Here is a 53,578-nt window from a genome sequence, read left to right as displayed (position 1 = left end):
TTGGCGGAGATTTGGCGGGTGATCTCGGGGTAATTCTTGTCCATGACTTACTCTCTGCGTTTACTCTAGGTGTCGAACGGGTCGGCCGGCGTGATGAAGCGCGTCAACGACGGCAGGTGAGCGATGAAACGGGCGAGCACCATGCCGGCACTCATTGCAGCGACGAAGATGACGGCGGACACGGAGCCAAATCCAAGCGCGGTCAGCGCCGGCCCCGGACAGAAGCCCGCCAGTCCCCAACCCACCCCGAAGATCGCGGGGCCTGCGATGATCCTGGGGTCGATGTCGCTTCGCGTTGGAAGATAAAATCGTTCGGCGAAGTAGGGACGCGCGAGCTTCAGGACCCGTTTGAAGCCGGTGAAAGTCACGGCCACCGCGCCGGCCATCACGAAGGCAAGGCTCGCATCCCACGTCCCCGCAGGAATGCCGCCGACGTCGAGGAAGTTCAGGACCTTCGCCGGATTCGCCATGCCCGAGACGATCAGGCCGAGGCCGAAGATCACGCCGATCAAGAATTGAACCGGTATAGCCATCGCCATCAGGTCCCGTGCCGCATCACGAGGACCGTCGCCATGCCGGTCGCCATGAAGGTCATGGTCGCGACCAGCGAGCGCGCCGAGAGCCGCGACAGGCCGCAGACGCCGTGGCCGGAGGTGCAGCCACTGCCCCAGACCGAACCGAAACCCGTGAGCAAGCCGCCGACAATCAAAACGACCGGCTGCGCCTCGATCGTCTGCGCCGGCAGGCTTCCGGTGACGAGCAGCACCAGCACGGGCGCGGCGACGAGGCCCGCGACGAAGGCAAGCCGGCCAGGAAATTGGCGGTCCTCGTAAGGGGGAAACAGTCGCGCCGCGATGCCGCTGACGCCGGCGATCCGCCCCGTCGCCCACATCAGCAGAACGGCAGACAAGCCGATCAGCGCACCGCCAACAAGAGAGGCGATTGGCGTAAATGATGTCGAGACCATGCGACCTCCGGATCGAGAGCACGCCCGGCGCGGACACCGGATACCATTACTTTAGCGCTTTCGTATTTTCGAATATACTAATATACATGTCGGCCATGAAACGCAAGGTCCGCAATCAAGAGTTGGTCGCGCTTGAGGAGAAGGCCGAGGAGGCTTCCCGCCTCCTCACGGCCATGGGCAATCCGAAGCGGCTGCTGGTCCTCTGCAACATGCTGGACGGCGAGAAGTCGGTCGGCGAGCTCGCCGACATCGCAGGCCTGTCGTCGGCCGCACTATCTCAGCATCTCGGCAAGATGCGCGCATTGAGCCTGGTCAAACCCAGAAGGGATGGTCAGACGGTATACTACAGCATCGCGAGCCAGGAAGTCCGCTCGTTGCTGGAGACGCTGTACCGCCTCTTCTGCACTCCCGGATAGGCGCTCGCCCGCGCTAGACGCGAGGAACGCAGGATGACCGACGATACCATCATCGAGGGCCCGCTTTACGAGAAGCGGAAGAAGGTCTATCCGCAATCGGTCCGAGGGCCGTTCCGCCGCATCAAATGGGCGATCCTCTGCGTCACGCTCGGGACCTACTATCTGCTGCCCTTCATTCGCTGGGACCGCGGACCCGGCCTGCCGAACCAGGCTGTCCTGGTCGACTTGCCGCATCGTCGCTTCTATTTCTTCTTCATCGAACTGTGGCCGCAGGAAGTCTATTACTTCACGGGCCTGCTCATCATTGCCGCCATGGCGCTGTTCCTGATGAACGCGGTGGCCGGTCGTATCTGGTGCGGCCACATGTGCCCACAGACGTTATGGACCGATTTGTTCTATGCGGTGGAACGCTGGGTCGAGGGCGACCGGCGCGAGCGCATGCTGGGCGACAAGCGCTACTGGACCTTTGGTCACATCCGAAAGGTCGCAACCAAGCACTTCCTCTGGATCATGATCGCCTGGTGGACCGGCGGCGCCTGGGTGCTCTATTTCGCTGACGCGCCGACGCTGGTGAAGGAGCTCGCCACTTTCCAGGCCCCCTTCATCGCCTATCTCTGGATCGGCATCCTGACCGCAACGACCTACGTCTTTGCAGGCCACGCCCGCGAGCAGATCTGCATCTACATGTGTCCCTGGCCGCGCATCCAGGCGGCGCTGACCGACGAATGGGCGCTCAACGTCACGTATCGCCGCGACCGTGGCGAGCCACGCATGTCGGTGAAGAAGGCGCACGTCGCCCGCACCCAGGGCGACATCGCGGGCGACTGCATCGACTGCCAGCAGTGCATCAATGTCTGCCCGACCGGCGTCGACATCCGGCACGGCATCCAGCTCGGCTGCATCCAATGCGGCCTGTGCATCGACGCCTGCGACACCGTCATGCGGGAGATCGGCCGGCCCGCCGGCCTGATCGGCTATGATACCGACATCAACATGCAACGCCGGAGCGAGGGCAAGGCGCCGATTTACCGCATCATCCGCGCGCGCACCCTGATCTATACCGCGGCCATTGCCATCGTCGGCGGCATCATGCTCTACGCGCTCGCCACGCGCGCGACGATGGACGTCAACGTGCTGCACGAGCGCAATCCACTCTTCGTTCAGCTCGCCGATGGCGGCGTTCGCAACGACTACACCGTGCGCATCCTCAACAAGGGCGCGCAGCGGTCGTTTGCGCTCGAGGTCTCCGGCCTGCCGGGCGCGACAATTCGCGTCGCCGGCATCGAGACCGGAGCTGACGGCAAGCCCGTCGTCGAGGTCGGGCAGGATCAAACCCGCGAGGTCCGGCTGTCGGTGCAGGTCGACCCGACCCAGTTGCCGCAGACCTCGCGCGACATCGACATCAGGATCACCGACACCGCCGGCGGCGGACGTGCAAGCGCCCGCGACCATTTCGTGCCGGGTGACCGCTAGGCACCGTCTCCCGCGGTATCCGGCGGCTCGCGGCCGGATGCTCAACGAGACGTTAATATTACCACTCGAATTGAAGCGGCGTCCCAACGGTATTTTCCAATCTTTGCGCTAAGCATGGCCTCCTGAACGGGGACGACGGGACGTGGTCGACATCGCGCACCAGGATGCGATCAAGCCGGGATCGGCAAAGCATGCCGCGGCGGCGCGTGCGCGCGTCCCGCTTACGGCGATCGAACCCGGCCAGTGGCGCGCACTCGCGCAGCGCGCGATCGAGCCGAACGGATATTACCTGCCGGGCTGGGAACTCGCTGTCAGCGCAACCGCGCGCGACCGCACCGATGCCTCGGCGCTTCCCGCATGCGATGGATCGCGGCTGATCGGGCTGATGCCGGTGATCTCGCTCTGGCGGGCATGGAAGATTCCCCTGCCCGCGCTGGTGAGCGCGCATCCTTACGGCACGCTATGCAGCCCGCTGATTGACCGCGATGCCCCGATCGAGGGGGCGACGCGCCTGCTGCAGCAGGCCCGCGCGACCGGAGCGCATGCGCTCGTGCTGAACGATGTCGCGCTCGATGGGGCGGCAATGACCGCCCTCAGCCAGGTTCTGAATCGGGACGGCCTGAAGCCGCGCCTCCTCGACTCCTACATCCGCGCCAGTCTCGACGCGACGCAGGACGGTGAGACGCTGCTACGCGACGCGCTCGGCACCAAGAAACTCAAGGAGCTACGCCGCCAGCGCCATCGCCTCGAAGATCACGGCGCCGTCGTGTTCGACGTCGCGCGCAGCCCCGACGAGATCAGGCCGGCGCTCGAGACATTCTTGCAGCTCGAAGCCAGTGGATGGAAGGGCAAGCGCGGAACCGCGCTGGTCCAGCACGCCGGCGATGCAACCTTCATCCGTCGCGCGGTTCCCGCGCTGGCGGAAACCGCGCAATGCGAGATCGTCACCCTTCGCGCCGGCGCGACGCCGGTGGCTGCCGGCATCGTGCTGCGCCACCAGGATCGCGCTTTCTTCTTCAAGCTCGGCATCGACGAGCGCTTTGCAAGATATTCGCCGGGCGTGCAGCTTACGCTCGAGCTCACCCGCCGCCTCTGCGCCGATCCCGCCATCGCCAGCGCGGATTCCACCGCGAGCGCCGATCACCCGATGATCAACCCGATCTGGCGCGGGCGCTTCGCCGTCGGCGACGTGCTGATACCGCTGCGGCGGAACGACCCGATCGTGGCGCTCGTTCACGGAGCGCTCGCGGCGCACGGCATCGCCTACGCGGCGGCTCGCCGCGCAGTTCGCCTGCTTCGTAAATAGGATAGCTCCTACTCCGCCGCCTGGGCGTTGATCTCCGCGGAGACCTCGCGGATCGCGCGCGCGAGCATGTTGGGATCCTGCGCGCCGGAGACGGCGTATTTCTGCGCGAACACGTAAGTCGGCACGCCGGAGATGCCCTTGTCGGCGGCTTCCTGCGCGTCCGCCGACACGCGCGCGACGTCCTCGTCGGTCACGAGGCGCTTGCGGACGTCATCGGCATCGAGGCCGATATCGGCAGCCGCCTGCACAAGCACGTTCAAATCGGTGAGGTCGCCGCCGTCGCGGAAGTAGAGCTCCATCAGGCGCTGTTTCATCTCGGGCGCCTTGCCGATCGCCTCAGCCCAGAGGATCAGGCGATGGCAGTCGGTGGTGTTGGGTTGACGCGCGACAAGCTCGGGCCGATAGACGAGCCCCTCTTCGCCCGCGGCCGCAACGACGCGTCCGGCAATGCCCTTATAAGCCTCGACCGAGCCGAACTTCTTGGTGAGATACTCTTCCCGGCTGATGCCCTCGGACGGCACCCACGGATTGAGGAAGAAGGGACGGAAATTGAGCTTGACCGGAACATCGGGCACCAGCGCCAGCGCGCTCTCGATCCGGTGCTTGCCGATATAGCACCAGGGGCATACCACGTCGGAAACGACGTCGATCTGGAGCGGCTTTAGGGTGCTCATGAGCGCCTCCTTCGGGCGTTGCGGGTTTGTGGCCAAAGATAAGCCGAACCCGTTCCGAGGCAAGGCCGCTAGCTCATGGCTGCTGCCATTTGTCGGAGGCGCTCGGCAGTGCGCTCGTCGGCCGGGAAGAAGGTTTCCAGAGCCAGCTCCGACAGCGTGATGTCGACGGGCGTGCCGAACACCATGGTGGTCGAGAAGAAACTGAGTATCTCCCCCTCGTGGCGCAGCTTGAAGGGGATCGCGACATTGTCGCTCGACAGCGGCGCCGCGCGCGCCGGGATCGGATAACTCTTCAGGTCGTTGTACAGTTTGATCAGCTCGGGATCGGCGGTCGCCTCGCATTGCCGGTGCAGCCGCTCCAGTAGATGCCCGCACCATTCCGCGAGATTGACCGTGCGCGGCGCCAGCGCCTCGGGATGGAAGGCGAGCCTCAGCACGTTGAAGGGCTGACCGAGCAGCCGCTGCGGAATGCCGGCGAGCAGCGGCGCCAGCATGCGGTTGGCCGAAACCAGATTCCAGTGCCGGTCATAGGCCAGCGCCGGATTGGGCTCATGCGCCCTGAGGACGAGCTCGATCGCCTGGCGGGCTGATTTCAAGGCGGGATCCTCCAGCGGGCGCTGTGGAAAGGCGGGGGCATAGCCGGCGGCGACCAGCAGCACGTTGCGTTCGCGCAACGGCACGTCGAGGCGCTCGGCGAGTCTGAGCACCATGTCGCGCGAGGGTGCGGCGCGGCCGGTCTCGACGAAGCTCAAATGCCGCGCCGAGATGTCGGCCTCGCCGGCGAGATCGAGCTGGCTCATGCGGCGGCGCTGCCGCCATTCGCGCAAATGGTCGCCGATATGGACCGGCTGGCTGCGTTCGGCCTGTGCCGTGGATGCATGTGCGTTCATGGTCGAAAACCTAGCACGCAGATTTCGGCCCTTCCATTACGTCGGAGGTAATCGAATTGGGCCTTGGGTCGGCGCATCTTGGGTCGCACCAAGAGACGACCATGATCGCACTGCTGCTCTACCGGACCATCACAGACCACCTTGTTCCCTGGGCCATGGCGCTCGCAACCCGGATGCTGGCGCGCAGCCTCAACATGCCGGAGCCGCTGGTGCATTCGACCGGCGACTATGTCGTCGCGCAGGTCACAGCCTTCGAGCACAGCGTCGGCAGGAGCCTCTGCCCGTTCCGCCTTGCCCGCCTGCTCCGCGCCTGGTCGCGCGGATGGCACTGAGTTTCACCTCGAGCCCACCCTAACCATGGAGACCCACGATGATCGACGCATCCACCTTCCTTCGCCGCGCACTTCTTGCCGACGCCATCTTCAGCGGCGTCGCCGCTCTCGGTTTCACTTTCGGCGCTAGCGCGTTCGCGTCGCTGTTCAACCTGCCCGACGCGCTGCTGCGTGAGACCGGCCTGTTCCTGATCGCCTACACCGCACTCGTCGGCTGGCTGGCCTCACGCGCCTCCGTGGCAAAGCCGCTCGTGCTGCTGGTCGTGGTCGGCAACGCAGCCTGGACGCTCGGCAGCATCGCGCTGCTGCTCTCGGGCGCGGTGTCGCCGAACCTTGCCGGCGAGCTCATGGTCGTGGCGCAGGCAATCGCGACCGGCGTGTTTGCCGAACTGCAATATGTGGGATTGCGCAGGAGCGGGCGAGCGGTGGCCGCGTGAGGCCACATCACTCGCTGTCGTCGCCCGGCTTGATCGGGCGACCCAGTATTCCAGAGGCAGTCGTTGCATACGGAGAGGCCGCGGCGTACTGGATGCCCCGCTTTCGCGGGGCATGACAGTTGTGCCGGAAGCTCGAACTCAGGCTACGCCCGCGCGCGCCCGTTGGCTTTGCCAACAGCGACGCCGTTGAGCTTCTTCTTTTTGGCGGCCTTCGCACCCGCCTTCTGCGCTTTGCGCTCCGTGCGCGCCTTCACCTTGGCGCGCTCGGCCCGGGCCTCGGCGCGCAGCTTCTTGCGCTTCTTCTCGCAAGATTCGCACTTGCAGCCGATCGGCTTCAGGTAGGCTTTGAAATAATCGGTGCCGTAGTCGTAGTTGATCTCATCGCCCGGCTCGATGTTCTTGATGGCGCGGATGAAGACCTTGCGCTCGCGCGGCCGGACGTCGGATTCGGCGTTGGGCCGGCACGAATGGTTGATGTAGCGCGCGAGGTTCTTGCGCACCGAGCCGTCGATGGTCCAGCGGCCGTTGAGCTCGAACAGGTATTTGTTCTCGATGTCGTCGTGCTCGGGAATCCGGGAGTCCAGGATCGGTCCGTAATAACGGATGATCCGGGCGCCCTTCTTGATCGGCTTGGTTGCGAAGAGGCCGAGCCCGGTTTTCGAGCGGCCGACGCGATAAGGTTTGTTCGACGAGGTGGCTGGCATGATCACGAAAAACGAGGACGCGAACGAGGCTGAAAGAGCCCAAGCGAAGCCGTTCTTCTAGAACGATTCCGGGCCGCTGTCAGGTGTCTGTCGAGACTGTTTGAACCTTGCCCACAATCAAGACGTCTGATGGTACGGAGTTCCCGCTCGGTCAAAGGCGTCGTCATGTTCCGCATCACCACCGCAGCCCTGGCCATGTTGCTGATGTGCAGCGGTCTCGAACGCTCCGACGCCCAATCCCTGGGCAGCCAATATAGCTCGACGGCCCCGAAGGATTGCCGCCAGATCGGCAAGCCCAGCGAGCTCGACGGCAGCACGACTCGGGTCTGCAAGGGCAAGGATGGCCTCGTGGTCCTGATCGCCGAGGATGATCTTCGCGAAATCGTCTCCGTCGGCCGCAATCGCAAGGCCGCGGCCGAGGAACCGGCGGCAAAAGTTTGGTTCGCTCCGTTCAACTCGTCCGAGACTACCGTCGAATGGCGCACCGCTAGGGCCAAGCCGTTTGCGATGATCCAGCGCTGGCACATCGCCGATGGCATCGATCCCGACAAGCAGGGGCGGCCGAACACCAAGGCCATGCTGATCGTGACCCGTCTGCCACCCGGCCCAGTCTGCCACGTCGCCTATGTCGACGCCATCGCCAACCCGAACGCCAATGAGCTCGCGCGCAAGGCCGCGGACGAGTTCGCCCGCAGCTTTACCTGCGGCAAGGACGAGGTGAAGATCATCGGCGCACGCGGCCGCGCGGTCGAGCTCGCGACGATGCGCTAGGCTTTCGTCTTGGCGCGACCACCGCAAAGGTTGCGTTCGTCCCGGCTGAATCAGGGACCCGGCGGCTTCCCCGTCACGGGCGACATCAGCATCGCCTCGAGCAGGCGTTCAGGCGTCGTCCCCTCGGGCAGGCGGCCCAGAATATCCTCCAGCCGCCCATCGAGCAGCAGCATGGTAAAACCGTGTACCATCGACCACGCGCGCGAGATCGCGGCGCCCTGATGGAGCGTCAGCGCGTCGCCGCTGATCTGCTCCTGCCGCATCATGCCGACGGCATTGGCGAGCCCGGCGAAGGACGCCTCGGCGGCCTCGTGCAGCGACGGCCTGGAATAGTCGAGGCGCTCGGTGCGGAACATGATGCCGTACATGCCGGGGTGAGCCTGGGCATAGGCAACATAGGCCTTCGGCCGCGCTAGCGCGCGCTCGAGCGGGGTGGCGGCGGCGTCGCAGGACGACGCCATCGCCGCATTGAACTGGCGGAAGCCGACTGCAGCGAGCTCACTGAGAAGCCCGGTGAGGTCGCCGAAATGATGGGTGGGCGCGGCGTGTGAGACGCCCGCCTCGCGCGCCACCGCGCGCAATGTCAGGCCGGCGAGCCCGTCACGCTCCAGCACTCGTTCGGCGGCCTGGAGCAGCGCCTCGCGTAGCGCGCCATGGTGATAGGGCGCCTCGGCCTTGACGCTCGCCGGCCGTCGGGCGGGACGCGCCGGCGCGCTCGCCTTCTTTGGGGTGCGCGCACCGCGCGCGGTTTCTGTCCTGATTTCGCTCTTGCCCATGGGCCAGCTATAGGACGCAATATTGACAGTGTAAAGATTTCACTTGACCAAGCCCCCTCGCACGGCTATTTGATCTTTACGATGTAAAGATAAGGAAGGATATGCCGTGCAGCAGGACGCCGTTGCCGAACGCCGCCACAACCTCGGTCCGATCCCGTTCGAAGCCGACGCGCCCTTCCTGAAAATCGTCGGTGAATTGCCCCGCGAGCTGAACGGCACGCTCTATCGCAACGGCCCCAATCCGCAGTTTGACTCGCCTGGCGCGCACTGGTTCGTCGGCGACGGCATGCTGCACGCCTTTCGCCTCGAGAACGGCCGCGCCAGCCATCGCAATCGGTGGGTCCGGACGCCGAAATGGCTGGCCGAGCACGATGCCGGCCGCGCGTTGTTCGGCGGCTTCGGCCGCAAGCTGCCGGATGCCCCAACGAACCTGACCGACGGCGGCGTTGCAAATACCAACATCATCTTCCATGCCGGCAAGCTGCTTGCGCTGGAGGAGTTGCATCTGCCGACCGAGATTGAGCCCGGTACGCTGGCGACGCGCGGCTATCACAATTATCAGGGCCGCATCGCCGGCACCTTCACCGCGCATCCGAAGATCGATCCTGTGACCGGCGAGCTGGTGTTCTTCGGCTACAATGCCGCGGGACCGCTGACGCCCGCCCTCTCCTACGGATCAATCGATGCGTCCGGCAAGGCGACGCGCTTCGAACGATTCGAGGCGCCCTATGCCAGCATGGTGCACGACTTCATCGTCACGGAAAACCACCTGCTGTTTCCGATCTTGCCGCTCACCGGCAGCATGGAGCGCGCGATGAGCGGGCGGCCGCCCTATGCCTGGGAGCCGGACAAGGGCGCCTATGTCGGCGTGATCAAGCGCAAGGGGAGCGCGAAGGACATCGTCTGGTTTCGTGCTGAAGCCTGCTACGTCTTCCACGTCATGAATGCGTGGGAGGACGGTGACCGCATCATCGCGGACGTCATGCAGTTCGAGGAAGCACCACTATTTACGCATCCCGACGGCAGGCCCACCAATCCCAAGAAATCGTTTGCGCGTCATTGCCGCTGGAGCTTCGATCTCTCGGGAAATACAGACCGCTTCCAGCAGACCTATCTCGACGATCTCACCGGCGAATTCCCGCGCATCGACGAGCGCCGCGCCGGATTGAAGAGCCGTCACGGCTGGTACGCCTGCGCCAATCCGAAGCTGCCGATGTTCGGCGCGCTGTCCGGCGTCGTCCACGTCGATGGCAATGGAAAACGCCTCGGCCATTATCTGCTGCCGGCCGGCGACACCATCTCCGAACCGGTGTTCGTCGAGCGGTCGAAGGATGCGGCGGAAGGCGACGGCTGGCTGCTGGCGGTGGTCTGGCGCGCGCGGGAGAACCGCAGCGACCTCGCCGTGTTCAACGCCAAGGATGTCGAGGCCGGCCCCGTCGCGCTGGTGCAGCTCGGCCATCGCGTGCCCGACGGTTTTCACGGCAGTTGGGTCGGCGCGCAGTAGCTGTTCCTCGTCATCGCGGATGTGACCAAAGAGGTCTCTCATGCATATGCCCTCGATCACCGCGGACCGCCTCGCCGTCCTGATCCTGTTCCTGATCTGCGCTGGCATCACGCTCCAGATGATCCGGCCGCGGCGGAGCGGCCAAACCATCTTCAACGGCGGCATCTTGCTCGCCCTCGTCCTCTCGATCGCCTGTGCGTTACCTGTGCTGTCGCACCTGCCCTGGGCCGGATTCATCGACCGGGTGGCCGACCAAGTCGTTGCAACACTTCAATTTTTAGAAGTCGCTTACGTCATTTTGACACTGTAAAGATTCTACTTGACCCCGGCTCGCTCCTGACTTATTGATCTTTACATCGTAAAGATAAGGCTTGACCCAGGCGGACCATGGCGATTTTCCTGATCCTCGCGCCCTACGGCGCTTTCACCTTCCTGATGCTGATGACATCTGCCACGATCAGCGTCTTCGTAGCCTCGGCAATCTGTCTCGCTACCGTCGCGATCGATGTCGTGCGCGGCCGCTCGGTGAAGATCCTGGCCGTGGGCTCGGCACTGCTATTCGCCGCAATCGGCCTCCACCTCGCACTGTTCGACCCGGCGCTCGGCACGCTCGGTGTCAAGCTGTCGGTCGACATCGGGATCTTCGTCATCTCGCTGGGCTCGATGCTGGTCCGCCGTCCCTTCACGCTGCAATACGCGCTCGAATCCGTGCCGGCCGAGATCGCGGCAATGCCCGGCTTCCACTATGCCAATTACGTCATTACCGGCGCTTGGACCGCGGCTGCGCTGCTGATGGCGGCCGCCAATCTCGTGCTGCTCTATGTCCCCGGCCTGCCGCTCTGGTCGAGCCTTGCGGTCGCCTTCGCCGCCCGCAACAGCGCGATCTACTTCACAAAGTGGTATCCCGAATATCGTCAGATCAAGTACGGTGCGCCGGCCAGCGCAATGCCCAACTCCCGCTGAACAGGATCGACGATGAAGGACGTATTCGCCCGCCTCGCCTCCGACCTCTTCTCCGCCATCGTCTTCCTGGTCATCTATCTCGTTACCGACAACGTCGTCCTGGCAACGTCGGTGGCGATTGCCGGAGCGATCGCGCAGGTGATCTACGCGCGCGTCAAGGGGCAGCAGCTCAATTACATGACCTATGCGAGCGTCGCGCTCGTCGTCGTGCTCGGCACGGTCACGCTGCTGACCAACGATCCCCGCTTCATGCTCGCAAAGCCCTCGATCGCGCATTTCGCGATCGGCGCCATCATGCTCAAGCGCGGCTGGATGCTGCGCTACATGCCGCCGATCGTCGCCGAGACCGTTCCGGAATATGTGACGGCTGCAGGTTATGCCTGGGCCGCGCTGATGTTCGTGATCGGCGCCGGCATGATCGCCGTCGCTTCCACAGGCGATCTGAAGCTGTGGGCGTTCTACATCACGGTGGTCGCGGGCGGCGCCAAGATCCTCGCCTTTGCCGTGCAATATGTCGTGCTCCGTCTCATCGTCACCAGCCGACGGCGCGCCGCCGCCCGCGCCTGAATGCCTCCAACGGAGCGTTAGGCGCGGGCGGCGAGTTGCGCTATACGCTCGGCCGGGACTGGTCCGCGGATCGTCGCGGTCCGCCGGGATCTTGGGAGACGCGAATGGCCGTCGACGGCAACTGGACTCTGACCCTGACGACACCCATGGGCGAGCGTAAGGCGACGCTGAGCCTGACGGCTGCCGGCGGCACGCTCACGGGGACGCAGGGTGCGGAAGGCGATACAGCCGAGATTTTCGACGGCACCGTCAGCGGCGATGCGGTCAACTGGAAGGTCTCGATCACCAATCCGATGCCGTTGACCCTCGAATTCATCGGAACCGTCTCCGGCGACAGCATGAGCGGGGAGATGGGCATCGGCCCGATGGGCAGCTTCCCGTTCACCGGCACGCGCGCCTAAGCCACGCGGCAACCGTGCGCGCGCTCGGTCTCATCGCGGCGACGATCCTGTGTGTCGCGACACAAGCGGCGCGCGCGGACGATGCCGAACCGGCGTGGCGGGCAAGCGCGCTCGCCATGCTACCGGCAGGCTATGTCGCCGGCACGGCCTATCGAACCGAAGGTTCGACCGGCTACCTCGCCGTCTATGCGGCCTCGTCGAACGATCCGAAGTCACCTGCAAGCGTGTTCGTCGCGCGCCAGGCTCTCGTGGTCGCGCTGACGCCGGATGCGACGCGCGCAGTCTCGGCCGAATTGAAGCCGCGCAGCGGGCCCGATCCCGAAAACGACGACACTGATTTCGCAAAGCTGCACGCCGATCTCGCCGCCAAGCGCTCAACGCTCCCCGACGGCACCGAGCCCTGCGATCTCGGTGCCTGGTCCGTCGACAAGGATCCTGACGGCCTCAACGTGCGTGCCGAACCATCGATCAAGGCGCGTGTGCTCGGCACGCTTCCGCCGCCCTACCGGCTCAAGCTCGGCAGCAGCGAGAACACGCCCGATGGCGGCTGGCTCACCGAATTCCGCATCATCGGCTTCAAGAGCGGCTGGTTTCTGATCGAAGGCGCCAAGCCGCCGGGCAAGGACTACGAGGACGACAAGAAATATCCGCGCAGCGCGCCAAAGTCCTATGCCGGACGCGGCTGGGTCGCCTCCAACAAGGTCGGCGCGTCCTACGCGAATGGTGCAACGCGCATGGGCGGCCTGTTCCAGGCGCCGTTCATCGATGCGAAGTGGATGCCGGCCCAGCGCGAGCTCGGCGGCCCGATCGACACCGATGGCGGGCCGAAGCGCATCCTTGCGTGTAGCGGTCTCTGGGGTCTGGTCGAGAGCCAGGACGGCGTTCGCGGCTGGTGGCGCGGGCTGTGCTCCAACCAGGTCACGAATTGCAGTTAGCACGCCAAGGCATCCGCATCGTCATGGCCGGGTTTGTCCAGGCCATCCACGTCTTCCTCGCCGCACCAAGAACGTGGATGCCCGGGACAAGCCCGGGCATGACGATCGTGGTGGGATGCATGCACAATCACTCGCACGCAGGTGCGAGTGAGGCAGCTAGCCCAGATTCAGCTCCTTGAAGAAGTCATTGCCCTTGTCGTCGATGATGATGAACGCCGGGAAGTCGACGACCTCGATGCGCCAGATCGCTTCCATGCCGAGCTCGGGATATTCGAGCACCTCGACCTTCTTGATGCAGTGCTCGGCGAGGTTCGCCGCGGCGCCGCCGATCGAGCCGAGATAGAAGCCGCCATATTTCTTGCAGGCCTCACGCACGGCCGGCGCCCGGTTGCCCTTGGCGACCATCACCATCGAGCCGCCGGCGGCCTGGAACTGATCGACAAAGGAGTCCATGCGACCAGCAGTGGTCGGGCCGAACGCACCGGAGGCGTAGCCCTCGGGCGTCTTGGCGGGGCCCGCGTAATAGACGGGATGGTTCTTGAAATAGTCCGGCAGCGGCTCGCCCTTGTCGAGCCGCTCGCGCAGCTTGGCATGCGCGGAATCGCGCGCAACGATCATGGTGCCGGTCATCGAGACCCGCGTCTTGGTCGGGTACTTCGAGAACGTGGCCAGGATATCCTTCATCGGCTGGTTGAGGTCGATCTTGACGACCTCGCCGCCGAGCGACTGCTCGACCTCAGGCAGATACTGCGCCGGGTTGTGCTCGAGCTCTTCGAGATAGACGCCGTCCTTGGTGATCTTGCCGAGCACCTGGCGATCGGCCGAGCATGACACGCCGAGCCCGATCGGCAGCGAGGCACCGTGACGCGGCATGCGGATCACGCGCACGTCGTGGCAGAAATATTTTCCGCCGAACTGCGCGCCGACGCCGAGCGACTGCGTCATCTTCAGGATTTCCTGCTCCATCTCGATATCGCGAAACGCGTTGCCGTCGGGCGAGCCGTGGGTCGGCAGCGCGTCCAGATAGCGAGCCGACGCCAGCTTCACCGTCTTCATGCAGAGCTCGGCCGAAGTGCCGCCGATCACGATGGCGAGGTGATAAGGCGGGCACGCCGCGGTGCCCAGCGTCAAGACCTTCTCCTTCAGGAAGGCGAGCAGCCGGTCCTTGGTCAGCACCGAGGGCGTGGCCTGGAACAGGAAGCTCTTGTTGGCGCTGCCGCCGCCCTTTGCCATGAACATGAACTTGTAGGCGTCATCGCCTTCGGCGTAGATCTCGCACTGCGCCGGCATGTTGTTGGCGGTGTTCTTCTCCTCGTACATCGACAAGGGCGCGACCTGCGAGTAGCGCAGATTGCGGCGCAGGTAAGCATCGCGCGCCCCTTCCGACAGCGCCGCCTCGTCGTCACCATCGGTGATGACGTTGCAGCCCTTCTTGCCCATGATGATCGCGGTGCCGGTGTCCTGGCACATCGGCAGCACGCCGCCGGCGGCGATGTTGGCGTTCTTGAGGAAGTCCAGCGCGACGAACTTGTCGTTCGGGCTCGCCTCGCCATCCTCCAGGATCGCGCGGAGCTGCTTCAGATGACCCGGCCGCAGATAGTGGTTGATGTCGCCAAAGGCCGCTTCCGACAGGGCCCGCAACGCCTCACGCGACACCACCAGCATGTCTTTCCCCAGCACCTTCTCGACCCGCACGCCCTCGGCTGTGATCTTCTTGTAGGGCGTCTCGTCCTTGCCCAGCGGAAACAGCGGCGTGTGCTTGTAAGGCGGAACGGGCTTTGCGGGGTCGGGGAAGGCGGTGGGAGCGTTCATGGGCTGGAATCTCAGGGTTTTGGGGCCCTCGCATGGGCCCCTTTCATAGAAGCGTTCTAAGCTTTTTTGCCGCAAAGGGAAGGCGCTCTGGTGCGGTCGGGCATCCCGATTCGGCGCATGGGAGCTATTTTCGGCGGCTGTCGGCGGACACCAGGCCCTCATGATGCCAGTGAAGACCCTGGGTGCACCCCTTGCGCTACGCGCGGGACGACGATTGAATGCGCCCGCTAAGGGGCTTTTCATCATGACATTGAACTTGCACGTCCGCGGCGCGATCCTGGTCGTCGCCGCCATCACCGGCCTTGTGACCCTCGCCTCTCCGGCCCGCGCGGACCGCTGCGATGACAGCGCCAAGGAGCTGGCGAACCAGGTCGATCGTCTCAAGGTGAATTTCCGCGCCGCCAACGTGGTCTACCTGACGCACCCCGCGGCCAAGGAATTGTCCGTGGCTTGCCGTGGCGACAAATATTCGATCGAGCTCTATGCCAAGGGCGATCGCAAGCCCAAGCCGGAGTTCTTTGCGCTGGTGGGGTCGATGGCGGCGATCGTCTTCACCGTGACCAAGGACGATACGACGACGGGCGCGACACGGTGCCTGAAGCGGATGGGGCTCTTGCGCGGCGACAAGATCAGCATGCGTTACCGGCGTCTCAACATGGAATGCACCCGCACCAAGACGGATGCGTCCATCGCGATCACGCGCGGCAAGGACGAATAGGCGGGGCGACCCCGCTTTTTCCACGCACTCCGTCATTGCGAGCGAAGCGAAGCAATCCAGGCTGTCTCTGCGGTGACAGACTGGATTGCTTCGTCGCAAGGGCTCCTCGCAATGACGAGGAGAGGTCCGAGAGCGCATCCCACCGCACCGGATCCCTCGCATTTTAACGATTGGCTTGAAGGAAATTTCGCTCCTCGCGGCGCAGGGTCAATTGTTTCCATATGTGAGGATTTGTGGATGAGCGTTTCTACCGTTGCGCCGCCGCCGATCGCGATCGTGGTGCCGAGCTACGACACGACCAAGCAGCAGGACGATCAGATCAAGACCAAGGACAACGACCCGACCTATAAGCCGCCGCCGCCCGCGCCGCTGCCGCCGGGTCAGGGTACGCGGATCGATCAGCTCGCCTGATTGGCCGCGTCGAAGATGAAATGCCCGATCCGGTCGATCGGGCTTTTCGCGTGTCCGGCCGCATCTTCGCCGGATAGCGGTACCAATATCGTGCGCGGCTACCCTGAGACCTGCGCATGATCGCAAGACTACTGTTGCAGAGCACGATCACCACGGCCGCCATGGGCGCGCTGCTGTTCGCGTCCGCCGGGACCCTGCATTGGCCTTCGGCCTGGGTGTTACTCGCGACCTCCGCCCTGCTCGGCCCGCTCGGCGGCTGGTGGCTTTACCGGGTCGACCCCGCACTGCTCGCCGAACGCCTGCGGCCGGTCCTGCAAAAGGATCAGCCCGCTGCCGACAAGGTGTTCATGACCGTCTTCGTCGTCGCGATGCTGGTCTGGCTGGCGGCGATGGGGCTCGATCGGCGTACGCTATCCTCCGACATGCCGATGACGCTGCAGATGCTCGGCCTCGCCCTGTTCCTGCTCTCGACGCTGTTCATCCTCTGGGTCTTCCGCGAGAACTCGTTTGCGGCACCCGTGGTGAAGCTGCAAGCCGAGCGCGCGCAGCGCGTGATCTCGACGGGACCTTATGCCCATGTACGCCATCCCATGTACAGCGGCATGATCCTGTTCTTCGCCGGCGTGCCGCTGCTTCTGGGCTCATGGTGGGGACTTATGATGGTGCCGCTGTTCCTCCTATTGTTTGCCATCCGCATTCGCATCGAGGAGCGCACGCTGCGCGAGGGCCTGCCGGGCTATGCCGACTATGTGACGCGCGTGCGCTATCGCCTGTTTCCTGGCGTATGGTGAGCGCGCAACACCCCCTCGGCACCTCCGGACCGGCTAACCATCCAATTCGCGGTAGCGGCGGAAGATGCCCTGCTCGTTGAAGGCAATGCGGCGGCGGCTTTCGAGATAGGCCTTGATGTTCGGCCGCGTCGCGACGCGCTCGTGCAGGCCGACGAGGCCCGGGATATCGGCCTCGAACGCCTTCATCCGCATCGGAAACGCATAGCGTAGTCCCGCGACGAGCTGGAACAGCGAGAGATCGACATAGGTCAGATTGCGGCCGGTGACATAGGCGCCGCCATTGTCCTGAAGGAGCTGCTCGAAATAGCCGAGATATTTCGGCACGCGCTCGCCCCAGAAGTCGGCGGTGCGCTTCTTTGCCGGCGGTTTCTGATCTTCGTAGTAGAGCGAAGGCCCGAGCGGGTGATGGGTGTCGTGAATCTCGACCACGAAATCGGTGATCGTCAGCTGGAGCTGATGCACCCAGAGTTGACCCGCCTCCGACTTCGGGGCGAGGGCGTGGCGGGCGCCGAGATAGAGCAGGATGTTCGCGGTCTGGCCGATGACGAGCTTGCCGGCTTTGAGGAACGGCGGCGCAAAGGGCGGCGTGCCCTTGTGCGCGTCCATCATCTTCATCATCGCAGCTGTGCCGCGTGGGCCACGCGCCACGTCGACGTAAGCCGCGCCCGCCTCCTCCAGCGCCAGCCGCACATATTCACCGCGGCCCTGGATCTCGGGCCAATAATAGAGCTCGTATTTCATGGAAGGGGTCCGTGAGCGTGGAAGCGACAGGACCAATTTATCACGCGCGACAAGGTTCCGTCAGGGTGGGGCGGAACGGCGGCACCACACGCTCCGTCATTGCGAGCGCAGCGAAGCAATCCAGACTGTCACCCTGGAGGGACTCTGGATTGCTTCGTCGCTGCGCTCCTCGCAATGACGGAAGTCTCAATTCGACGCGAAGCAATATAGCAGGCCGTCGCCGCCGGTGCTCTTCAGATCGGCCTGCGAGCAGCCGCCGTCGGGACCGCGCGTGGGATGCGAGCTGTTCCACGATTTCGACGGCTCGTCATCGCGCAGGCCTTGACGGTCGGCGTGGCCGACGACCGCCGCGCCTTGCGTGCTCGACGTCCAGTTCTTGCAGGTTTTGTCGTCGCCCGCGGGAAATGCGCTGCCGTCGGCTTGCGAACCCGTGAGGATGTCGTGCCGGTTCGGCGTGTCGCCGCGGCCGTTGATGACCTCGCCCTTCTCGCTGAGCGCGGTCTGCTTGGTGAGGTTGTTGGCCGCCCCGTGCAGGTCGGCAACGTCCTTGGCGATCACAGCACCCTTGGCGTTCTGCCACGGTCCCTTGCCGATGCGGTCGCGCGCGTTGACGGCCGGCTTGCCGTCGGCCGCCTGCGTGGAGAGATAGGCGCGCCAGGTTTTGCTGCCGGCGCCGCCTGCCTGGGCCAGCTTCTGGCACTGCGCATCGGCCCCCTCCAGACCGCCGAGATCGGCGCCCTTGCCCGGCCCGTTGGAGGTGACGAAGAACGTCATGCCGGCCGATTGCGCCTGCGCCGATGGCGCCGCCAGCAAGGCCGCAGCGAGCGCGAGGCCTGAAATCGTCACGGTTCTCTCAATGCGGATCATCCTGTCCTCCCTTTGTGTTGTCGTTGGCCGCCAGATTTCAACCCGACGCAGGCCCACTTATTCCGATGCCGCGATGCGAGACGCCCAAAAGAAAAGGCGCCGTGCAAGAAGCACGGCGCCTTTGTTATTCATGTCGCCTGCGATCAGTTGGTCTGCTGGATCGCCGACAATTCCCAGGCGCCGCCCGGACGTCGGGCAAAGGTCCAGACTTCGGTGGCCTCGCCCGGCTGCTCGCTGCCGGCGACAATTGCGCCGGTATTGCGATCGAGCGTCTTGTCGGTGAGCGCGAAGCGCAGCGCCACCGTTGCGTAATCGGTCTCGCCTTCGCGCCAGGCTTCCGCGAGGTCGCCCTGCAGCAGCTTCACGCCGCTGACCTTGTTGACGACATTGCGCGCGCGGTTCTGGCCAAGGTCCTGCTCGAAATAGGAGACCATTTCCGGCGTCGCCAGCGTGTGCAGCTTGGCCACGTCCTCATTCGACCACGCGGTCTGGACATCGCCGAGCAGGCGCTCGAACGCTTCATAGTCGTCCGGCTTGATCTCGAGCGGCGCGTTGTTGGCACCGAAGCCGAAGCCGCCGCCAAGACCGCCACCAAGGCCACTACGATTGTTCGCCTGCGGTCCCGGACCGGCACCGGCGTCAGCGTTGGCATAGGCCGCCTGCGGGGTGTGGCGGCGCTGCCACCAAGACATCGCCAGCCGAACCACGACCACCACGAGCACGATCTGGATGATCAGGCCGATGATCGACGACAGGCCGCCGAGCCCGCCGAACAGGCCACCGCCGAACAGCATGCCGAGCAGGCCCGCGCCGAGGAACCCGGCCGCAAGGCCGCCCAGGAAACCGCCGCCGCGGCCGAACAGGCCGCCGCGCGCAGGTGCGGCGGCAGCCGAATTCATGCCTGCGCCCGGCTGGGTGTAGGTCCGATTGAACTGCGAGGTCGAGCCCGGCGCGGTCGTGGTCGACGGCGGGGCCGAATAGGTGCGCGAACCGCGCGAACCCGACGACATACCGCCACCGACGCGCGCGTCGGCGGACGAGATCGCCAGCGCAGTCGGCAGCGCAAGCGCCAGCACGACGGCAATCGTCTTGAAGAGACTGCGGGAGCGTTGCGAGAAATTCATGTTGGTTTCCCAGATCCCCGGCATGGGGACGTGCCCCTAAGATGGGCAGCCTTCCGTAAAAAGGAAGCCACTATCGGAACTTATGGCTGCGGCCCTCAGTCGCGGGGATGTGGCAAAAGCCCATCTTTGGCGGCAGCTTGGCCGCGTGTGCGAAGGAGCCGCGGTCGCGGGTTACCGTCGCTTTTGCGACAGCAAATTCCGCTTTTCCGTCGTCATCGCGTTGAGGCCCTTACCCCGCCTTCGCCATCGTCTCCTTCACGGCCGCCACGAGCTGGCTGAGCGTGAACGGCTTGGGCAGGAAGTCGAACTGCTGGCCTTCGGGCAGGCTCTTCTCGAATGCGTCTTCGGCGTAGCCGGAAACGAAGATGAACTTGATGTCGGGGTTTTTCTCGCGCATCGCCTTGAGCAGCGTCGGGCCGTCCATCTCCGGCATCACGACGTCGGACACGACGAGATCGATTCCGCCGCTCTGCTCTTCCAGCACCTCGAGCGCCTCGACGCCGTTCTCGGCCTCGACCACGGTGTAGCCGCGCGAGCGCAGCCCGCGTGCGTTGAGAGCGCGCAGACCCTCCTCGTCCTCGACCAGGAGGATGGTGCCCTGTCCGGTGAGATCGGTGCGGGGCTTGGCGTCGGCTGCGGACGCCGCCTCCTTCGCTGCACCATTGCTGGTGCCAACGACCGGCGCCGGCTGCTCGACCTGCACCTCCGGCTCGGCATGATGGCGCGGCAGGAAGATGTGGAAGGAGGTGCCCTGCCCCGGCTCGGAGTCCACGTAAATGAATCCGCCGGTCTGCTTGACGATGCCGTAGACGGTGGAGAGCCCGAGGCCGGTGCCCTTTCCGACCTCCTTGGTCGAGAAGAACGGCTCGAAGATCTTGTCGCGGATGTCGGCGGGAATGCCGGTACCGGTATCGGCGACCTCGATCCGCACATAGTCGGCGGCCGGCATGCCCTTGTAGGCCAGCCTGGCCGCTTCCTCGGTGGTGACGTTGGCGGTGCGGATGATCAGCTTGCCGCCGTCGGGCATGGCATCGCGCGCGTTGACCGCGAGGTTGACGATGACCTGCTCGAACTGGGAGACGTCGACCTTGACCGGCCAGAGATCGCGGCCGTGGATGGTCTCGTGCTTGACCTTCTCGCCGATCAGGCGACGCAGCAGCATGGCGAGATCGGAGAGCGCATCGCCGAGGTCGAGCACCTGCGGCCGCAGTGTCTGCCGGCGCGAGAACGCCAGCAACTGCCGCACCAGCGTGGCGGCCCGCGTCGCGTTCTGCTTGATCTGCATGATGTCCTGGAACGACGGGTCGGTCGGCTTGTGCGCGTTCAGCAGGAAATCGTTCGCCATCATGATGGCGGAGAGCACGTTGTTGAAGTCGTGGGCGATGCCGCCGGCGAGCTGGCCGACAGTCTCCATCTTCTGCGACTGGTTGATCTGGTTCTCCAGCGCGCGCCGCTCGGTGGTCTCGAGCATGTGCACGATGGCGACTTCGGCGTCGTTCTCGGCCGCATCCACCGGCGTGACGAAGAACTGGCCCCACCGCTCTCTGGTTCCTTCGAGCGCCACTTCGACCGGCGCGACGTCGGCCTGGCCCTCCGCGGCCTGGTTGATGGCCGCGATCAAAAGATGCCGGTCGCGCGAATTGACCGCGCGGAAGATCGACTTGCTGGCGCTGTCGAGCCCCAGTGCCTGCCCCAGCTTGGCGTAGCGCGCATTGGCGCGCACGACATTGCCGCCGCGGTCGACCGTCGCGATCGCCATCGGGGTATGGTCGAAGAAGCGCATGAAGCGCACTTCGGCGGCGCGGTCGGGATCGCTGCGCTCGTCGCGGGCACGGCTGATCACCAGCGTGCGCGACGGGCCCGGCGCGCCGTCGGCGCCAAAGGCGAGCTTGTGATAGAGCCGCACCGGCATGGTCTTGCCGGTACGCATGCGCAGGTCGATGTCGAAGACTTCCGTCTTCACCTCGCCCGGCACTGCCACAATCGCCGTCAACAGCGAAGCGCCGTCGCCGGAGACGATGTCGGTGAGCTTCAGCCCGCCCGAGCCGATCTCGGCAAGGTCGTAGTCGAGCCAGTTCGCCAGCGTCGCATTGACATAAGCGAGCTCGCCGGCCGGATTGACCGAGAAGAAACCGCAAGGCGCGTGATCGAGATATTCGATCGCGTGCTGGAGTTCCTGGAACACGTCCTCCTGGCGCTCGCGGTCGCGGGTGATGTCGGCGATCGACCACACCGCGTATCTCGTCTCGCGCTTGCCGGTGCCGAGGGGCCGCACCCGCATGCGCAGCCAGCGGCCCTGGCTGCCGTCATTGCCGGAGATGCGCACCTCTTCCTGCTGCCGCTTGCCTTCGCGCGCGGCTTTCAACAGGCGGAACACCGCCTCGGAGACGTCGGGGTTGCCGATGAAGACGCGCTCCACGGGGCGCACGTCCTGCGGGCCGGCGGCGCCGGTCAGCGTCAGATAGGCCGCATTGGAATAGACCACATGGCCGCGCGGGTCGGTGACGGCGAGGCCGTCGAAGGCGTGGTCGGCGATGCGCCCCATCACGGGATCGTCGAGATTGCGGTCGACGAAGCGGATGATGCCGGCGGCGAAGGCGAACAGGTTGAAGAGGCCGACCATCGCCAGCACGGCGAGGATGCCGAGGATATAGGGCTGGGCCTGCGCGCGCCCGAGCGTCATCAAGCCGACGGCAACGGCGACGAGGCCGGCGGCCACCAGCAGCACCAGCGCAATGCTGCCCGAGCGCGGCGACGGCTCGTGCGCCGCAACGGGCTCGCGTGTGAGGTCGTGGTCGGTCTCGGCAGTCATCTCAAGCTGGCACAGCCTGTCGGCAGAGAATCAACGCGCTACAGGGCGCGCAGGGTCCTCCCTGCCTGAATCGGACCCGCAGGCGCAAGGGCAGCAGGGGCGAAAGGTACGCTGATTCCCAGATTACGGCCATTTCCAGTACTTTTCAGGGGTTTTATTGCCGGCTGGCACCAAATCCGCTCTTCAGACGCATGACGTAGCCGATGACTTCGGCGACCGCATGGTAGTGCTCGGTCGGGATTTCCTCGTCGATCTCGACGGTGGCATAGAGCCCGCGGGCGAGCGGCACGTTCTCGACGATCGGGATATCGTGCTCGCGCGCGATCTCCCGGATCTTGAAAGCGAGGTTGTCGACGCCCTTGGCGACGCAGATCGGGGCCGACATACCGCGCTCGTAGGACAGCGCGATCGAATAGTGGGTCGGGTTGGTGATGATCACGGAAGCCTTGGGAACCGCCGCCATCATGCGCTTCTTCGAGCGCTGCTGGCGCAGCTGCCTGAGCTTGCCTTTGATGTGCGGGTCGCCTTCGGACTGCTTGAACTCTTCCTTGATCTCCTGGAGCGACATCTTTTGCCGCTGGAACCAGCTGCGATACTGGAAGAAATAGTCGCCAATGGCGATGATCGCGAGCGCCGCGACCACCGCGCCGAGCAGATGAATGGTCAGGCTGGTGGAGGCGCCGAGCAGGGCGGCCGGATCGAGCCTGACCATCGCCTCCATGCGATGCCGTTCCGGCCACAGGATCGTGGTCATGACCGCGCCGAGCACGATCAGCTTGCCGAGACCCTTGAGGAAGTTCGCCGCCGCTTGCTTGCCGAATATGCGCTTGAGGCCTTCGGCAGGCGACAGCTTGCTGAATTTGGGCTTGAGGGATTCGGCCGACCAGACCAGGCGGTGCTGCAGCATGTTGCCGGCAATTGCCGCCAGCACCAGCATCAGCAGCGGCACGCCCATTGCCGCGAGCACAGCGACTTCGATCTGCTGCATCAGGGCGAGCAGCGCCCTGCCGTCGGTCTTGATCATCCAGGAATTGGCGAGCAGGTTGCGCATCGGCGCCAACAGCCCGCTGCCGACCGATCCCGAGAAGCTCGAAACCACGAGCGTGGCGCCCGCGATCATGAACCAGGTGTTGATCTCCTGACTCTTGGCGACGTCACCGCGTTCGAGCGCCTCTTCGAGACGTTTTTGCGTCGGGTCTTCTGTTTGACTCTCTGGATCGTTGTCTTCCGCCATCGATCACCCGGTCACTTGAGGGGCATCATCTGGTGCATGACACCGATGAAATAGTCGAGAAAGGTCCCCATCATCGCCGTGAGCACGACGGCGAGCACCAGGAAGCCGGCGAAGATCGAGAGTGGCACGCCGACGAAATAGACCTGCATCTGCGGCATCAGCCGCGCCAGCACGCCGAGCCCGATGTTGAAGACGAGGCCGAACACCAGGAATGGTCCGGAAAGTTGCAAGCCCAGGCGGAACGCGGCGGCAAAGGCGCGCGTCGCCAGCGCGGCGACATCGCCGCTCGACACGGTCTCGCCCGGCGCGAAGATCGTGTAGCTGTCGTTCAGCGCCGCGATCACCAGATGATGGCTGTCGGTGGCGAACAGCAGTGTCACCCCCAGGATCGTCAGGAAGTTGCCAACGAGCACGCCCTGCTGTCCCTGTGTCGGATCGACCGAAGTGACGAAGCCGAGCCCCATCTGCTGCGCGATCACGGCACCGGCAACCTGCAGCGCCGATAACGTCACCCGCGCGGTCGCCCCCAGCACGATGCCGATCACGATCTCATGCAGCATCAGGACCAGCAGCGGCGCGATCGAGCCCATATCGACCTGATAGGCGTTGCGATGCAGCGGCAGGATGATCAGCGTGAGCAGCAGCGCGATCGACAGTTTGATCCGCGTCGGGATATTGGTCTCGCCCAGGCCCGGCAACAGCATCACCATCGCGCCGACCCGGGCAAAGGCGAGCATGAAGGAGGCGGCAAGCGCCGGCAGCAGCGAGACGTCGATGCGCATGACGGGCGCATTGTGCCTCAGCCGCCGATGATTCGCGACGATATCCGCAGCATGTGGGAATGCAGTGCGTCGGCCATGAACGGCAAGGCCAACAGCATTGTGGCAAAGATGGCCAGGATCTTCGGCACGTAGATCAGCGTCTGCTCCTGGATCTGCGTCAGCGCCTGGAACAGCGACACGACGACGCCGACCACGAGGCCGACCACCATCAGTGGCGACGACACGATCACGATGGTCCAGATCGCATCACGCGCGACGTCGAGGGTTTCCGGTCCGGTCATTTCGCAGTTCCTTTGTCTTATTCCTCGCCTCCCATCGCTCTTGCGAGCGATGCGAAGGTCTATCCCCCGTCATTGCGAGCGTAGCGAAGCAGTGCAGACTGCCACCGCGGAAGGATTCTGGATTGCTTCGCTGCGCTCGCAATGACGGTTGGGGCGGGCGCGAGCGCCAAAAATCAGATCGGCATCTTCATGATGTCTTCATAGGCCGCGATCACGCGGTCGCGGACCGAGACCAGTGTGGACACGGCGACGTCGGTGTCTGCGACCGCCGTCACCACGTCCATCACGTTAGCCTTGCCCGCGGCCATCGCCACCGTCTGCGCATCGGATTTGCGGCCGGACTCCAGGACGCTGCCGACAGTGTCTTTCAGAAGAGAGGCGAAGGACTGCCCGTTCGGCTCGCTGCCCTTGCCGGCACCGCTGTTCTCCAGCACGCGAGCGAGGTTTGCATAGGCGTTGGCGGCAATTGTCGGTGTTGCCATGGTTCAGATGTCCTGTTCAGCTCTTGAGGATGTCGAGGGTGCGCTGGATCATCCGGCGCGTCGCGCTGATGATGTTGAGATTGGCCTCGTACGACCGCTGCGCGTCGCGCATGTCGGTCATCTCGACCACCGAGTTCACGTTGGGATATTTGACGTTGCCGGTCGCATCCGCCGCCGGATTGTTCGGCTCGTATTTGGTACGGAAATTGGACTGGTCGGGCTTGATCCTGCCGAGGGTGACGACCTGCGCGTCGAGTGTACGGTCGAGCGCAGAGGAGAAGGTCGGCACCTTGCGCCGGTAAGGATCGCCGCCGGCGGTCGGCGCCGTCGAATCCGCATTTGCGATGTTCTCCGAGATCACCCGCATGCGCCCGGCCTGCGCCCGCAGACCGGAGGTCGCGATCGCCATCGAGCGGGCAAAGTCACTGCTGTCATTCGCCATGATGCGCTTCCTCTAGCTCTAGCCTTTGCCGATCGCGGTCTTGAGCAGGTGCAGGCTCTTCGAATACAGCGAGGTCGCCGCCGCATAATCCATCTGGTTGCTGGCGGCCTTCATCATCTCCTCTTCGAGATTGACGGCGTTGCCCGCGGGGCGGGTCTCAAAACCCGCATTCCTGTTCTGGTCGAATCCGGAGGCCGCGCCTGACGGCGCCATGTGGGAACCGCTGGTGCGGGTGAGCTTCAAGGGCCCCATCGAACCCGTGACGGCGCCGGCTTTGTCCAGCTTCGGCTCGACCAGGTCGCGCGGCCGGAATTTGGGCGTGTCGGAATTGGAGACGTTCTCGGACAGGACGCGCTGGCGCTCCTGGTGCCACTGCATCTTGGTGCGAAGCGCCGAGAGCACCGGAAGATCGTTGATGGACATCGTTGCGGCTCCTTCCGCCTCGCAGGACCCATGGTCCGAAGCTAGGCAGAATTTGCCGCCTGTATGGTTAACAGCTGGTTAAGGAGATCGCAGGCAGTTGTCCCCCGCCGGGACACCGATGCGTGTACCCCGTGATTCTACGCCTCCAAAAGCGGCATTAACCCAACCGCTTGGCGGCGCATGCACAGGCCAAGAAGTCGTTTTGGATCGAGCGATTCATGGGTTATTAAGAGTTGGGGACGGCAAAACTTGCCGTGGGACGTTAAGAAATCGCAGTTTGGAGTAACGTAAGCCGGTGGTTGGCGCATCTGACCACTGGCCCGAGAAAAGCGCCATTTGTCGGGGACAAGTATGCAAGGCAGCCCTATCACCTTCATCGTCGCGTTCATCGTCGTTCTGGCGTTGATCGGCGTCGCTGCATGGCTGGTTCGCCGATTCGCCACCAGCCGGCTCGGCGCCAACACCCAGCGCGGCCGGATGCCCCGGCTCGCCGTGATCGATGCCGCCGCGGTCGACGGCCGCCGCCGTCTGGTGCTGGTCCGGCGTGACAATGTCGAGCATCTTCTGATGATCGGCGGCCCCACCGACATCGTCGTCGAACCCAACATCGTGCGCGCAGCGCCCGGCCGCGACCAGCTCCCGCAGCGCCCCAATGCGGCCGAGCCGCCGCGTCTCGCGCCGATGCATGATACCAGCAGCTGGGCCGACGAAGCACCGCGGCCCGAGCTGCTCGATCATCCCGAACCGCAAATGCCCGAGCCGCCACCGCGGCCCACGCGCCCCTCCTTTGCCGACGAAGTGCGCCGGCCGGCTCCCGCGCTGGCGGAACGCCGCAACGAGCCCCCACTCGCAGGCTTCGCGTCCGAGCCGATCGCGCCGCGCCCCGAGCGCGAGCTGCGTCCAGAACCTATTCCGCCGCGCGTTGCGCGCAACGAACCCCCTCTGATGCCGCGTCCGCCGCGCCAGAGCGAGCCGATGAAGGCGCCTCCAGTGCGCGCCGAGCGCCAAGCCGCGCCACCTCCGCCCATGCCGCAGGCTCCACCCGTTCCGCCGCCGGCGCCCGCTCCGGCGGCGCCATCGAGCGCCGAGCAGAATCTCGCCGAGATGGCCCAGCGGCTCGAAGCTGCGCTGCGCCGCCCCGCCGGCGAGACGCTTGCCCCTCCGGTCGCCCCGGAGCCCCCGGCCGCTCCTCCGCGTGTGGCCCGCAGCGAGCCGTCGGCACCACCGGCCCCTTCCGCAAAGCCGGCTCCGGAAAAGACCAGCTTTGAAAATCTCGAAGACGAGATGGCCTCGTTGCTCGGCCGTCCGAAGCCGTCTTCGTGAGGCTGCCGGCCCTCCCGCGTAGAGTTTTTTTTCTTTCTGTCCTGATCGGCGCGGCTTCGCTCGCGATGCCGGCGCATGCGCAGGACATCAGCATCAATCTCGGCGGCGGCGGCGCTGGCGGTGGCGGCGTCACCGAGCGCGCGATCCAGCTGATCGCGCTGCTGACGGTGCTGTCGATCGCACCGTCGATCCTGATCATGATGACGTCGTTCACGCGCATCGTGGTCGTGCTGTCGCTGCTGCGCACCGCGATGGGCACCGCGACCGCCCCGCCGAACTCGGTCATCATCGCGCTGGCGATGTTCCTCACCTTCTTCGTGATGGGGCCCGTCCTGCAAAAATCCTACGACGAAGGCATCCGTCCGCTGGTCGCCAATCAGCTCGGCGTCGAGGACGCGCTTCAGCGCGCCTCCGTCCCCCTGCGCGGCTTCATGCAGAAGAACGTGCGCGAGAAGGACCTCAAGCTGTTCCTGGATCTGTCCGGCGAGCCGCCTCCCGCCACTCCCGACGAGCTCGGCTTACGCATCCTCGTCCCCGCCTTCATGATCTCGGAACTGAAGCGTGCCTTCGAGATCGGGTTTCTGCTGTTTCTCCCCTTCCTGATCATCGACCTCGTCGTCGCGTCCGTGCTGATGTCGATGGGCATGATGATGCTGCCGCCCGCGACCATCTCGCTGCCGTTCAAGCTGATCTTCTTCGTGCTGGTCGACGGCTGGTCGCTGGTGGCAGGGAGCCTGGTGCAGAGTTACGGGGGGTAGCCGGCCTGGGGAGCGGTCACCGCCGCCCCCATCCCCTCTGACCCAAGGCTTGTAAGCCGACACTTCAGCTTACCAGCGCAAGGCGGAAAGGCTGCCACCGTGAGCGCGTTCGGCGGTTCGTGACATACCGGAATATGCTCAGGTTGCGCATTCAATGGGCCATTGATATGATGGTTATCATTCATTGATCCGAAGCGGCTTATGACCAGCAACGCCGAAAACCGTCCGCTCGCTCGAGTCGTGCCGCTTGGTCTTCAGGTCGCGGTTCTTGCTGCGTTGTCTGCGAGTGGCACGTTGGCCACCAACATTCTGTTGCCTTCGCTCCCGAGTATCGCCGTCGCGGTTGGCGTCTCCAGCGCTCAGGTAACGTCAGCTATCACCATATTCCTCGCAATGTTCGCGGTCGGACAACTTGTTGTCGGTCCGTTGTCGGATCGTTTCGGCCGGCGCATACCCGTGATGATCGGGTTTGCTGTATTTTTCGCAGGTAGCATATGGTGCGCGTTAGCCAATGATTTGGCGGCACTATTGATCGGTCGCGTTGTGCAGGCCGGTGGCGCATGTGCCACGTCTGTGCTTTCGCGAGCTATCGCAAGAGATCTTTTTCAGGGCGAAAAGCTAGCGCGCGTGCTCACCTTCGTTATGGTCGCGATGGCAGCGGCGCCCGGATTCTCGCCCCTGGTCGGTGGCGCGCTGGATCATTTTTTTGGCTGGCGTTCAGCATTTGTGTTCGTCGGGATCTTCGCCGTGGTCGCCGCTTCAGCATTTCTTGCGGCTTTCGGAGAAACGCACCACGCGCCACGCGCCGAGTTCGATTTCTCGACGATCGCCAAGAATTACTGGTCGCTATCGACTGACCGCCGTTTCTTGGTTCCTGCCGCAACTGTCAGCCTCATCTTAGGTGCGCTGTTTGCAATGTTTTCGGCGTTGCCGCGTGTCTTGATAGAAGGCCTCGACTTCACACCCATGCAACTCGGCCTGTTCTTCGCAGGCACTGTCATGATCGTCTTTAGCGCTGGCATTATCGCTACAAAAATTGTTCCGCACCTTGGTCTCGACCGATCGATTTGCATCGGCCTCGCGCTGGCCTGTGTCGGTGGCGGCATGGTGTTGGTATTCGCGCTTTTCGACGGGCGCTTTTTGCCATTTCTTGTCGGCGCATGCGTATTCCTGCTAGGCATGGGCATGGTCAATCCGCTCTGCAGCGCGCAAGCTCTTTCGCCATTCGGCGATCGCGCCGGTGCTGCCTCGGCCCTTTTGGGTTTCTGGCAGATGTTGGCCGCGGCACTGGGGGTATCGCTTGCGGCAGTGATCGCAAGGAACCCCATGATCGGGCTTGGTCTCGTGCTAGTGCTTGCCTCGACCTTGGGCTCGGCAATTTATCAGGTGCGGGTAAAACTCAACTGAGCCCGTTAAGATCGCTTGCTGGCCCTTAGCTGCTTCCCTGTTTCTACGCCCTAAGGTGTTTCTCACAATGGGCCTGGAGCCCTCAGCCGATTAGCAAAGGCAAACGGGCCATGTCCGGTCTCGAAGACTGAACGGGCGGCCACCTCTGCGCGGATTGTTCGTGTTTATGAGTACGCGCCCCTGAGCGATAGTCTCGGGCCCCTGCCCGTCACTGCCAGGAGCTTGCTCAGCGGGCACCTGTCGCGAGGCTCCAGAAGGAGCAGCGATCCTACCGCGTCATCTTGATCTGCCGCACGACGGGAATCGTGGGCAGCGAGCCGGTGTGGTCGGACTCGTCCTTGGCCTGCGGAGAGGCCGGCGCGCGTGCAGTGGCGTCGGGGAAGCGCTGCTTCATCTCGCGCAGGAAGCCGTCGAGCGTGTCGACGCTGGCAGCCAGCTTGGCGATATCGGCAAACTCCGCGCTGGAGGCGCCGGTCGGTTTGCTCGCGATGTCGAAGGCGAGCCGATCGGCGCTCTCGCTCATCAGCGGCGCATATTTCTCGCGGAAGCGCGACACGCCGATCGAGTCGTCGGCGAGCGCATAACCGACGGCTGCGCGGATGATGTCGCTTTTCTCCACCGCGTTGAGCGGTTTGAAGTCGCGAAAGCGCTCGCCGTAATAGAGCTCGATCTGCTCGGCGGATTCGCGCCAGCGCCGCGCCGCCCAGAAGATGTCGGATCGCAGGCGCAGCACCTCGCGCCCCGTAACGTTGGAGACGATGTCGAGCGCGAGATCGTGGCGGCCGACGTCGCTCTGCGCACGCGCCTCCAGCAGCAGGCGTTGCTGCCTGAGTTCGCCTGAGAGGTCGCTGATACGGCTCGCGCGCAACGCCGTGATCGCCATGTCGGGTCTGCGGTTGGCGAGATAGATCATGGAGAGGCGCGCGGCGACTTGCGCACGCGCCGCGCCTTCGAGGCGATGGTCGACCTGGTATTGCAGGAGCTCGGCGGCTTGGTCGAGCAGATCGATCGAGGCGAGACGGTCGGAGAGGCGTCGGATCAGTTCGTCGCCGCGGCGGCCGATCGGGGTCAGTTCGCGGAACTCGTAGAACATCCCGAGCGCTTCGATCGGCGGCAGCTCGTCGCCCTTGGGTCCCAGGAAGATCTGCGTGAACAGGTCGGAGGCGAGGTCCTGCGCCTGGCGCGAGGCGTCCGCGTTCGGCTGCAGCTTTGTCGCGGTACGCGCCGCGGTGAGCGCATCCCGGTAGCGCCCGTTCTCGGCAAACATTTGCGACAGCATCTGGAGCGTCTTGACCTCGATCGAGTCGCCGCGCCAGGTCATCGCGAGCGTTTCGAGCTCGCGCAACGCGTCTTCCTTGCCGATCTCGTCGCGCTTCTGTCGCAGCGCGACCTCGAGCTGCTTGGCCTCGGCCGCAGCCGGCCGGTCGGACGAGCCGACCGCGAATTTGTAGTCGTCGAGCGCATCCTTGTCGTGGCCGAGCGCCTCGGCGAGCCTGCCGCGCAGCACGGCGAAGCCGGGCGCGGCCTCGGGCGAGACGCCGACCACCTCGAGCTCGCTGCGGCGCTTGGAGGCGCCGGCATAGTCCTTCACCTCGAGCGAAGCGCGCATCGCTTCCATCGTCACGATGCGCTGGATGTCGAGCGGCAGCGACGCGATGGCGAATTCGACGTTCTTGAACTTCTCGCGCGCGTCCGCCCATTTGCCCTGGCGCGCATAGGCAAGCGCCTTCCAGAGCTGGGAATCGTGGCTGTTGCCGATCACGGGATTGGCGAGGTCCTTCAGGCCCTGCGCCGGCCGGCCGATCAGGATGCTCGCGATCGCATGCATGATCAGCGCACTGCTCTCCTCCTTGTTGAGGGGATCGGCCAGCATCAATTCGGTGACGGCCTTGGCCTCGTGATACATCGCGCGCGACATGTAGAATTGGGCAAGGTCGAGCCGCGGCAGCGAACGCATCGCCGGCTCGACGTTGGAGATCGCGGTGATCAGCTCGTTCTGGCGCGCTATGAAATTTTCCGACTGGCCCTTGCGCCAGCCTTCGGGGCTGAAGACGGGGCGCACTGCGGTCGGCGCACGCTCGGCCGAGATGTCGACCGGCGACAGCGTCAGCCCCCCCTTCTTGCCGAGGATGACCTTGTCGGCCCCGACCTCGACGCCGACATCGTCGGAATTCGGCCGGATCGCGATGCCATGTGCGGATTCCAGCAGCGCGAGATCAACGAGGTCCTGCCGCTTGATGAAGCCGCGCACCGGCCGCTGCGCGGTGATGACATAGAGCGTGTCGCCGGCATCGGGATCGGTGAGCTTGTGCAGGAGCCCCGGATTGGCGAAGGGGATCGCGATGTTGGCAAGCGCCGGGTCGGTGATGTTGCGCGAGATCATCAGCGGCAGCGGCGTCGCCTGGATCTTGTCGGCGAGGGTCAAGAGCCAGTTGGTCTGCTTGCCGACCTCCTCGCTCGACAGCGAATAGACAAGGGGCCGGGTGAGACGGATACGCACCGCCTGTCCCTTCTCGAGCGGGACGCGGCCGACTTCCCCGATCATCGCACCGCCCTTGGTGCGGATCGCCTCGACGTCGATCGGCTTCGCCGTATCGAACACCAGCCAGACGGTGTCGCCACGGCGGAACGCCGCCGCAGGCGTTGCGACCTGAAGCGGGAAGGTCACCCGCAGGCCGTCGCTGTCGCGGCGCACATCGACGCTGACAGCAGGCGGCTGCGGCGCCGCAGGCGCCTCTGCTGGAGCAGCCTTGACCGGCTCCTTGACCGGCTCTTTGGCAGCTTCCTTCACGACCTCTTGCGGCGCTTCGGCCATGGCCGGCTTGGCAGGCGCGACCGCAGTTTCTGCAACTGGCGCGACGGTCTTTGAAACTTCCTTGGGCGCTTCCTTGACCGCTTCCTTGGGCGCTTGCGCAACGTGCGCAGCTTCGGCCGCAGGAGCGGGCACCGATTTCGGCGCTTCAGAGGGCGGCATGGCGGCGGGCGCTTCCGCCTTCACCTCGGGCTTGACGTCGATCCTGGCTTCGCGCGCGATCGTCTCGGACGTCGGCGGCGCGATCTCGCGCTGCGCATCCTTCGGCTTCTCGGCCGCGGGCTTTTCGGGGACAGGCGCCGGTCCATGCGCCGCGGGCTTGGCCTGCGCGATCGCAGCCTCGGCCGAATTGGCCATCTTGCCCTTGTCCGGTTGGAAGGAGATGTCGACGACGTAGTTCTTCTCGTCGCGGAACGAATGCACGTCGGAATCGCCGATCAGTGCGATCTCGACACTGGTCTGGTCGATGTCGGCCTTCTGCTTGATCGAGGCGACGTTCGGCGGCGCTGCGACGACCGCGTCCGCCAGATCGAAATTGAGGTTGGCGTTAAAGGCGAGCGTGAGCTTCTGCTCGTTGAGCACGGAGGACACACCGACGCCGTCGGGCATCTCGAACACGAAGCGGACGAAGGTCGGCTGCACCGAGGCGCGCACGCGGATCTGCGGACGCTTCTTGCTCTCCGCCGCGGCGCGCTGGGCGCGCAGCGCGCGTTCGGCGACGCGCGCGCGCTCGGCGAGTTCCTTGACCACGTCCATCGGGAGGCTCGGCGGTGGTCCCTTCCAACCCTCCGGCAAGAGGTCGATGAAGGTTCGCTCGCCGGCATTCATGGTGTTGACGGTGACGCGCCGCGCCAGCGACAGGCGGATGGCGCCGCCGTCGGGATCGCGGCGGGCGGAGTTGACGTAGTCGGGCGCACCTTCCGGGACACGGTCGACCGGAACGTCGACCGCCCGGTCGAAGCGGATGACGAGAATGGAGCCGGCCGTCGTCACCTCGGAGGGGACGTCCTCCCCGAGCTTGATCACGAGACGGGCAAAGCCGCCGCCGGCCGAGAAAGTCGCCTCGCCCCGGATAGCATCGGCCGCCCGGGCAGGCGCCGTGAAGCCGATCAGCAGGCTGGCTGCCAGCAGCGGCGCCGCGCGGACATGACGCGACAGCCTCCGCGCCAGGGCGCGGGCTCGCGACACAAATCCAGCGGCAGCCTCTCGCGCCATTGGCGGCATTACTTCCGGTTCGACGGTCCACGCCGGCATTGCTGCCGGCCCCTGCCCCAGACTGTAGATTTTGGCAATTAAGGACTTCTTAAGTATGAGCCCTCAATTCGGCTTTTGCGTCGGCTTGCCGTCGATCTTGGGCAGCTCGCCGGCCGAGGCGGACTGATCGCCGCCGCCATTGGCCCGACGGGCCATCTCGACCGTCAGCCGCTCGGCGGCCTCCGGGGACATCAGTCCCATGATGTCCGACATTTTTCGCGGCACGATCTGCGAGGCGATCTCGATCAGCACGCCCATCTCGAGCCGGTCAAAGACCCGCGCGGCGTCCTTCGGCTTCATGCCCTCATACATGGTCACGAGGCCCTTCATGCGCTGGGCTTCGGCCGCCTTCTGCTCGGCCTGCGTCGCGGAGATACGGGTTTCCACCGCCTTCATCTCCTCGACCTTGTTTTCAATGCGCTTCTCGGCGGATTTCAACAGGCTCTCGCGGATGTCGATCTCGCGCTGGCGGGCCTCGATCTCCTGGCGGCGCGACTGCAGGCGTTCCAGGATCGCGCGCTCCGAGGCGGAGATCTGCGGCTGGGCCTCCTCCTTGACCGCGGCGCCTTCGGACTTGGTGTCGGGTGCAGCCGGCTTCGGCGCCTCCTTCGGCGCGCCATGGGTCGAGCCGGTGATATCGGGATCTTCGCGGCTGGCCGGGAAGTTCAGATTCTCCTGCGCCCAGGATTTTTTGACCTGGTTCGGCTTGTAGTCGAAGACATAGCCGCCATTGAGCACGAGGCCCGCGACCTTCAGCGTGGCGAGGCCTGCGACGGCAACCAGCACGATCGGAATGACGCGGATGTTGCGAAAGGACTTCATACCTGACTTTATGCGGCAAGGCCGTTGGATCGTCTGCGTTCGGAGAAGGCTTCGGCCGCAGCCGCGACCGCCTTCGCCGACGAGGGCTTGGCTGCGGGCGCGGCGACCATTTCCGGGTTCGTCACGGGGCGCGCGGCGATCGCGATCTTGGAGAGGCGCCGCACCACATTGTCGGCTTCGCCGAGCTGCTTGTAGAGCTGCTCGGACATCTGGGTCGCCGACGCGAGCTGGCTGCCGAGGTTCTCGTTGACGTCGCGCACGGCGAGCTTCAGCCCGCCGATCGCGCGCTCGGCGATCTCGGTTGCGGTGATCAGTTCGCCGATGACCGCCTTCAGCGAATGCTCGTCCGCCTTCAGCCGCGTCAGTCGCTTGTTGAGCGTGACGCAGTAGACGATGGTCAGCATCAGCAGGATAGCCACCAGCGTCTCGATCGCCATTCCTAGGGAGTGGTTCATGGGGCCTCCATCATCTTGTTCTGCTCGTCGACCTTTTCGAACATCGCAAGTGTCGTACTTGGCTTGCGCAAGGGTTTCGTCACCCGTATCGCGACGCGATCGCCGACCCGGCCCATGCGCCCTTCGGTGATGGTGACGTCGCCGCAGCGAACGGTGACGTTGGCATCCGCACGCATGTCCAGCGGCAGCGTGTCGCCGACCTTCAACCGCATCAGCTGCTTGAGCGGAATGTCGGCTTCGTAGAGCACGGCGTCGACCGAGATCTCGGCCTGGACGATCTCGGTGGCGAAATGGCCTTCCCATATCTGGTCGCGGCCGAACTTTTCGCCCATGAACATCTGGAGCAGGACGCCCCGGATCGGCTCGATGGTCGCGTAAGGCAGCAAGAGCTCGATGTTGCCGCCGCGATCTTCCATGTCGATGCGCAGGCGCACCAGGATCGCGGCGTTGGCAGGACGGCTGATCGCGGCGAAACGCGGGTTGGTCTCGAGCCGGTCGATGGTGAAGGTCACCGGCGACAGCGGCCGGAACGCCTGTTCGGCATCGGTCATGACGACTTCGACCAGCCGCTTGACCAACTCCGTCTCGATCGTGGTGTAGGGCCGGCCCTCGATGCGCAGCTGGCTCGAGCCGCGGCGGCCGCCGAGCAGCACGTCGATCATCGAGTAGATCAGGCTGGAATCGACCACGGCCATGCCGAAATTGTCCCACTCTTCGGCCTTGAAGACGGTGAGGACGGCGGGCAGCGGAATCGAGTTCATGTAGTCGCCGAAGCGCACCGAAGTGATGCGGTCGAGCGAGACTTCGACGTTGTCGGAGGTGAAATTGCGTAAGGAGGTCGTCAGCAACCGCACCAGGCGGTCGAAGACGATTTCGAGCATCGGCAGACGCTCGTAGGAGACCATCGCCGAATCGATGATGGCGCGAATGCCGGAATGATCGTCGAGCGTGACGTCGCCGACCGCGAAGCCGAGGAGGTTGTCGATCTCCTCCTGCGACAGCACCCGTTCGCCGGAATTCTTGCCGGCGCCGAGATCGCGGCTGCCATCCTCGACCATGGCCGCCCATTGCAGGGCCATGGTCTCGGACAGTTCGTTTTCGGCAGCAGCCTTCGCGGCCTCGGCGGGATCCTCGGAATCGAGCGAGGCCTCCCATTGGGCGGCAATTGCATCCTGGTCTGGTTGGTCGGTGCCTGCCATGATCCCTAGCCCGTCATGCTCACTGGATCACGACTTCCTTGAACAGCACCGCGCTCACCTGGACCGGTGCGACCGCCGCGTTGACGCGCTTGGTCAGCTCTTCCTTGAGGCGAAAGATGCCGGCGGAACCGTTGAGGTCGGAGGAGCGGAGCTCGCGCGCATAGGTCTGGAAGATGTCTGTGATGCGCGGCATCGTCGGCTTGATCGCCTCGACCTGCTTCTCTTCCTTCAGCTCCAGCACGATCTTGAGCTTCAGATATTGCACGCGCTCGCCCGGCGCGCCGGCGAGGTTGACCATGATGTCGGGAACCTCGACGAAAGACGGCGGCTTTGGCGGGGGCGCCGCCTCGGCGTGATGCTCGTCGTCGCCGTGACGGAAAAAGAAGAACCAGGTGGCGGCACCGCCGCCAAGAACGGCGAGCAGGCCCACCGCCATGATCATCAGCTTGAACTTGTTCTTGGGCGGAGCGGCTTCCGCGCCCTCAGCGGCTGCGCCGCCTTCCGCTTCATTCTCTGCCATGATCGCCGCGCTCGCTCATCTCTCAAAAGGGGTCGAAAGAGCGAAGCTCCTGGCAGACAGTGACGCGATACAAATGCCCCAGCGCAGTGCTCCTCTTATGCGCAAACGCTACGGTAATAATGGTTAACGGAACCTTTCGATTGGGCCTTCGCTAGGAAAAATCTGCCGGGCAAACATGGCTAACAGACCCTTTCTGCCGCCTCCCCGCGCCCTCGAAAAATAGACAAGATGTTGAAATTACAAATTTTTCCAGCTTGGCACGAGTTTCGCTGAGAAAGGACCGAGACCCAAGGTTTGGGAGAACATGAGGTCTCGTTCACGGGATCGGCCAATGCGCTTGGGAGAGCGAGCTGGCGGATCTCACTCAGGGGAGATTTCCGATGCAGAACGCGCTTCTGATCGGCTTGTCACGACAGATGACGTTGGAACGGCAGATGGATGTCATCGCCAACAACGTCGCCAACGCCAACACCAACGGCTTCAAGGCCGATCATTCGCTGTTCGAGGAGTACCTCAACTCCAACGCGCGTGAGGACAATTTCGTCGCCTCCGACCGCCGGGTCTCCTATGTGCAGGACCGCGGCACCTTCCGCGACGTCGGCCAGGGGCCGATGGAGCCGACCAAGAATCCGCTCGACATGGCGATCAGCGGCAACGCCTATTTCGCGGTTCAGGCCAATGGCGCCGAGCGCTACACCCGCGACGGCAAATTCTCGCTCAACAGCACCGGCCAGCTCGTCACCTCCGACGGCAACCTCGTGCTGGGCACCAGCGGCCCGATCACCTTCCAGCCGACCGACCACGACATCAACGTCGCGCCGGACGGCACCGTCACGGTACTCGAGGGCACGGCCAAGAACGACTCGATCCGCGGCAAGATCCGCATGGCCTCGTTCGACGATCCGGCCAAGCTGACCAAGCTCGGCGCCAACCTTTACGACATCGGCTCCGCCGTCCCGCAGGCCGACACCAAGTCGACTGTGCAGCAGGGCTATGTCGAGAAGTCGAACGTGAACTCGGTCGGTGAGATGAGCCGCATGGTCGAAGTCATGCGCAGCTACACCGCCATCGCCAACCTGCTCCAGCAGCAGAGTGACATGCACAAATCGGCGATCGAGAAGCTCGCCGACGTTCCGGCCTGATTGAGGGAGAACTGACATGCAGGCGCTTCACACCGCAGCAACCGGAATGGCGGCACAGGAACTCAACGTTCAGGTGATCTCCAACAACATCGCGAACCTGCGCACCACCGGCTTCAAGAAGCAGACCGCGGCGTTCCAGGACCTGATCTACGAACACGTCCGCCGCGTCGGCGCACAGTCGTCCGACCAGGGCACCATCCTGCCGGTCGGCGTCGATATCGGCGGCGGCGTAAAGACCGTCGGCACGCCGCGCAGCATGACCCAGGGCACGCTGTCGCAGACCGGCAACGACCTCGACATGGCCATCACGGGCGAAGGCTTCTTCAAGATCCTGATGCCCGACGGCAGCTACCAGTACACCCGCGACGGCACCTTCCAGATGGACAATCAGGGGCGCATCGTCACCGCGCAGGGCAACCCGGTGCAACCGACGATCACGATCCCGAACAACGCCTCGGGCCTCACCATCAACGTGCAGGGCCAGGTCTCGGTGACGCTGCCGGGTTCGTCGACCTCGGCCGTCCAGGGCCAGATCGGCCTGACCCGCTTCATCAACAAGGCCGGCCTCCAGCCGGTCGGCAACAATCAGTTCACGGAGACGCCCTCCTCCGGCCCGCCGCAGGACGGTACCGCGAGCTCCGAAGGTTTCGGCAACATCACCCAGAGCAGCCTCGAGCAGGCCAATGTCGACGTCGTCTCGGAAATGAGCGACCTGATCGCCGCCCAGCGCGCCTACGAAATGAACGCCAAGGTGATCAGCGCCGCCGACCAGATGATGCAGTCGACCACGGCGCTGTTCCGCTGAGGTAATGACGATGATCCGCACCACTCTCGCCACGATCTCCGCTCTCCTCGTGCTGGCGCTGCCCGCACGGGCCGCCGACGATTTCATCGCGACGCCGACGCTGCGCGCGAGCATCACCGTGACCTCGGACGTGGTGCGGGTCGGCGATCTCATCGACAATGCCGGCTCGGCCGCGCTGATCCCGGTCTACCGCTCGCCCGATCTCGGCACCACCGGTGCGCTGCCGGTCGCGCAAGTGCTGGCGGTGTTGCGCGCAAAGCAGGTAATCGGCGTGATGACCGGCGACATCAAGGAGGTCCAGGTCACCCGTCTCGCCCGCACGCTCGTGAACAAGGACCTCGAAACCGCGGTCGCCTCGGCGCTCGAGCGCCGCTTCGGACTTGGCGATGCCGCCAACATCACCGTCACGTTCGACCGCGGCATCGCAGACATGCGGTTGGATGCCTCCAACACCGGCGCGCTGCAGCCGGTCGCAACCCGCTACGACGCCCGCAGCGGCCGTTTCGACATCGCCTTCGAGATCAACAAGGACAACGATCCGGCGCCGACCAAGCTGCGTTTCACCGGCAACGCGATCGAGACGGTGGAGGTGGCGGTTCTGACGCGCGATATCGATCGCGTCGATCTCCTGAAGGCGTCCGACGTCGCGATGGAGCGACGGCCGAAGGCCGAGGTCACCGGTGAGGCCGCCTCGCGCGATCGCACGCTCGGCATGCAGCTCCGCCGGCCGATGCGGGCGGGGACGCCGATCCGCGTCGCTGACATCGTCAAGCCCGACTTCGTGCAGCGCGACCAGAGCGTCACCGTCATTTATCAGGTCCCCGGAATCTACCTCACCACGCGCGGCAAGGCGATCGAGAGCGGCGCCGAGGGCGACACCATCAGCGTGCTCAACCTGCAGACCAAGCGCACGCTGAGCGGCGTCGTCACCGGCCGCGGCCAGGTGACGGTCCAGGGCGCCAGTCAAGCCGCGCCGATGCCGGCCGCGGTCGAACAGACCTCGTCGCTCAAGCGTGACGAAACGCCCGCCCCGGTTGATACCGCAGCCCTCGTCCGGAACCTGGTCCAGGCCCCGGCATCCCCGGCCCAGATTGCGCAAGCCCAGATCCCGCAAGTTCGCGTCTCGCAAGCTCCAGCCAAGTCAGAGTAAGTCATGTCCAGGTTCAGTTCGGCTTTTCGTCCCCGTCGCATCGCGATCTCTGCCCTGCTGCTGGCGACTTGCGCGCTGGCGAGCGGCTGCTCCTCGATCGACCGTCTGTCGCAGATCGGCGAGCAGCCGAAATTGTCGGCGATCGACAATCCGACGACGCAGCCCGGTTACAAGCCGGTGCAGATGCCGATGCCGAAGCCGGAAGTCGCCTCCTACAATCCGAACTCGCTGTGGCGCAACGGCAGCCGCGCCTTCTTCAAGGACCAGCGCGCCCATCAGGTCGGCGATCTTCTGACGGTGGCCGTGAACATCACCGACAAGGCCAATATCGAAAACGACACCCAACGCAGCCGCACCAACAAGGAAGATTCCGGAATCACCGACTTCATCGGCGCCAAGACATTGGGCGCCCAAGCGCAGAAGGTGTTGCCCGGCCGCATCCTCACCGCCGACTCGACCGCGTCCAGCGAGGGCAAGGGAAGCGTGGACCGCAAGGAAGCGTTGCAGACCAACGTCGCGGCCGTCGTCACCCAGGTCCTGCCCAACGGCAACCTCGTGGTTGAAGGCAAGCAGGAGATCCGCGTCAACTACGAAATCCGCGAGCTCATCGTCGCCGGCATCGTCCGTCCCGAGGACATCCAGAGCGACAACACCATCGATTCCACCAAGATCGCGCAGGCCCGCATCGCATATGGCGGCCGCGGCCAGATCATGGACGTGCAGCAACCGCGCTACGGCCAGCAAGTCATGGACGTGCTGCTGCCCTTCTAAGCCTCTCCCGAGCTCCCACATCGTGTTCGCGAACCTAGGCGCGAACGACGATGTACGACGCGGCCCTCGCTAGCTCCCCTGGCGAGGGCCGCATGTATTTTGGCGATGGCTGCATACAGCGCTCAGGCACGCGCGATTGTAGCGACGCCGCTCCCCCTATCCGCCCTCTCAATTGTCATCGCCCGCGAAGGCGGGCGATCCAGTATTTCGAGACGTCAGTGATGAGCCGAGAAGCCGCGGCATCCTCGATTCCCCGCCCTCGCGGGGAATGACTGCGGGGAGTACCGCGGCGCCTACGTAAACTCCGCCTCCACCGTCCCCAGCCCGTCCAGCTCCATCCGCACCTTGTCGCCGGCTTTCAGCCACAGCGTCTTCACCAGGCTGCCGGTGAGAACGAGCTGTCCCGCGTGAAGACCCTTGCCCTCGGCGGCGAGATGGTTGGCGAGCCAGGCGAGTGCGTTGTGGGGATGGCCGAGCACGTCGGCGCCGGTGCCGTGGCTGACCTCTTCGCCATTGACGATGGCGCGGCCTTTGACAACCTTCAGGTCCGGCACCGACGAGCGCGGCACCACCTCGCCCAGCACGCAGCCGGCGGCGAAGAAATCGTCGGCGATCAACGTCGGCGCCCCCATCGTTTCCCACTTCACATAGCGGTCGTCGACGATCTCGATCGCGGGATGATAGGCCTCGACGGCTTCGCCAACCCATTCGGCCGTGAACGGCGCCTCGCCGGCTGCGAGATTGCGCTTCAGCCGCACCGCGATCTCGCACTCGACGCCGACGCGGACATAGTCGGCAGCCGCGAGCCGGACGCCGCTGTCGTGCACGCCCTTCTGGAACACGCCGCCGCCGCATGGGTGTGGAATGCCGATGTAATCCTGCATCACCTGGCTGGTGCAGCCGATCTTGTAGCCGACAAGCGGGCCCGCATGCGGCAGCAGCAGATCGTGCAGCGCGCGCTGGACCTGATAGCCCTCGGCTTCATCGGCGGGAGGAACTTCGAGCGCCGCGAGCGGCGCATGGTTGCGGCGCGCCAGCGCGATCGCCTTTGCGGCTGCGAGAATTCTGTCCATCGGCGCCGGCTCCCACGCTACGCAATCAGAGGCGGCACTTCAGCATCCCGGCCGGGGCGTGACAAGCGCGGGCCGAAGAACGGCCAAGGGTGCCCTCAGTCCTTGACCAAGCCGAGCCGAATCAGGCTCTCGGCCGTCGCGAGGATCGCTTCATCGTTGGAACGGGCCTGCCAGCCGAGCAGCGACCTCGCCTTGACGCTGGTGGAATGCCTGACCCTTCCGAGCATCGGCACCACGGCGCGCAACAGCGGAATCCGGTTCGCGGCGAGCCGCACCAGCCAGTCCGGAGCCTGGAGCCGAGGAACCCGGCGCGCGGCCGGTCCGAGTTCCTCCCGCAGCAACTTGGCGATGTCGAGGATCGACATCGTCGCGCCGGAGACCGCGATGAAGCGCTCGCCGTTGGCCTCGGGCGCCGTCATCGCCCGCAGGTGCAGCTCGGCGACGTCGCGCACGTCCACCACGCCGAAATAGACCCGCGGCACCGCCGGCATGGCGCCGTCGAGCAGCGATTTGACAATTTCGATCGAGCCGGAGAAATCCGGCCCCAGTACGGGGCCAAAAATGCCGGCGGGGTTGACGACGGACAATTCGAGCCCGCTGCCCTCCCACGCGACAAAGTCCCAGGCCGCCCGCTCGGCCAATGTCTTGGACTTGACGTAGGGCTGCACATCGGCGCCGTCGAGATTAGTCCAGTCGGACTCGTCGAACGGCTTGTCGCGCGGCGGATGGCCGTAACCGATCGCGCCCAGCGACGAGGTGATGACGACGCGCCTGACGCCGGCCTCCCGTGCGGCACGCAGCACCCGCAGCGTGCCGTCCCGGGCCGGGATGATCATCTCGTTCTCGTCCGCGGGCACGCTGGTCGACAAAGGCGAAGCGACATGCAGCACGTAGTCGCAGCCCGCAACTGCCTCGCGCCAGCCTTGGTCTGCCGTGAGGTCCGCGGTGAAGAGGGACAGGCTGTCGGGCGAGGCCGCGCCGCCCTCGCGCAGCATCGCCCGCACCTCGGCTTTCCGGTCCGGCCGGCGCACCGTCGTCCGAACCTCGTGGCCGTCGGCCAGAAGTTGCAGGACGACATGAATGCCGACGAAGCCGGATCCGCCGGTGACCAGAACGGTGCTCATTGTCAAATTTCCCTTTGCTCGGGACCGGCGAATTGGTTCCGCGCAGGCCCTGCCCAGCGCCGCATCTGGTCACTATCTGCTGCCGAACAAGTAGAATGGATTTCGAGACCGGTATGGAAAACCTGACCAGCATTTGCGAGGGCGACTGCGATTGCAGCCCCGACCCCACCCTGCTCGCCGACTTCAAGCGGACCATCCATGCCCTCGGCGGAAAATGGAAGCTGGAGATCCTGTTCGCGCTGATGAACGGCGCGGTTCGTTTCGGCGCTTTGCGACGATCGATCGGCGGTATCACCCAGCACATGCTGACCGTGCAGCTGCGCGAGCTCGAGCAGGACGGGCTGGTGTCGCGCACCGCCTTCTCGGAGAAGCCGCTGCGGGTCGAGTACGGGCTGACGGATGCGGCTTACGGCCTGCTGCCGGCGTTTAAGGAAATATTGAGCTGGTCCAGGCTTTATGGGGATGCGCGCCTTGCAGCGTCGCATCAGGCCTGATTGCAGCGAGGCGTGAAGCTGCTGGATCAGTGCCTCAGCATTCGAGTCGATGTCCTTGATGCGACTCGCAAAACCTCCCGCACCTGAAGTGAAGGCTGTTTCTCATCCGAACTCACGTGAGCTCGGAGGAGTTGAGCCTAGCCCATTGATCGCGATTCACTTTTCGAGATTGCGCTCGCGCGCCGAACGCCCGGTTGCAAGCGACAGGCAAAACGCCAATCACGGCGCGAAAAGGCGCGCCTTGCGTTCAAAAAACAAAGAGCCGCATCGCTGCGGCTCGGACTCTATTCGTCGCGATAGACCTTCTCGCGTTTCTCATGGCGCTCCTGCGCCTCCACCGAGAGCGTCGCGATGGGACGGGCCTCGAGCCGCTTCAACGAGATCGGCTCGCCGGTGTCCTCGCAATAGCCGTAGGTGTTGTCCTCGATACGCTGGAGCGCGGCGTCGATCTTGGCGATCAACTTGCGCTGGCGGTCGCGGGCACGGAGTTCGATGGCGCGGTCGGTTTCGGACGATGCCCGATCGGCGAGATCGGGGTGGTTCACGTTCTCCTCCTGCAGGGCTTGCAGGGTGAGCTTGGACTCTTTGAGGATCTCATCCTTCCAGGCGAGGAGCTTCAAGCGGAAGTACTCCTTCTGCCTGTCGTTCATGAAAGGCTCTTTTTCGGTCGGTCGGTAGTTTTTCAACTTTTCCAAGGGCGGCCTATCTGTCTAAGCAACGACTCGTACGCGGAACGGGGTCCGCTGAGCGGGGCGTTATATAGCGGCCTCCTGTGACAGACAATGTTTCCCTGATCGCCCGACCGGCGCCCCCAAGCCCTTGCACAGGAAGGTTTATCCTGGAGGGCCCGGGGGCGGCCGAAGGCCTAGTAGCCGACCGTGAAACGCCGCCTCTCATGGGCCGGCCGCTCGATCTCGTCGGCGAGCGCGATGGCGTAATCCGCGAAGCTGATCCAGCTCTTCCCGTTCGCATCTGCGAGAAGCTGATCGGTGCCAAGCCGGAACTTGCCGGTGCGCTCCCCCTCGATGAACAGGGCGGACGGCGAAATGAAGGTCCAGTTCAGCTCCTTCTCCTGCCGCAGCAGCTCGAGAAAGGCCGAGCCCGCCTCCGCCTCGGCCTTGTACTGAGCCGGAAAACCGGGAGTTGTCACCAGTTTGACGCCCGGAGCCACCTCCAGGCTGCCGGCTCCACCGACGACGAGGTAGCGACCGACCTTCGAGTCCTTGGCCGCGCCGATCAGCTTGAGCGCGTCGCTGGCCAGGAAGTGCACGGAACTCACGGCGACGTCGTGCCCGGCCCACAGCTTGGCAAGGCCTGGCTGGTCGAGCACGTCCCCCTTGGTGGGGGTGACATTCGGCAGGGCCGCGATCTTCTCGGGGTTGCGGGCGATGGCCGTGACCGCGTGGCCGCGGCGGGACAGTTCCTTGGTGATCTCCGACCCGGCCCGACCCGAGGCGCCGGCAACTGCGATTTTCATGGAAGGCTCCTTTGCTTCTGTGGTAACTATGGGTAACTAGATATCGCAAAGAGTGCTGGTGTTAAGAGAGCACTTTGTGCTTACCTAATTACGCAGGAGTAACCGGCGGCGGCCGGCAGATGAGCGGTATGGATCGTGAGGACCCGACGATGAAGCCAGACGTCTATGCAGCGAACTGCCCCACGCGGCAGATCCTCGACCGAGTCGGTGACAAATGGGCGGTGCTGATCCTGCTGCTGCTGCGCGAGGAGCCGATGCGCTTCAATCAGTTGCGCCGGACGATCGAAGGCATTTCGCAGAAGATGCTGAGCCAGGTTCTCAAGTCACTCGAGCGCGACGGATTGCTCAAGCGTCACGCGATCGCAACCGTGCCTGTGACCGTGGAATACTCGATCACGCAACTCGGCGTAACGCTCGCCGCCGCCGTCGATCCCCTGCGCGATTGGGCCGAGCAGAATCTGAAAGACGTGCTCGCCGCCCAGCGCCGCTACGATTCGCAGTTGAAGGATGAAGCGGCGTAAGACGCTAGGCCTGCCCGGCCTTGGCGAGCTCGACCTCGACGCGCAGCTCGATCTCGGACAGCACCGAATCCAGGCCTGGATCGCCGGAGGACGATTTCAGGTTCGCCGCAGCGTCACGCAGCCGCATCACGGTCGAGGCGTCGAGCTTGCCGGAGAGAAGCCCCATCTTGAGATCGTCGAGTACGTCGAGCGCGGTCTTTCCGCGCACGACCGAGCGCTTGCGACGTTCGACCGGATCCTCCTCGATGCCTTGCAGCGCGAGCAGCCCGTCGATGTTGGCGGCGGCCTTCGGTGCGGCGGCGCCTCGCGTCTCCGGCGCCGACGAGGTGTCGGGCAACACGAAGGTGCCGGAGCTCGTCCGCCTGGCCTGGCTGGCCGGCGTTCCAAGCGTGGTGCCGTTCGGTCCGTAGATGCGCATCGGAAGCAATCCGGGTGATCGATGCGCCACATTCGCCGTTTTATGGTTAACGGCCCGTAAACAGCCCGGCAAAATCTGCCGACAGGCGGCAGTTTCGCTCCTCAGGGACAACACAGGCTGAGGTCGCTCGAAACAGATTTACTCAACCTATTCAGCTACCTACCCCCACTGCCCCGAGTTGGCACAGCGCTCGCAAGGACAGCGTCGGACCAGCTCGTCATGGGAGTGTCGTGATGGTCCTTTGATTTGAGGAGCCTCGGGGAGCAGAGGATGCCAAGCGTTCGTTGGGTGAGACTTGTGGGGGTGGCCTGCGCCGCGCTGTCAGCGCTGGTGCTCTCGGTCAATTCTGCAAGCGCGACATCGCGCATCAAGGATCTCGCCAACATCGAAGGCGTGCGGCAGAACCAGCTCATCGGCTACGGCCTCGTCGTCGGCCTCAACGGCACCGGCGACACCCTCAACAACATCCCCTTCACCAAGCAGTCGCTGCAAGCGATGCTCGAGCGCATGGGCGTCAACATCCGCGGCGCCACCATCCGCACCGGCAACGTCGCCGCCGTGATGGTGACAGGCAATCTGCCGGCCTTCGCCACCCAGGGCACGCGCATGGACGTCACCGTCTCCGCGCTCGGCGACGCCAAGGATCTGCGCGGCGGCACCCTGCTGGTCACGCCCCTGCTCGGCGCCGACGGCAACGTCTATGCGGTCGGACAGGGCTCGCTCGCGATCTCGGGTTTCCAGGCCGAGGGCGAAGCGGCGAAGATCGTCCGCGGCGTTCCGACAGTCGGCCGCATCGTCAACGGCGCCATCATCGAGCGCGAGATCGAGTTCGCCCTCAATCGCCTGCCGAACGTCCGCCTTGCGCTGCGCAATGCCGACTTCACCACGGCCAAGCGGATCGCCGCCGCGATCAACGACTATCTCGGCGTCAAGACCGCCGAGCCGATCGACCCGTCGACCGTGCAGCTTGCGATCCCGCCGGAGTTCAAGGGTAACGTCGTCGCCTTTCTCACCGAGATCGAGCAGCTCCAGGTCGATCCGGATCTCGCCGCCAAGATCATCATCGACGAACGCAGCGGCATCATCGTGATGGGTCGCGACGTCCGCGTCGCCACCGTCGCGGTGGCGCAAGGCAACCTCACCGTCACGATCTCCGAGAGCCCGCAGGTCAGCCAGCCCAACCCGCTGTCGCGGGGACGCACCGTGGTCACGCCGCGCACCGGCGTCAGCGTCACCGAGGACGGCAAGAAGTTCGCCGTGGTCAAGGACGGCGTCTCGCTTCAGCAGCTCGTCGACGGCCTCAACGGTCTCGGCATCGGCCCGCGCGATCTCATCAGCATCCTGCAGGCGATCAAGGCCGCCGGTGCGATCGAAGCCGACATCGAGGTGATGTGATGCAGACCGGCATGGTCAACACCGCCCGCGTCGCCAGCTCCGCCTTCTCGGTGGAGAGCCGCAACGGCCGGCCGGACTTCGATCTCGCGGCGGCACTGCAAAAGGTCTCGCCGAAGCAGCAGGCCAAGGCGCAGAAGATCGCCACCGACTTCGAGGCGATGTTCCTCAACAGCATGTTCTCGCAGATGACCTCGGGCCTGAAGGGCGAAGGCCCGTTCGGCGACACGCCTGGCACCGGCGTGTGGCGCTCGATGCTGACCGAGCAATATTCCAAGAACTTCGCCAACGCCGGCGGCGTCGGCATCGCCACCGACGTCTATCGCACCCTGATCATGCAGCAGGCAAAAACGATCCGCACGGCATAAGGTCAAACGAGATGAACCACTTCAACGCCTCGCGTCAGCCGGTGCAAGCGCAGCGCCCGAACACCGCACCCGGCAGCGCCGAGGCGCGCAAGATCGCCGAGCAGTTGATGGACGCGATGAGTGCCCTGCTCGGCCTGATCGAGCGCGAGACCGAGCTCGTACGCGCCGGCCAGGTCCGCGAGGCGATGACCCTCGAGAGCAAGAAGCAGGAGCTGTCGCGAAACTATGTCGGCGCCGTCACCCAGTTGAAGGCGAACCAGGCCCAGCTCGCCAAATCCGCGCCCGAGCTGCTCTCGACGTTGCATCGGCACCACGATGCATTCCGCGCGATGCTGCAGGTCAACCTCACCGTCCTCGCAACCGCTCACGCCGTCTCAGAGAGCGTCGTGCGCGGCGTCAACGCCGAGATCCAGAAGCGCAACGTGCCGAACACCTACACGGCCGCGGGACGACGCGCCGCGCCGGGCCCGCGCCACATCACGCCGCTCGCGGTCAGCCGCTCGCTCTGAGCGCGCGCAACAACAAGCGACAATTTTACGAAAAACCGCGCGGCAACATCGTCGCGTGGTTAGGCACGTTTCCTTACCGGATGTTCAATCCCGGTGTTCCATGGTTGCGTATTGAGAGGGGTTGGGATTTGACTCACGTGAGGCAACCAGGAGGCTGCCATGAGTACAGATTTCAGCATCAGGCCGGTGGGGATACCGGCCGCCGTGCAGATCGTAACGACGTCGAATGCGGCGGCGAACGAGGCCGTGCAAACCGATCTGCCCATGAGCCAGACAGTGGCCGCCGGCGATGCCAGCGCGCCTGCACGCAATGATTTGCGAAGCAGCGAGAACGTCTCACGCCAGGTCGTGTTCGACCAGGCGGCGGCATCGTTCGTTTTCCAGGTCGTCAACGACAGGACCGACGCGGTGGTCAACCAGTTCCCCGACGAAGCAATGCTGCGCCGGCGGGCCTATTTCCATGCGCAGGATTTGAAGTCCGAGCCCTCACGTCCGGCAACCACCGACCGCAGCGCCTGACTATCAGGCGTCGAGCTTCGCAACGGCAACATCGAGATCGCCCGAACCGGTCGCGAGATCGGTGACGACGTTCTTGATCTGCACCTTGCCGCTATCCGTCAACTTGAATTTGGTATTGCCGAGGCGAAACGAGCCGTGCTCGATCACGGACGGCCGGACAGACCAGCGGCGATATTGCGGTTGATCTCGATCAGCGGACGGAAGTGATCGAGCTGCGGGCTCATCTGCAGCGCGGCGGTCTGACTCAGCACGAACACGCTGATATTGGCGATCTTCTGCCGGACGTCGATCGGCTGCGGATTGTTCTCGCGCATGGCCTCGCTCAGGAAAATCGTCCAGAGCTTGCGATTGAACATCAGGGCCTGCGTGGTCTGCTCGCTGAACGGCTCCGCGCTGTTGATCGCATCCTGAAGCTTGTTCGCGGCCTTGAGCAGGGTCTGCGCTTCGATGTCGCGAGGAGATGCGGTGGTCGTTGCAACACGCGCGTAGGCCGAGGCAGCGGAATTCGACATCAATCACACCCTGGAGGTTACCTAGCCCGTTGAACGCGCTTAAGGATTTCTTTCCCAACCCTAGGCAGCACCGCTTAAGATTTGCTTACATGTGTGCTTGGAAGCACTCCGGATTATTACGGGTCTCGGAGTTCTTCGTCATCGTGAAGCTAGACGCGCATGTGCACGCTGTAAACACGTCACGCGTGGTGCGCGTCCATCTCAGCTAATCCTGCCTTAGCGATCTCCGTAAAATAAACGGCGGAGCGTGAGCCCCGCCGCGAAATCGATGAGCAAGCTTGCGCCGCGAAATTAGCGGAGCAGCTGCAGCACGCTCTGTTGCGACTGGTTGGCCAGCGACAGCGCGGAGACCGCGATCGACTGGCGGGTGGACAGCGCCTGGCTATTCGCCGCTTCCTCGTTAGTGTCGGCCAGCGTCAGGTTGGACGAGCCGGTCTGCAGAACGTTGATCAGGTTCTTGGAGAAGTCCTGACGCACCTGCACGATCGAGAGGTTGGAGCCGAGCGCAGAACCTTCCGAGCGCAGCGTGCTCGAGGCAGCGTTGAGGCTGGCGAGGACCCTGTTGGTGGCGCCGTTGTCGATGAAGTCGATACCGTTGACGAGGTTGCTGAGACCGAGGCCCGCCGCGTTGAAGACCACGCCGTTGATGCCGAGTGTGGAGCTGCCAGTCTCGTTGAAGATCAGCTTCAGCGTATCGCCGTTGAGCAGGTTCACGCCGTTGAAGGACGCATCCTGCGAGGTCGTATCGATCTGCGCCAAAATGTTGTTGAACTGGTTGACCAGGTTTGAGCGCGCGGTCTGCGCGACCGGATCCTGGATCGGCGGCTGGGCGGTCGTGAAAGCGATCACACCCGTGATCGTGCCGGCGACCGCGCCCCCGGCGGTCACTGAGCCTAGCGTCGAGGAGGCATACTCGTTGACGGTGGTGATCGTGAGCACGCCGTTGGCGTCGATCGTCGCGGTCAGATGGTTCGCCTGCAGCTGAGAATTCAGTTGATCGAGCGTCTTGACGGTGCCGTTGGTACCGTCACCAAAGGTCACGTTGACCGGCGTGCCGCCGTTGAACGAGGTAAAGGTCAAGGTCTTGCCCGAGATGCTGCCCGCTCCGGGCGCGCGACCGGCCGTGAAGGCCGTGCCGGTGCCGGTCGGACCGGTCAGCCCGAACGAGGACAGCGCATTGCCGGTTCCCGTGATCGACAGATCGGCCGTGGTGCCGGTGCTGAGCTTGAGCGCGCCGTTGACGACGGTGGACAGCGACGAACCGCTGGCCGCAGCCACGGCGGCGCCGCTGACGATGCCGGCACCCGACGCCAGGTCGATCGCGTTCAGCGAATCCTGAACGCTGGCGCCCTGGAGATAGACGACGGAGTTGCCGTTATTGTCCGTCACGATGTTGCCGATCTTGGTCGACCCCGTCGGAGCGGCAGCAGGGACGGCCGCGTTCTTGAACGAGACCGTCTTGCCGTCGACGTTCAGCGTGGAGCCGTCATGGATGAGCGTGCCCAGCGTCGTGGGGCTCGTCAGACGTGCCTTGGTCACATTGACGTTGCCGGAACCGGTCGCGGTCGTCAGGCCAAGCGCCTTGAGGAAGTCGGCCTTGCCGGTGATGCTGAGGTCCGCGCCCGTGCCGGTGGTGAGGGTGAGCTGGCCGGCGGCGACGGACGCCACGGCGCCCGACGAGAGCGATAACGTCGCAGTGCCACCCGTGATGGCCGCCTTTTGCACGCCGGTCGCAAGATCGATCGCGTCCATCACGTCCTGGACGTTTGCAGCCGGGACTGCGTTTGTCCCGAGGTAAACGGTCGAATTGCCATTGCCGTCGGTAACGACGTTGTTGTTCTTGCCGGAACCGGCGGGAACGCTGGCCACCGCGGGCGCAGCGCCGGCCCGGAACGTGATGGTCTTGCCGTCGACGATCAAGACGTCGCCGTCCGACGGCGCACCGTTCGCCGCAATGGTGGTGCCGCTCGGCGCGCCCAGCAGCGTCAGGCCCACGGCCAGGCTTGCTACCGTGCCAGCACCGTCGGGAGCGGCATTGCCGGTCAGGGCTTGCGAAATGCCGCCGAGCGTGGTCGTGCCAGTGATCGGAGTCGTACCGCCGGCAGTACCGTTGGTGACGACATTGCCGGTTGCGGTTGCGTAGGTGTAGCTCGTGGTGCCGCGAAGATCGGCTGGCGTAGCCCCCGGGATCGTGGTCGTGATGTTGGACTTGGTCGAATAGCCGACCGTGGTCTGCAGCGCCTGGTTGGCGATCGACTTGGCGCTGTCGATCAGCTTTTGCAGCGAGGTGATGCCGGTGTTGGCGGCCTGCAGCACCTGCACGCCGTTGTTGATGCCGTCGAGCAGGTTGCTGATGTCGCTCGCGCGGTTGTCCAGCCCTTGCGCGGTGAAAAAGTTGGTAGGGTTGTCGAGCGCCGTGTTGACCTTCTTGCCGGTCGAGAGGCGCTGCTGCGTCGTGGCCAGCAGGTCGGCCGTCGACTGCAGTGACAACAGGTTCTGGCGAACGGACGCCGAGAGAACGATGTTGGACATTGGCTGGTCTTCCTCTTGAACCGGGTACGAATCGGGGCTCGCAGATCTGGAAAGCGGGCTTTTGTCCACTTTTAGGGGCTGTCCTTTAAAGTATGGTTAACGACGGTTTAAGGGATACGGTTAATGCCGAGTTAGCGCCCCCTTCCTGGCACCGGCTGCACGTCTGCACGGTCACCGCACACGCAAAAAAGCGGCGGAGCCGAGGCCCCGCCGCTGTATTTGTCTTGTGATTTCAGTGGCTTATTAACGGAGCAGCTGGAGCACGCTCTGCTGTGAGGTGTTGGCCAGCGACAGCGCGGAGACCGCGATCGACTGGCGGGTCGACAACGCCTGGCTGTTGGCCGCTTCCTCGTTGGTGTCGGCCAGCGTCAGGTTGGACGAGCCGGTCTGGAGCACGTTGATCAGGTTCTTGTTGAAGTCCTGACGCACCTGCACCACCGACAGGTTCGAACCGAGGGTCGAGGCTTGCGAGCGCAGCGTGCTTGAGGCCGCGTTGAGACTGGTGAGCACCCGGTTGGTCGCCGCGTTGTCGATGAAGTCGGTGCCCCGTACCAGCGAGGCCAGACCCAGCCCCTTCGAGTTGAAGGTCACACCGGTGATGCTCAGGCTCGACTTCGCAGTCTCGTCGAACACCAGCTTGAGCTGATCGCCGTTCAGCAGGTTCACGCCATTGAAGGACGAGTCGACCGAGGTCGTGTCGATCTGCGACAGGATGTTGTTGTACTGGGCGACCAGGTTGGAACGGCTCGCCTGGGCAACAGCATCGACCGTCGGCGCGGTCGCGTTGGTCCAGGTCAGGGCCGTCGTGATCGTGCCGCCGATCCCGCCGCCAGCGACAGCCGATCCGATCGTCGAGGATGCGTAGTCGTTGATCGCGGAGACCGTGAGCAGGCCATTGGCGTCGATCGTGGCGGCCAGGTTGTTGGCCTGAAGAGCCGTGTTGAGCTGATCGAGCGTCTTGACCGTGCCACCGGTGCCGTCGCCGAAGGTGACATTGACCGCCGTGCCGCCGTTGAATGAGGCGAAGGTCAAGGTCTTGCCCGAGACACCGCCGGCCGACGCCGAGCGGGTCGCCGAGAAAGCGGTGCCGGTGCCGGTCGAGCCGGTGAGGCCGAGCACGGACAAGGCATTGCCTGAGCCGGTGATCGACAGATCCGAGTTCGCGCCCGTCGAGATGTGGAGCGACCCGGCAACCAGCGAGGACGCGGTCTGGCCGCTGGCCGTCGCCAGGGTTGCAGCACCCGAAGCGATGGTTGCTGCCTGCACGCCGGTGGCGAGATCGACCGCGCTCAGGATGTCGGCGACGGTGCCCTTGTTCAGGTAGACGATCGAGTTGCCGTTGCCGTCGGTGACCACGTTGCCGGTGACGCCGGATCCCGTCGGCACGTTTGCAGGAAGCGGCGTGCCGCCGTTCTTGAACGTGATGGTCTTGCCGTTGACGTTCAGGGTCGATCCGTCGGTGATCAGCGAACCAAGGCTGCCCGAGACAGTTGTGCGGGCCGCCGTCAGGGTCGCGTTGCCGGAGCCCGTCGCGGTGGTCAGGCCGAGCGCCTTCAACAGGTCAGCCTTGCCGATGACGCTGAGATCGGCGCCGGTGGAGCTGTCCAGCGTGATCTTGCCGGCGGTGATGGCAGCCGGGGTCTGGCTGGTGTTGTTGGCGTTGATGGTGGCAACGCCGGCCGCGATCGTCGCACCGCGGGTGCCCGCCGCAAGGTCGATCGCCTTCAGGACGTCGCCGACCGTTGCGGTCGAGTTCGCCGCACCGCTGCCGAGGTAGATGACCGAGTTGCCGTTGCCGTCAGTCGCGATGCTGCCGGTACCGCCGCCATCGACGCCGTAGCCGCTCGGCAGGCTGTTGGTCGATCCCGTGACGCCCGGAGCGGCGCCGGCCTTGAAGGTGATGCTGTGGCCGTCGACCGTGAGGGTCGTGCCGTCGGTGAACTGGGTGGCGCCAATCAGGCCCAGGCCGCTCGTTGCACCAGCCAAGCCGTCACCGTAGAGCAGCGTGCTCGCGGTGATGGCCGCCGCACCGCCGCCGTTGTTGTCGTTGACCGCAGCGGTTCCGACATACGCAGCGGCCGTACCACCAAGCGTGGTCGTCCCGGTCGCCGCGGTGACGCCGCCGCCAGCGCCGGAGAACAGCACGTTGGATTGCGCGGTCGCGCTGGTGTAGGTCGTGGTGCCG

The 53,578-nt window shown here is 64.6% G+C and carries 60 protein-coding genes (2 of these 60 only partly in view); 28 read left to right on the top strand and 32 right to left on the bottom strand.

All coding sequences use genetic code 11. The features are described from left to right. The 3 genes in view from AC0L3C_RS04550 to AC0L3C_RS04540 are tightly spaced (at most 21 nt apart) and all read right to left on the bottom strand, a layout consistent with a single transcriptional unit that may run on beyond the window. Positions 1–44, bottom strand: partial view of a carboxymuconolactone decarboxylase family protein gene (locus AC0L3C_RS04550; protein WP_473407288.1) — the start only. 313 nt of this gene lie to the left of the window's left edge; only the first 44 of its 357 coding nucleotides appear in the window; it begins with the start codon at positions 42–44; its stop codon lies beyond the left edge, outside the window. Between the two features lie 21 nt (positions 45–65). Next, positions 66–533, bottom strand: a complete 468-nt coding sequence (locus AC0L3C_RS04545) for a DUF6691 family protein (RefSeq protein WP_473259185.1) — start codon at positions 531–533, stop codon at positions 66–68. 5 nt (positions 534–538) lie between these two features. Then, positions 539–967 carry a YeeE/YedE family protein gene (locus AC0L3C_RS04540; protein ID WP_473259187.1) on the bottom strand — a complete coding sequence of 143 codons (429 nt, stop codon included), beginning with the start codon at positions 965–967 and terminating at the stop codon, positions 539–541. A 95-nt stretch (positions 968–1,062) separates the two neighbouring features. On the opposite strand from AC0L3C_RS04540, the gene AC0L3C_RS04535 reads away from it, so the two are divergent. From AC0L3C_RS04535 to AC0L3C_RS04525, 3 genes are all read left to right on the top strand, one after another. After that, a complete protein-coding gene (locus AC0L3C_RS04535) occupies positions 1,063–1,383 on the top strand; it encodes an ArsR/SmtB family transcription factor (RefSeq protein ID WP_473259190.1) in 321 nt (106 codons plus the stop codon). 33 nt (positions 1,384–1,416) lie between these two features. After that, positions 1,417–2,856, top strand: coding sequence for a cytochrome c oxidase accessory protein CcoG (ccoG, locus tag AC0L3C_RS04530; protein WP_473407287.1), 1,440 nt, complete (start codon positions 1,417–1,419; stop codon positions 2,854–2,856). Positions 2,857–2,998: 142 nt separating this feature from the next. Further along, positions 2,999–4,162: a GNAT family N-acetyltransferase gene (locus tag AC0L3C_RS04525; RefSeq protein WP_473407286.1), complete on the top strand. Its 1,164-nt coding sequence runs from the start codon at positions 2,999–3,001 to the stop codon at positions 4,160–4,162. Between the two features lie 8 nt (positions 4,163–4,170). On the opposite strand, the gene AC0L3C_RS04520 is transcribed toward AC0L3C_RS04525, so the two are convergent. Both AC0L3C_RS04520 and AC0L3C_RS04515 read right to left on the bottom strand, forming a co-directional pair. Further along, a complete protein-coding gene (locus AC0L3C_RS04520; RefSeq protein ID WP_473407285.1) occupies positions 4,171–4,836 on the bottom strand; it encodes a DsbA family oxidoreductase in 666 nt (221 codons plus the stop codon). A 68-nt stretch (positions 4,837–4,904) separates the two neighbouring features. Then, complete coding sequence (locus AC0L3C_RS04515) at positions 4,905–5,726, bottom strand: helix-turn-helix domain-containing protein (protein ID WP_473407284.1); 822 nt, start codon at positions 5,724–5,726, stop codon at positions 4,905–4,907. Positions 5,727–5,827: 101 nt separating this feature from the next. Between AC0L3C_RS04515 and AC0L3C_RS04510 the strand changes: the two genes are divergently transcribed. After that, entirely contained in the window at positions 5,828–6,058 is a 231-nt protein-coding gene (locus AC0L3C_RS04510) for a hypothetical protein (protein ID WP_473407283.1), read from the top strand. A gap of 38 nt (positions 6,059–6,096) precedes the next feature. Next, positions 6,097–6,495, top strand: a complete 399-nt coding sequence (locus tag AC0L3C_RS04505) for a hypothetical protein (protein WP_473282004.1) — start codon at positions 6,097–6,099, stop codon at positions 6,493–6,495. A 143-nt stretch (positions 6,496–6,638) separates the two neighbouring features. On the opposite strand, the gene AC0L3C_RS04500 is transcribed toward AC0L3C_RS04505, so the two are convergent. Then, positions 6,639–7,199 (bottom strand): SET domain-containing protein, encoded by a 561-nt coding sequence (locus tag AC0L3C_RS04500; protein WP_473282006.1) that lies wholly within the window; start codon positions 7,197–7,199, stop codon positions 6,639–6,641. 165 nt (positions 7,200–7,364) lie between these two features. Between AC0L3C_RS04500 and AC0L3C_RS04495 the strand changes: the two genes are divergently transcribed. Then, complete coding sequence (locus AC0L3C_RS04495; protein WP_473407382.1) at positions 7,365–7,970, top strand: hypothetical protein; 606 nt, start codon at positions 7,365–7,367, stop codon at positions 7,968–7,970. Positions 7,971–8,020: 50 nt separating this feature from the next. Here AC0L3C_RS04495 and AC0L3C_RS04490 read toward each other — a convergent pair whose 3' ends face one another. Next, on the bottom strand, positions 8,021–8,746 hold the full coding sequence (locus AC0L3C_RS04490; protein ID WP_473282009.1) for a TetR/AcrR family transcriptional regulator: 726 nt from the start codon (positions 8,744–8,746) through the stop codon (positions 8,021–8,023). Positions 8,747–8,852: 106 nt separating this feature from the next. Here AC0L3C_RS04490 and AC0L3C_RS04485 point away from each other — a divergent pair, with 106 nt between their 5' ends. From AC0L3C_RS04485 to AC0L3C_RS04460, 6 genes are all read left to right on the top strand, one after another. Further along, a complete protein-coding gene (locus AC0L3C_RS04485) occupies positions 8,853–10,250 on the top strand; it encodes a carotenoid oxygenase family protein (RefSeq protein ID WP_473407282.1) in 1,398 nt (465 codons plus the stop codon). A 40-nt stretch (positions 10,251–10,290) separates the two neighbouring features. Beyond that, on the top strand, positions 10,291–10,560 hold the full coding sequence (locus AC0L3C_RS04480; protein ID WP_473282013.1) for a hypothetical protein: 270 nt from the start codon (positions 10,291–10,293) through the stop codon (positions 10,558–10,560). A gap of 77 nt (positions 10,561–10,637) precedes the next feature. Further along, positions 10,638–11,213 (top strand): hypothetical protein, encoded by a 576-nt coding sequence (locus AC0L3C_RS04475; protein WP_473259213.1) that lies wholly within the window; start codon positions 10,638–10,640, stop codon positions 11,211–11,213. A 12-nt stretch (positions 11,214–11,225) separates the two neighbouring features. Beyond that, the gene (locus AC0L3C_RS04470; RefSeq protein ID WP_473259215.1) at positions 11,226–11,780 is read left to right on the top strand and encodes an inner membrane-spanning protein YciB; all 555 of its coding nucleotides are present in this window, start codon (positions 11,226–11,228) and stop codon (positions 11,778–11,780) included. A gap of 104 nt (positions 11,781–11,884) precedes the next feature. Continuing rightward, entirely contained in the window at positions 11,885–12,181 is a 297-nt protein-coding gene (locus AC0L3C_RS04465) for a hypothetical protein (RefSeq protein WP_007602176.1), read from the top strand. A 14-nt stretch (positions 12,182–12,195) separates the two neighbouring features. Beyond that, a complete protein-coding gene (locus AC0L3C_RS04460; RefSeq protein WP_473407281.1) occupies positions 12,196–13,116 on the top strand; it encodes an SH3 domain-containing protein in 921 nt (306 codons plus the stop codon). Between the two features lie 156 nt (positions 13,117–13,272). Here AC0L3C_RS04460 and AC0L3C_RS04455 read toward each other — a convergent pair whose 3' ends face one another. Continuing rightward, a complete protein-coding gene (locus AC0L3C_RS04455; RefSeq protein ID WP_473407280.1) occupies positions 13,273–14,928 on the bottom strand; it encodes a fumarate hydratase in 1,656 nt (551 codons plus the stop codon). A gap of 244 nt (positions 14,929–15,172) precedes the next feature. Between AC0L3C_RS04455 and AC0L3C_RS04450 the strand changes: the two genes are divergently transcribed. From AC0L3C_RS04450 to AC0L3C_RS04440, 3 genes are all read left to right on the top strand, one after another. Beyond that, on the top strand, positions 15,173–15,646 hold the full coding sequence (locus tag AC0L3C_RS04450) for a hypothetical protein (protein ID WP_473259223.1): 474 nt from the start codon (positions 15,173–15,175) through the stop codon (positions 15,644–15,646). Positions 15,647–15,883: 237 nt separating this feature from the next. Next, positions 15,884–16,057, top strand: coding sequence for a hypothetical protein (locus AC0L3C_RS04445; protein WP_473259226.1), 174 nt, complete (start codon positions 15,884–15,886; stop codon positions 16,055–16,057). A gap of 116 nt (positions 16,058–16,173) precedes the next feature. Then, positions 16,174–16,848, top strand: a complete 675-nt coding sequence (locus AC0L3C_RS04440; protein ID WP_473407279.1) for a methyltransferase family protein — start codon at positions 16,174–16,176, stop codon at positions 16,846–16,848. 33 nt (positions 16,849–16,881) lie between these two features. Here the strand turns inward: AC0L3C_RS04440 and AC0L3C_RS04435 are convergent, their stop codons facing one another. From AC0L3C_RS04435 to flgB, 10 genes are all read right to left on the bottom strand, one after another. Then, on the bottom strand, positions 16,882–17,589 hold the full coding sequence (locus AC0L3C_RS04435; RefSeq protein WP_473282019.1) for a glutathione S-transferase: 708 nt from the start codon (positions 17,587–17,589) through the stop codon (positions 16,882–16,884). Positions 17,590–17,775: 186 nt separating this feature from the next. Continuing rightward, entirely contained in the window at positions 17,776–18,456 is a 681-nt protein-coding gene (locus AC0L3C_RS04430; protein ID WP_473407278.1) for a lectin, read from the bottom strand. Between the two features lie 143 nt (positions 18,457–18,599). Continuing rightward, positions 18,600–19,604 carry a Tim44 domain-containing protein gene (locus AC0L3C_RS04425; protein WP_473259246.1) on the bottom strand — a complete coding sequence of 335 codons (1,005 nt, stop codon included), beginning with the start codon at positions 19,602–19,604 and terminating at the stop codon, positions 18,600–18,602. A 205-nt stretch (positions 19,605–19,809) separates the two neighbouring features. Further along, on the bottom strand, positions 19,810–22,392 hold the full coding sequence (gene cckA, locus AC0L3C_RS04420) for a cell cycle histidine kinase CckA (protein ID WP_473282027.1): 2,583 nt from the start codon (positions 22,390–22,392) through the stop codon (positions 19,810–19,812). 154 nt (positions 22,393–22,546) lie between these two features. Beyond that, complete coding sequence (flhB, locus tag AC0L3C_RS04415; RefSeq protein ID WP_473407277.1) at positions 22,547–23,626, bottom strand: flagellar biosynthesis protein FlhB; 1,080 nt, start codon at positions 23,624–23,626, stop codon at positions 22,547–22,549. Between the two features lie 11 nt (positions 23,627–23,637). Then, positions 23,638–24,408, bottom strand: coding sequence for a flagellar biosynthetic protein FliR (fliR, locus tag AC0L3C_RS04410; RefSeq protein WP_007612283.1), 771 nt, complete (start codon positions 24,406–24,408; stop codon positions 23,638–23,640). 17 nt (positions 24,409–24,425) lie between these two features. Beyond that, entirely contained in the window at positions 24,426–24,689 is a 264-nt protein-coding gene (gene fliQ, locus AC0L3C_RS04405; protein ID WP_007612284.1) for a flagellar biosynthesis protein FliQ, read from the bottom strand. Positions 24,690–24,862: 173 nt separating this feature from the next. Continuing rightward, positions 24,863–25,171, bottom strand: coding sequence for a flagellar hook-basal body complex protein FliE (gene fliE, locus AC0L3C_RS04400; protein WP_473407276.1), 309 nt, complete (start codon positions 25,169–25,171; stop codon positions 24,863–24,865). A gap of 16 nt (positions 25,172–25,187) precedes the next feature. Next, positions 25,188–25,613: a flagellar basal body rod protein FlgC gene (flgC, locus tag AC0L3C_RS04395; protein ID WP_106944403.1), complete on the bottom strand. Its 426-nt coding sequence runs from the start codon at positions 25,611–25,613 to the stop codon at positions 25,188–25,190. A gap of 18 nt (positions 25,614–25,631) precedes the next feature. Next, positions 25,632–26,036, bottom strand: coding sequence for a flagellar basal body rod protein FlgB (gene flgB / locus AC0L3C_RS04390; RefSeq protein WP_473259253.1), 405 nt, complete (start codon positions 26,034–26,036; stop codon positions 25,632–25,634). Between the two features lie 351 nt (positions 26,037–26,387). Between flgB and AC0L3C_RS04385 the strand changes: the two genes are divergently transcribed. The 3 genes from AC0L3C_RS04385 to AC0L3C_RS04375 all read left to right on the top strand — a co-directional run bounded on the left by AC0L3C_RS04385 (position 26,388) and on the right by AC0L3C_RS04375 (position 29,524). After that, positions 26,388–27,359 (top strand): flagellar biosynthetic protein FliO, encoded by a 972-nt coding sequence (locus AC0L3C_RS04385; protein ID WP_473259255.1) that lies wholly within the window; start codon positions 26,388–26,390, stop codon positions 27,357–27,359. Beyond that, on the top strand, positions 27,356–28,117 hold the full coding sequence (fliP, locus tag AC0L3C_RS04380; RefSeq protein ID WP_007612290.1) for a flagellar type III secretion system pore protein FliP: 762 nt from the start codon (positions 27,356–27,358) through the stop codon (positions 28,115–28,117). Before AC0L3C_RS04385 ends, fliP begins: the two co-directional genes overlap by 4 nt. A 201-nt stretch (positions 28,118–28,318) precedes the next feature. After that, positions 28,319–29,524, top strand: a complete 1,206-nt coding sequence (locus tag AC0L3C_RS04375) for a multidrug effflux MFS transporter (RefSeq protein WP_473407275.1) — start codon at positions 28,319–28,321, stop codon at positions 29,522–29,524. A 268-nt stretch (positions 29,525–29,792) separates the two neighbouring features. Here AC0L3C_RS04375 and AC0L3C_RS04370 read toward each other — a convergent pair whose 3' ends face one another. The 5 genes from AC0L3C_RS04370 to fliL form a co-directional block, all read right to left on the bottom strand. Further along, positions 29,793–33,551 (bottom strand): tetratricopeptide repeat protein, encoded by a 3,759-nt coding sequence (locus tag AC0L3C_RS04370; RefSeq protein ID WP_473407274.1) that lies wholly within the window; start codon positions 33,549–33,551, stop codon positions 29,793–29,795. 102 nt (positions 33,552–33,653) lie between these two features. Beyond that, complete coding sequence (locus tag AC0L3C_RS04365; protein ID WP_473407273.1) at positions 33,654–34,412, bottom strand: MotE family protein; 759 nt, start codon at positions 34,410–34,412, stop codon at positions 33,654–33,656. 8 nt (positions 34,413–34,420) lie between these two features. Further along, on the bottom strand, positions 34,421–34,867 hold the full coding sequence (locus AC0L3C_RS04360) for a DUF6468 domain-containing protein (RefSeq protein ID WP_106944397.1): 447 nt from the start codon (positions 34,865–34,867) through the stop codon (positions 34,421–34,423). Then, positions 34,864–36,066 (bottom strand): flagellar motor switch protein FliM, encoded by a 1,203-nt coding sequence (gene fliM, locus AC0L3C_RS04355; protein ID WP_007602134.1) that lies wholly within the window; start codon positions 36,064–36,066, stop codon positions 34,864–34,866. The genes AC0L3C_RS04360 and fliM overlap by 4 nt, the downstream gene beginning before the upstream one ends. 19 nt (positions 36,067–36,085) lie before the next feature. Beyond that, positions 36,086–36,586, bottom strand: a complete 501-nt coding sequence (gene fliL, locus AC0L3C_RS04350) for a flagellar basal body-associated protein FliL (protein WP_106944396.1) — start codon at positions 36,584–36,586, stop codon at positions 36,086–36,088. Between the two features lie 380 nt (positions 36,587–36,966). On the opposite strand from fliL, the gene flgF reads away from it, so the two are divergent. The 4 genes from flgF to flgH are packed head-to-tail and all read left to right on the top strand — an operon-like array spanning position 36,967 to position 40,454. Then, the gene (gene flgF / locus AC0L3C_RS04345) at positions 36,967–37,728 is read left to right on the top strand and encodes a flagellar basal-body rod protein FlgF (RefSeq protein WP_473282038.1); all 762 of its coding nucleotides are present in this window, start codon (positions 36,967–36,969) and stop codon (positions 37,726–37,728) included. A 16-nt stretch (positions 37,729–37,744) separates the two neighbouring features. Beyond that, positions 37,745–38,533, top strand: coding sequence for a flagellar basal-body rod protein FlgG (flgG, locus tag AC0L3C_RS04340; RefSeq protein WP_007602131.1), 789 nt, complete (start codon positions 37,745–37,747; stop codon positions 38,531–38,533). 10 nt (positions 38,534–38,543) lie between these two features. Next, on the top strand, positions 38,544–39,683 hold the full coding sequence (flgA, locus tag AC0L3C_RS04335) for a flagellar basal body P-ring formation chaperone FlgA (protein ID WP_473407272.1): 1,140 nt from the start codon (positions 38,544–38,546) through the stop codon (positions 39,681–39,683). Positions 39,684–39,686: 3 nt separating this feature from the next. Then, positions 39,687–40,454 carry a flagellar basal body L-ring protein FlgH gene (gene flgH / locus AC0L3C_RS04330; RefSeq protein ID WP_027567596.1) on the top strand — a complete coding sequence of 256 codons (768 nt, stop codon included), beginning with the start codon at positions 39,687–39,689 and terminating at the stop codon, positions 40,452–40,454. A 293-nt stretch (positions 40,455–40,747) separates the two neighbouring features. On the opposite strand, the gene AC0L3C_RS04325 is transcribed toward flgH, so the two are convergent. Together AC0L3C_RS04325 and AC0L3C_RS04320 are read right to left on the bottom strand one after the other, a co-directional pair. Continuing rightward, on the bottom strand, positions 40,748–41,527 hold the full coding sequence (locus AC0L3C_RS04325; protein WP_473259281.1) for a 2-keto-4-pentenoate hydratase: 780 nt from the start codon (positions 41,525–41,527) through the stop codon (positions 40,748–40,750). A gap of 95 nt (positions 41,528–41,622) precedes the next feature. Continuing rightward, positions 41,623–42,651 carry an SDR family oxidoreductase gene (locus AC0L3C_RS04320; protein WP_473407271.1) on the bottom strand — a complete coding sequence of 343 codons (1,029 nt, stop codon included), beginning with the start codon at positions 42,649–42,651 and terminating at the stop codon, positions 41,623–41,625. A 95-nt stretch (positions 42,652–42,746) separates the two neighbouring features. Between AC0L3C_RS04320 and AC0L3C_RS04315 the strand changes: the two genes are divergently transcribed. Further along, positions 42,747–43,145 (top strand): winged helix-turn-helix transcriptional regulator, encoded by a 399-nt coding sequence (locus tag AC0L3C_RS04315; RefSeq protein WP_473407270.1) that lies wholly within the window; start codon positions 42,747–42,749, stop codon positions 43,143–43,145. Positions 43,146–43,429: 284 nt separating this feature from the next. Here AC0L3C_RS04315 and dksA read toward each other — a convergent pair whose 3' ends face one another. Both dksA and AC0L3C_RS04305 read right to left on the bottom strand, forming a co-directional pair. Next, on the bottom strand, positions 43,430–43,795 hold the full coding sequence (dksA, locus tag AC0L3C_RS04310; RefSeq protein ID WP_008554760.1) for an RNA polymerase-binding protein DksA: 366 nt from the start codon (positions 43,793–43,795) through the stop codon (positions 43,430–43,432). A gap of 215 nt (positions 43,796–44,010) precedes the next feature. Next, a complete protein-coding gene (locus AC0L3C_RS04305) occupies positions 44,011–44,622 on the bottom strand; it encodes an NAD(P)-dependent oxidoreductase (RefSeq protein ID WP_473259287.1) in 612 nt (203 codons plus the stop codon). Between the two features lie 149 nt (positions 44,623–44,771). Between AC0L3C_RS04305 and AC0L3C_RS04300 the strand changes: the two genes are divergently transcribed. Beyond that, entirely contained in the window at positions 44,772–45,143 is a 372-nt protein-coding gene (locus AC0L3C_RS04300) for a winged helix-turn-helix transcriptional regulator (RefSeq protein WP_007602122.1), read from the top strand. 4 nt (positions 45,144–45,147) lie between these two features. Here AC0L3C_RS04300 and AC0L3C_RS04295 read toward each other — a convergent pair whose 3' ends face one another. Beyond that, positions 45,148–45,561, bottom strand: a complete 414-nt coding sequence (locus AC0L3C_RS04295) for a flagellar assembly protein FliX (protein WP_007602121.1) — start codon at positions 45,559–45,561, stop codon at positions 45,148–45,150. Positions 45,562–45,831: 270 nt separating this feature from the next. Here AC0L3C_RS04295 and AC0L3C_RS04290 point away from each other — a divergent pair, with 270 nt between their 5' ends. From AC0L3C_RS04290 to AC0L3C_RS04275, 4 genes are all read left to right on the top strand, one after another. Beyond that, positions 45,832–46,956 carry a flagellar basal body P-ring protein FlgI gene (locus AC0L3C_RS04290; RefSeq protein WP_473407269.1) on the top strand — a complete coding sequence of 375 codons (1,125 nt, stop codon included), beginning with the start codon at positions 45,832–45,834 and terminating at the stop codon, positions 46,954–46,956. After that, complete coding sequence (gene flgJ, locus AC0L3C_RS04285) at positions 46,956–47,321, top strand: flagellar assembly peptidoglycan hydrolase FlgJ (RefSeq protein ID WP_063995718.1); 366 nt, start codon at positions 46,956–46,958, stop codon at positions 47,319–47,321. Before AC0L3C_RS04290 ends, flgJ begins: the two co-directional genes overlap by 1 nt. A gap of 11 nt (positions 47,322–47,332) precedes the next feature. Next, positions 47,333–47,830 (top strand): hypothetical protein, encoded by a 498-nt coding sequence (locus AC0L3C_RS04280; protein ID WP_354058115.1) that lies wholly within the window; start codon positions 47,333–47,335, stop codon positions 47,828–47,830. A gap of 159 nt (positions 47,831–47,989) precedes the next feature. Further along, entirely contained in the window at positions 47,990–48,349 is a 360-nt protein-coding gene (locus tag AC0L3C_RS04275; protein ID WP_473407268.1) for a hypothetical protein, read from the top strand. Positions 48,350–48,352: 3 nt separating this feature from the next. Here the strand turns inward: AC0L3C_RS04275 and AC0L3C_RS04270 are convergent, their stop codons facing one another. The 4 genes from AC0L3C_RS04270 to AC0L3C_RS04255 all read right to left on the bottom strand — a co-directional run. Then, positions 48,353–48,496: a hypothetical protein gene (locus tag AC0L3C_RS04270; RefSeq protein WP_473282048.1), complete on the bottom strand. Its 144-nt coding sequence runs from the start codon at positions 48,494–48,496 to the stop codon at positions 48,353–48,355. Beyond that, positions 48,493–48,861 (bottom strand): flagellar biosynthesis regulator FlaF, encoded by a 369-nt coding sequence (gene flaF, locus AC0L3C_RS04265; protein WP_473259299.1) that lies wholly within the window; start codon positions 48,859–48,861, stop codon positions 48,493–48,495. Before flaF ends, AC0L3C_RS04270 begins: the two co-directional genes overlap by 4 nt. A 291-nt stretch (positions 48,862–49,152) precedes the next feature. Further along, the gene (locus tag AC0L3C_RS04260) at positions 49,153–51,393 is read right to left on the bottom strand and encodes a DUF1522 domain-containing protein (RefSeq protein ID WP_473407267.1); all 2,241 of its coding nucleotides are present in this window, start codon (positions 51,391–51,393) and stop codon (positions 49,153–49,155) included. A 243-nt stretch (positions 51,394–51,636) separates the two neighbouring features. Then, positions 51,637–53,578, bottom strand: partial view of a DUF1522 domain-containing protein gene (locus AC0L3C_RS04255; RefSeq protein WP_473259304.1) — the 3' portion only. 371 nt of this gene lie beyond the right edge of the window; only the last 1,942 of its 2,313 coding nucleotides appear in the window; the start codon falls outside the window, past its right edge — the gene reads right to left on this strand; the stop codon is at positions 51,637–51,639.

This window comes from Bradyrhizobium sp. WSM4872, assembly GCF_055811715.1.
This window is presented reverse-complemented; position numbering and strand designations above follow the sequence as displayed.

Excerpts from the sequence above, each read along its gene's own strand:
- AC0L3C_RS04545 (WP_473259185.1), bottom strand. The coding sequence starts at position 533 with ATGGCTATACCGGTTCAATTCTTGATCGGCGTGATCTTCGGCCTCGGC.
- AC0L3C_RS04540 (WP_473259187.1), bottom strand. The coding sequence starts at position 967 with ATGGTCTCGACATCATTTACGCCAATCGCCTCTCTTGTTGGCGGTGCG.
- AC0L3C_RS04535 (WP_473259190.1), top strand. The coding sequence starts at position 1,063 with ATGAAACGCAAGGTCCGCAATCAAGAGTTGGTCGCGCTTGAGGAGAAG.
- ccoG (WP_473407287.1), top strand. The coding sequence starts at position 1,417 with ATGACCGACGATACCATCATCGAGGGCCCGCTTTACGAGAAGCGGAAG.
- AC0L3C_RS04520 (WP_473407285.1), bottom strand. The coding sequence starts at position 4,836 with ATGAGCACCCTAAAGCCGCTCCAGATCGACGTCGTTTCCGACGTGGTA.
- AC0L3C_RS04515 (WP_473407284.1), bottom strand. The coding sequence starts at position 5,726 with ATGAACGCACATGCATCCACGGCACAGGCCGAACGCAGCCAGCCGGTC.
- AC0L3C_RS04510 (WP_473407283.1), top strand. The coding sequence starts at position 5,828 with ATGATCGCACTGCTGCTCTACCGGACCATCACAGACCACCTTGTTCCC.
- AC0L3C_RS04505 (WP_473282004.1), top strand. The coding sequence starts at position 6,097 with ATGATCGACGCATCCACCTTCCTTCGCCGCGCACTTCTTGCCGACGCC.
- AC0L3C_RS04500 (WP_473282006.1), bottom strand. The coding sequence starts at position 7,199 with ATGCCAGCCACCTCGTCGAACAAACCTTATCGCGTCGGCCGCTCGAAA.
- AC0L3C_RS04495 (WP_473407382.1), top strand. The coding sequence starts at position 7,365 with ATGTTCCGCATCACCACCGCAGCCCTGGCCATGTTGCTGATGTGCAGC.
- AC0L3C_RS04490 (WP_473282009.1), bottom strand. The coding sequence starts at position 8,746 with ATGGGCAAGAGCGAAATCAGGACAGAAACCGCGCGCGGTGCGCGCACC.
- AC0L3C_RS04480 (WP_473282013.1), top strand. The coding sequence starts at position 10,291 with ATGCATATGCCCTCGATCACCGCGGACCGCCTCGCCGTCCTGATCCTG.
- AC0L3C_RS04475 (WP_473259213.1), top strand. The coding sequence starts at position 10,638 with ATGGCGATTTTCCTGATCCTCGCGCCCTACGGCGCTTTCACCTTCCTG.
- AC0L3C_RS04470 (WP_473259215.1), top strand. The coding sequence starts at position 11,226 with ATGAAGGACGTATTCGCCCGCCTCGCCTCCGACCTCTTCTCCGCCATC.
- AC0L3C_RS04465 (WP_007602176.1), top strand. The coding sequence starts at position 11,885 with ATGGCCGTCGACGGCAACTGGACTCTGACCCTGACGACACCCATGGGC.
- AC0L3C_RS04455 (WP_473407280.1), bottom strand. The coding sequence starts at position 14,928 with ATGAACGCTCCCACCGCCTTCCCCGACCCCGCAAAGCCCGTTCCGCCT.
- AC0L3C_RS04450 (WP_473259223.1), top strand. The coding sequence starts at position 15,173 with ATGACATTGAACTTGCACGTCCGCGGCGCGATCCTGGTCGTCGCCGCC.
- AC0L3C_RS04445 (WP_473259226.1), top strand. The coding sequence starts at position 15,884 with ATGAGCGTTTCTACCGTTGCGCCGCCGCCGATCGCGATCGTGGTGCCG.
- AC0L3C_RS04440 (WP_473407279.1), top strand. The coding sequence starts at position 16,174 with ATGATCGCAAGACTACTGTTGCAGAGCACGATCACCACGGCCGCCATG.
- AC0L3C_RS04435 (WP_473282019.1), bottom strand. The coding sequence starts at position 17,589 with ATGAAATACGAGCTCTATTATTGGCCCGAGATCCAGGGCCGCGGTGAA.
- AC0L3C_RS04430 (WP_473407278.1), bottom strand. The coding sequence starts at position 18,456 with ATGATCCGCATTGAGAGAACCGTGACGATTTCAGGCCTCGCGCTCGCT.
- AC0L3C_RS04425 (WP_473259246.1), bottom strand. The coding sequence starts at position 19,604 with ATGCCGGGGATCTGGGAAACCAACATGAATTTCTCGCAACGCTCCCGC.
- cckA (WP_473282027.1), bottom strand. The coding sequence starts at position 22,392 with ATGACTGCCGAGACCGACCACGACCTCACACGCGAGCCCGTTGCGGCG.
- flhB (WP_473407277.1), bottom strand. The coding sequence starts at position 23,626 with ATGGCGGAAGACAACGATCCAGAGAGTCAAACAGAAGACCCGACGCAA.
- fliR (WP_007612283.1), bottom strand. The coding sequence starts at position 24,408 with ATGCGCATCGACGTCTCGCTGCTGCCGGCGCTTGCCGCCTCCTTCATG.
- fliQ (WP_007612284.1), bottom strand. The coding sequence starts at position 24,689 with ATGACCGGACCGGAAACCCTCGACGTCGCGCGTGATGCGATCTGGACC.
- fliE (WP_473407276.1), bottom strand. The coding sequence starts at position 25,171 with ATGGCAACACCGACAATTGCCGCCAACGCCTATGCAAACCTCGCTCGC.
- flgC (WP_106944403.1), bottom strand. The coding sequence starts at position 25,613 with ATGGCGAATGACAGCAGTGACTTTGCCCGCTCGATGGCGATCGCGACC.
- flgB (WP_473259253.1), bottom strand. The coding sequence starts at position 26,036 with ATGTCCATCAACGATCTTCCGGTGCTCTCGGCGCTTCGCACCAAGATG.
- AC0L3C_RS04385 (WP_473259255.1), top strand. The coding sequence starts at position 26,388 with ATGCAAGGCAGCCCTATCACCTTCATCGTCGCGTTCATCGTCGTTCTG.
- AC0L3C_RS04375 (WP_473407275.1), top strand. The coding sequence starts at position 28,319 with ATGACCAGCAACGCCGAAAACCGTCCGCTCGCTCGAGTCGTGCCGCTT.
- AC0L3C_RS04370 (WP_473407274.1), bottom strand. The coding sequence starts at position 33,551 with ATGGCGCGAGAGGCTGCCGCTGGATTTGTGTCGCGAGCCCGCGCCCTG.
- AC0L3C_RS04365 (WP_473407273.1), bottom strand. The coding sequence starts at position 34,412 with ATGAAGTCCTTTCGCAACATCCGCGTCATTCCGATCGTGCTGGTTGCC.
- AC0L3C_RS04360 (WP_106944397.1), bottom strand. The coding sequence starts at position 34,867 with ATGAACCACTCCCTAGGAATGGCGATCGAGACGCTGGTGGCTATCCTG.
- fliM (WP_007602134.1), bottom strand. The coding sequence starts at position 36,066 with ATGGCAGGCACCGACCAACCAGACCAGGATGCAATTGCCGCCCAATGG.
- fliL (WP_106944396.1), bottom strand. The coding sequence starts at position 36,586 with ATGGCAGAGAATGAAGCGGAAGGCGGCGCAGCCGCTGAGGGCGCGGAA.
- flgF (WP_473282038.1), top strand. The coding sequence starts at position 36,967 with ATGCAGAACGCGCTTCTGATCGGCTTGTCACGACAGATGACGTTGGAA.
- flgG (WP_007602131.1), top strand. The coding sequence starts at position 37,745 with ATGCAGGCGCTTCACACCGCAGCAACCGGAATGGCGGCACAGGAACTC.
- flgA (WP_473407272.1), top strand. The coding sequence starts at position 38,544 with ATGATCCGCACCACTCTCGCCACGATCTCCGCTCTCCTCGTGCTGGCG.
- flgH (WP_027567596.1), top strand. The coding sequence starts at position 39,687 with ATGTCCAGGTTCAGTTCGGCTTTTCGTCCCCGTCGCATCGCGATCTCT.
- AC0L3C_RS04325 (WP_473259281.1), bottom strand. The coding sequence starts at position 41,527 with ATGGACAGAATTCTCGCAGCCGCAAAGGCGATCGCGCTGGCGCGCCGC.
- AC0L3C_RS04320 (WP_473407271.1), bottom strand. The coding sequence starts at position 42,651 with ATGAGCACCGTTCTGGTCACCGGCGGATCCGGCTTCGTCGGCATTCAT.
- AC0L3C_RS04315 (WP_473407270.1), top strand. The coding sequence starts at position 42,747 with ATGGATTTCGAGACCGGTATGGAAAACCTGACCAGCATTTGCGAGGGC.
- dksA (WP_008554760.1), bottom strand. The coding sequence starts at position 43,795 with ATGAACGACAGGCAGAAGGAGTACTTCCGCTTGAAGCTCCTCGCCTGG.
- AC0L3C_RS04305 (WP_473259287.1), bottom strand. The coding sequence starts at position 44,622 with ATGAAAATCGCAGTTGCCGGCGCCTCGGGTCGGGCCGGGTCGGAGATC.
- AC0L3C_RS04300 (WP_007602122.1), top strand. The coding sequence starts at position 44,772 with ATGAAGCCAGACGTCTATGCAGCGAACTGCCCCACGCGGCAGATCCTC.
- AC0L3C_RS04295 (WP_007602121.1), bottom strand. The coding sequence starts at position 45,561 with ATGCGCATCTACGGACCGAACGGCACCACGCTTGGAACGCCGGCCAGC.
- AC0L3C_RS04290 (WP_473407269.1), top strand. The coding sequence starts at position 45,832 with ATGCCAAGCGTTCGTTGGGTGAGACTTGTGGGGGTGGCCTGCGCCGCG.
- flgJ (WP_063995718.1), top strand. The coding sequence starts at position 46,956 with ATGCAGACCGGCATGGTCAACACCGCCCGCGTCGCCAGCTCCGCCTTC.
- AC0L3C_RS04280 (WP_354058115.1), top strand. The coding sequence starts at position 47,333 with ATGAACCACTTCAACGCCTCGCGTCAGCCGGTGCAAGCGCAGCGCCCG.
- AC0L3C_RS04275 (WP_473407268.1), top strand. The coding sequence starts at position 47,990 with ATGAGTACAGATTTCAGCATCAGGCCGGTGGGGATACCGGCCGCCGTG.
- flaF (WP_473259299.1), bottom strand. The coding sequence starts at position 48,861 with ATGTCGAATTCCGCTGCCTCGGCCTACGCGCGTGTTGCAACGACCACC.
- AC0L3C_RS04260 (WP_473407267.1), bottom strand. The coding sequence starts at position 51,393 with ATGTCCAACATCGTTCTCTCGGCGTCCGTTCGCCAGAACCTGTTGTCA.